Source organism: Dapis brunnea BLCC-M229 (genome assembly GCF_050015995.1).
In the GTDB taxonomy this organism is placed as follows: domain Bacteria; phylum Cyanobacteriota; class Cyanobacteriia; order Cyanobacteriales; family Microcoleaceae; genus Trichodesmium.
The window spans coordinates 12,559-70,229 of sequence record NZ_JBNHEP010000050.1 but is presented as its reverse complement, the minus strand read 5'-3'; the positions used below and the strand labels follow the sequence as shown (position 1 = coordinate 70,229).

At 38.4% G+C, this 57,671-nt stretch carries 47 protein-coding genes and 3 pseudogenes (1 of these 50 running past the window's edge); 26 read left to right on the top strand and 24 right to left on the bottom strand.

Annotated elements, in window-relative coordinates; all coding sequences use genetic code 11:
• From ACP6PM_RS05670 to modA, 8 genes are all read left to right on the top strand, one after another.
• A protein-coding gene (locus ACP6PM_RS05670) for a bifunctional nitrogenase iron-molybdenum cofactor biosynthesis protein NifEN (protein WP_426582630.1) crosses the window boundary here: on the top strand, positions 1–2,674 show its 3' portion. The gene continues 134 nt to the left of window position 1, outside the view; the window shows 2,674 of its 2,808 coding nt (coding positions 135–2,808); its start codon lies beyond the left edge, outside the window; it ends in the stop codon at positions 2,672–2,674.
• Positions 2,675–2,973: 299 nt separating this feature from the next.
• Positions 2,974–3,393 (top strand): nitrogen fixation protein NifX, encoded by a 420-nt coding sequence (nifX, locus tag ACP6PM_RS05665; RefSeq protein WP_426582628.1) that lies wholly within the window; start codon positions 2,974–2,976, stop codon positions 3,391–3,393.
• Positions 3,394–3,397: 4 nt separating this feature from the next.
• A complete protein-coding gene (locus ACP6PM_RS05660; protein WP_426582626.1) occupies positions 3,398–3,871 on the top strand; it encodes a NifX-associated nitrogen fixation protein in 474 nt (157 codons plus the stop codon).
• A gap of 276 nt (positions 3,872–4,147) precedes the next feature.
• Positions 4,148–4,459 carry a nitrogenase-stabilizing/protective protein NifW gene (gene nifW / locus ACP6PM_RS05655; RefSeq protein ID WP_293140896.1) on the top strand — a complete coding sequence of 104 codons (312 nt, stop codon included), beginning with the start codon at positions 4,148–4,150 and terminating at the stop codon, positions 4,457–4,459.
• A 13-nt stretch (positions 4,460–4,472) separates the two neighbouring features.
• Entirely contained in the window at positions 4,473–5,291 is an 819-nt protein-coding gene (locus ACP6PM_RS05650) for a HesA/MoeB/ThiF family protein (protein WP_426582623.1), read from the top strand.
• A gap of 309 nt (positions 5,292–5,600) precedes the next feature.
• Entirely contained in the window at positions 5,601–5,951 is a 351-nt protein-coding gene (locus ACP6PM_RS05645) for a HesB/IscA family protein (protein ID WP_426582621.1), read from the top strand.
• Between the two features lie 114 nt (positions 5,952–6,065).
• Entirely contained in the window at positions 6,066–6,377 is a 312-nt protein-coding gene (locus tag ACP6PM_RS05640) for a 2Fe-2S iron-sulfur cluster-binding protein (protein ID WP_426582619.1), read from the top strand.
• A gap of 494 nt (positions 6,378–6,871) precedes the next feature.
• Complete coding sequence (gene modA / locus ACP6PM_RS05635; RefSeq protein WP_426582617.1) at positions 6,872–7,687, top strand: molybdate ABC transporter substrate-binding protein; 816 nt, start codon at positions 6,872–6,874, stop codon at positions 7,685–7,687.
• Positions 7,688–8,300: 613 nt separating this feature from the next.
• Here modA and ACP6PM_RS05630 read toward each other — a convergent pair.
• Both ACP6PM_RS05630 and ACP6PM_RS05625 read right to left on the bottom strand, forming a co-directional pair.
• Positions 8,301–8,606: pseudogene (locus ACP6PM_RS05630) on the bottom strand (IS701-like element ISPlag1 family transposase); the annotation flags it as partial.
• Positions 8,607–8,907: 301 nt separating this feature from the next.
• Positions 8,908–10,095 (bottom strand): glutamine amidotransferase-related protein, encoded by a 1,188-nt coding sequence (locus ACP6PM_RS05625; RefSeq protein ID WP_426582615.1) that lies wholly within the window; start codon positions 10,093–10,095, stop codon positions 8,908–8,910.
• 185 nt (positions 10,096–10,280) lie between these two features.
• On the opposite strand from ACP6PM_RS05625, the gene ACP6PM_RS05620 reads away from it, so the two are divergent.
• Positions 10,281–10,544, top strand: a complete 264-nt coding sequence (locus tag ACP6PM_RS05620; RefSeq protein ID WP_426582613.1) for a hypothetical protein — start codon at positions 10,281–10,283, stop codon at positions 10,542–10,544.
• Between the two features lie 508 nt (positions 10,545–11,052).
• Complete coding sequence (locus tag ACP6PM_RS05615) at positions 11,053–12,270, top strand: glutathione S-transferase family protein (RefSeq protein WP_426582611.1); 1,218 nt, start codon at positions 11,053–11,055, stop codon at positions 12,268–12,270.
• Positions 12,271–12,499: 229 nt separating this feature from the next.
• On the opposite strand, the gene ACP6PM_RS05610 is transcribed toward ACP6PM_RS05615, so the two are convergent.
• From ACP6PM_RS05610 to ACP6PM_RS05590, 5 genes and pseudogenes are all read right to left on the bottom strand, one after another.
• Positions 12,500–13,096, bottom strand: coding sequence for a Uma2 family endonuclease (locus ACP6PM_RS05610; protein ID WP_426582609.1), 597 nt, complete (start codon positions 13,094–13,096; stop codon positions 12,500–12,502).
• Positions 13,097–13,269: 173 nt separating this feature from the next.
• Positions 13,270–13,506, bottom strand: coding sequence for an addiction module protein (locus ACP6PM_RS05605; protein WP_426582607.1), 237 nt, complete (start codon positions 13,504–13,506; stop codon positions 13,270–13,272).
• A 165-nt stretch (positions 13,507–13,671) separates the two neighbouring features.
• A pseudogene (locus ACP6PM_RS05600) lies at positions 13,672–13,903 on the bottom strand (DUF433 domain-containing protein).
• A 469-nt stretch (positions 13,904–14,372) separates the two neighbouring features.
• Positions 14,373–15,224 carry a hypothetical protein gene (locus ACP6PM_RS05595; RefSeq protein WP_426582606.1) on the bottom strand — a complete coding sequence of 284 codons (852 nt, stop codon included), beginning with the start codon at positions 15,222–15,224 and terminating at the stop codon, positions 14,373–14,375.
• Positions 15,225–16,187: 963 nt separating this feature from the next.
• On the bottom strand, positions 16,188–16,466 hold the full coding sequence (locus ACP6PM_RS05590; protein WP_426582604.1) for a hypothetical protein: 279 nt from the start codon (positions 16,464–16,466) through the stop codon (positions 16,188–16,190).
• Between the two features lie 747 nt (positions 16,467–17,213).
• Between ACP6PM_RS05590 and ACP6PM_RS05585 the strand changes: the two genes are divergently transcribed.
• A complete protein-coding gene (locus ACP6PM_RS05585) occupies positions 17,214–17,399 on the top strand; it encodes a type II toxin-antitoxin system HicB family antitoxin (RefSeq protein ID WP_426582691.1) in 186 nt (61 codons plus the stop codon).
• Here the strand turns inward: ACP6PM_RS05585 and ACP6PM_RS05580 are convergent.
• From ACP6PM_RS05580 to ACP6PM_RS05535, 10 genes are all read right to left on the bottom strand, one after another.
• Positions 17,389–18,618: a DUF2201 family putative metallopeptidase gene (locus ACP6PM_RS05580; RefSeq protein WP_426582602.1), complete on the bottom strand. Its 1,230-nt coding sequence runs from the start codon at positions 18,616–18,618 to the stop codon at positions 17,389–17,391. The two genes, ACP6PM_RS05585 and ACP6PM_RS05580, sit on opposite strands and share 11 nt — an antisense overlap.
• A gap of 91 nt (positions 18,619–18,709) precedes the next feature.
• Entirely contained in the window at positions 18,710–19,330 is a 621-nt protein-coding gene (locus ACP6PM_RS05575) for a Uma2 family endonuclease (RefSeq protein WP_426582600.1), read from the bottom strand.
• A 208-nt stretch (positions 19,331–19,538) separates the two neighbouring features.
• Positions 19,539–20,231 carry a DUF4336 domain-containing protein gene (locus tag ACP6PM_RS05570; protein ID WP_426582598.1) on the bottom strand — a complete coding sequence of 231 codons (693 nt, stop codon included), beginning with the start codon at positions 20,229–20,231 and terminating at the stop codon, positions 19,539–19,541.
• 96 nt (positions 20,232–20,327) lie between these two features.
• Positions 20,328–21,413 (bottom strand): AAA family ATPase, encoded by a 1,086-nt coding sequence (locus tag ACP6PM_RS05565; RefSeq protein WP_426582597.1) that lies wholly within the window; start codon positions 21,411–21,413, stop codon positions 20,328–20,330.
• Between the two features lie 167 nt (positions 21,414–21,580).
• Positions 21,581–22,306 (bottom strand): hypothetical protein, encoded by a 726-nt coding sequence (locus tag ACP6PM_RS05560; protein WP_426582595.1) that lies wholly within the window; start codon positions 22,304–22,306, stop codon positions 21,581–21,583.
• A 348-nt stretch (positions 22,307–22,654) separates the two neighbouring features.
• Positions 22,655–23,551 carry a Uma2 family endonuclease gene (locus ACP6PM_RS05555; protein ID WP_426582593.1) on the bottom strand — a complete coding sequence of 299 codons (897 nt, stop codon included), beginning with the start codon at positions 23,549–23,551 and terminating at the stop codon, positions 22,655–22,657.
• Between the two features lie 167 nt (positions 23,552–23,718).
• The gene (locus ACP6PM_RS05550) at positions 23,719–24,207 is read right to left on the bottom strand and encodes a PIN domain-containing protein (protein ID WP_426582591.1); all 489 of its coding nucleotides are present in this window, start codon (positions 24,205–24,207) and stop codon (positions 23,719–23,721) included.
• Entirely contained in the window at positions 24,204–24,449 is a 246-nt protein-coding gene (locus tag ACP6PM_RS05545) for a UPF0175 family protein (RefSeq protein WP_426582589.1), read from the bottom strand. Before ACP6PM_RS05545 ends, ACP6PM_RS05550 begins: the two co-directional genes overlap by 4 nt.
• Before the next feature lie 114 nt (positions 24,450–24,563).
• Complete coding sequence (locus ACP6PM_RS05540) at positions 24,564–24,953, bottom strand: PIN domain-containing protein (RefSeq protein WP_426582587.1); 390 nt, start codon at positions 24,951–24,953, stop codon at positions 24,564–24,566.
• Positions 24,940–25,185, bottom strand: coding sequence for an AbrB/MazE/SpoVT family DNA-binding domain-containing protein (locus ACP6PM_RS05535; protein ID WP_426582585.1), 246 nt, complete (start codon positions 25,183–25,185; stop codon positions 24,940–24,942). The genes ACP6PM_RS05540 and ACP6PM_RS05535 overlap by 14 nt, the downstream gene beginning before the upstream one ends.
• A 348-nt stretch (positions 25,186–25,533) precedes the next feature.
• Between ACP6PM_RS05535 and ACP6PM_RS05530 the strand changes: the two genes are divergently transcribed.
• The gene (locus ACP6PM_RS05530; protein ID WP_426582583.1) at positions 25,534–25,878 is read left to right on the top strand and encodes a hypothetical protein; all 345 of its coding nucleotides are present in this window, start codon (positions 25,534–25,536) and stop codon (positions 25,876–25,878) included.
• A 65-nt stretch (positions 25,879–25,943) separates the two neighbouring features.
• Here ACP6PM_RS05530 and ACP6PM_RS05525 read toward each other — a convergent pair whose 3' ends face one another.
• The 3 genes and pseudogenes from ACP6PM_RS05525 to ACP6PM_RS05515 form a co-directional block, all read right to left on the bottom strand.
• Positions 25,944–26,366 (bottom strand): hypothetical protein, encoded by a 423-nt coding sequence (locus ACP6PM_RS05525; RefSeq protein ID WP_426582581.1) that lies wholly within the window; start codon positions 26,364–26,366, stop codon positions 25,944–25,946.
• A gap of 310 nt (positions 26,367–26,676) precedes the next feature.
• A pseudogene (locus ACP6PM_RS05520) lies at positions 26,677–26,919 on the bottom strand (multicopper oxidase domain-containing protein); the annotation flags it as partial.
• 12 nt (positions 26,920–26,931) lie between these two features.
• Entirely contained in the window at positions 26,932–27,237 is a 306-nt protein-coding gene (locus tag ACP6PM_RS05515; protein WP_426582579.1) for a cupredoxin domain-containing protein, read from the bottom strand.
• 194 nt (positions 27,238–27,431) lie between these two features.
• On the opposite strand from ACP6PM_RS05515, the gene ACP6PM_RS05510 reads away from it, so the two are divergent.
• Positions 27,432–28,523 (top strand): RNA-guided endonuclease InsQ/TnpB family protein, encoded by a 1,092-nt coding sequence (locus ACP6PM_RS05510; protein WP_426582578.1) that lies wholly within the window; start codon positions 27,432–27,434, stop codon positions 28,521–28,523.
• A gap of 291 nt (positions 28,524–28,814) precedes the next feature.
• Here the strand turns inward: ACP6PM_RS05510 and ACP6PM_RS05505 are convergent, their stop codons facing one another.
• Positions 28,815–29,144 (bottom strand): hypothetical protein, encoded by a 330-nt coding sequence (locus ACP6PM_RS05505; RefSeq protein WP_426582576.1) that lies wholly within the window; start codon positions 29,142–29,144, stop codon positions 28,815–28,817.
• Positions 29,145–29,696: 552 nt separating this feature from the next.
• Between ACP6PM_RS05505 and modB the strand changes: the two genes are divergently transcribed.
• Positions 29,697–31,613: a molybdate ABC transporter permease subunit gene (gene modB / locus ACP6PM_RS05500; RefSeq protein WP_426582574.1), complete on the top strand. Its 1,917-nt coding sequence runs from the start codon at positions 29,697–29,699 to the stop codon at positions 31,611–31,613.
• A gap of 106 nt (positions 31,614–31,719) precedes the next feature.
• A complete protein-coding gene (locus ACP6PM_RS05495) occupies positions 31,720–32,865 on the top strand; it encodes an RNA-guided endonuclease InsQ/TnpB family protein (protein WP_426582572.1) in 1,146 nt (381 codons plus the stop codon).
• Positions 32,866–34,503: 1,638 nt separating this feature from the next.
• Here ACP6PM_RS05495 and ACP6PM_RS05490 read toward each other — a convergent pair.
• Positions 34,504–39,882 (bottom strand): AAA family ATPase, encoded by a 5,379-nt coding sequence (locus ACP6PM_RS05490; RefSeq protein ID WP_426582570.1) that lies wholly within the window; start codon positions 39,880–39,882, stop codon positions 34,504–34,506.
• Positions 39,883–41,462: 1,580 nt separating this feature from the next.
• On the opposite strand from ACP6PM_RS05490, the gene ACP6PM_RS05485 reads away from it, so the two are divergent.
• The 8 genes from ACP6PM_RS05485 to ACP6PM_RS05450 all read left to right on the top strand — a co-directional run bounded on the left by ACP6PM_RS05485 (position 41,463) and on the right by ACP6PM_RS05450 (position 50,416).
• A complete protein-coding gene (locus ACP6PM_RS05485; RefSeq protein ID WP_426582568.1) occupies positions 41,463–43,259 on the top strand; it encodes a PAS domain-containing sensor histidine kinase in 1,797 nt (598 codons plus the stop codon).
• Positions 43,260–44,019: 760 nt separating this feature from the next.
• Positions 44,020–44,316: a ferredoxin III, nif-specific gene (gene fdxB, locus ACP6PM_RS05480; RefSeq protein ID WP_094673417.1), complete on the top strand. Its 297-nt coding sequence runs from the start codon at positions 44,020–44,022 to the stop codon at positions 44,314–44,316.
• Between the two features lie 716 nt (positions 44,317–45,032).
• Positions 45,033–45,545, top strand: a complete 513-nt coding sequence (locus ACP6PM_RS05475; protein ID WP_426582566.1) for a helix-turn-helix domain-containing protein — start codon at positions 45,033–45,035, stop codon at positions 45,543–45,545.
• A 532-nt stretch (positions 45,546–46,077) separates the two neighbouring features.
• Complete coding sequence (locus tag ACP6PM_RS05470; RefSeq protein WP_426582564.1) at positions 46,078–46,335, top strand: hypothetical protein; 258 nt, start codon at positions 46,078–46,080, stop codon at positions 46,333–46,335.
• Between the two features lie 65 nt (positions 46,336–46,400).
• A complete protein-coding gene (locus ACP6PM_RS05465) occupies positions 46,401–47,963 on the top strand; it encodes a helix-turn-helix domain-containing protein (RefSeq protein WP_426582563.1) in 1,563 nt (520 codons plus the stop codon).
• A 345-nt stretch (positions 47,964–48,308) separates the two neighbouring features.
• Positions 48,309–48,653: a hypothetical protein gene (locus ACP6PM_RS05460; RefSeq protein WP_426582561.1), complete on the top strand. Its 345-nt coding sequence runs from the start codon at positions 48,309–48,311 to the stop codon at positions 48,651–48,653.
• A gap of 591 nt (positions 48,654–49,244) precedes the next feature.
• Positions 49,245–49,973 (top strand): YdcF family protein, encoded by a 729-nt coding sequence (locus ACP6PM_RS05455; protein ID WP_426582560.1) that lies wholly within the window; start codon positions 49,245–49,247, stop codon positions 49,971–49,973.
• A 209-nt stretch (positions 49,974–50,182) separates the two neighbouring features.
• Entirely contained in the window at positions 50,183–50,416 is a 234-nt protein-coding gene (locus ACP6PM_RS05450) for a hypothetical protein (protein WP_426582558.1), read from the top strand.
• Between the two features lie 957 nt (positions 50,417–51,373).
• Here the strand turns inward: ACP6PM_RS05450 and ACP6PM_RS05445 are convergent.
• Complete coding sequence (locus ACP6PM_RS05445) at positions 51,374–51,598, bottom strand: ferredoxin-thioredoxin reductase variable chain (RefSeq protein ID WP_426582689.1); 225 nt, start codon at positions 51,596–51,598, stop codon at positions 51,374–51,376.
• A 638-nt stretch (positions 51,599–52,236) separates the two neighbouring features.
• Positions 52,237–54,201, bottom strand: coding sequence for a PP2C family protein-serine/threonine phosphatase (locus tag ACP6PM_RS05440; RefSeq protein ID WP_426582556.1), 1,965 nt, complete (start codon positions 54,199–54,201; stop codon positions 52,237–52,239).
• A gap of 577 nt (positions 54,202–54,778) precedes the next feature.
• On the opposite strand from ACP6PM_RS05440, the gene ACP6PM_RS05435 reads away from it, so the two are divergent.
• The 3 genes from ACP6PM_RS05435 to ACP6PM_RS05425 all read left to right on the top strand — a co-directional run bounded on the left by ACP6PM_RS05435 (position 54,779) and on the right by ACP6PM_RS05425 (position 57,455).
• A complete protein-coding gene (locus ACP6PM_RS05435; protein ID WP_426582554.1) occupies positions 54,779–55,243 on the top strand; it encodes an NfeD family protein in 465 nt (154 codons plus the stop codon).
• A gap of 119 nt (positions 55,244–55,362) precedes the next feature.
• Entirely contained in the window at positions 55,363–55,587 is a 225-nt protein-coding gene (locus tag ACP6PM_RS05430) for an SPFH domain-containing protein (protein ID WP_426582552.1), read from the top strand.
• A gap of 902 nt (positions 55,588–56,489) precedes the next feature.
• Positions 56,490–57,455 carry an SPFH domain-containing protein gene (locus ACP6PM_RS05425; RefSeq protein ID WP_426582550.1) on the top strand — a complete coding sequence of 322 codons (966 nt, stop codon included), beginning with the start codon at positions 56,490–56,492 and terminating at the stop codon, positions 57,453–57,455.
• The last annotated feature ends 216 nt before the right edge of the window (positions 57,456–57,671 follow it).

The window sequence follows — 57,671 nt, the reverse complement described above, 5'->3', positions numbered from 1 at the left end:
AGGTTGCGCTTTCGACGGAGCTAGTATCGCCCTCGTACCCATCACAGATGCAGCTCACCTAGTTCATGGACCTCTAGGTTGCTCCGGTAATTCCTGGGGAACTCGTGGTAGTCTGTCCTCTAACTCCCATCTCTACAAAATGGGGTTCACTACCGATATGGGTGAAAATGACATTATCATGGGCGGTGAGAAAAAATTATTGAAGGCGATCGCTGAACTGAAAAAACGTTATCAACCTCCAGCAGTATTTGTCTACGCTACCTGCGTTACGTCCTTAATTGGCGATGACCTAGAAACAGTTTGTAAAGTCGCTACCAAAAAATTAGAACTTCCGGTCATTCCTGTTAACTCTCCTGGTTTCATCGGTAGTAAAAATCTTGGCAACCGGGTTAGTGCAGAAGCATTATTAGACCATGTAGTAGGTACAGCAGAACCAGAATTTACTACACCTTACGATATTAATCTCATCGGCGAATACAATATTGCGGGTGAAATGTGGGCAATGTTACCCCTGTTTGAAAAACTAGGCATTCGGGTATTGTCAAAAATCACTGGAGATGCTACCTACGAAGAAGTTTGTTACGCCCACCGTGCCAAACTCAACGTGATGATCTGCTCTAAAGCTATGATCAATATGGCACGGAAAATGGAGGAAGAATACGGTATTCCTTACATTGAAGAATCATTTTATGGTGTTGCGGATATTAATAACTGCCTCAGAAATATAGCAGCTCAACTTGGCTATGATGACTTGAAAGAGCGGACAGAAAAGCTCATTGCGGAAGAAACAACAATTCTCCAAGAAATATTAGAACCTTATCGCCAACGTCTCAAAGGTAAAAGAGTTGTACTCTATACAGGTGGGGTGAAAAGTTGGTCTATTATTTCCGCAGCTAAAGATTTAGGTATGGATGTGGTTGCTACTAGCACCAAGAAAAGTACGGAAGAAGATAAGGCAAAAATCAAAAAGTTGCTTGGTAAGGATGGCATTTTGCTAGAAAAGGGTAATGCCGAAATTCTGCTGAAAGTCATTGCCGACACCAAAGCTGATATGCTCATCGCAGGAGGTCGTAACCAATATACTGCCCTCAAAGCGAGAATACCATTTTTACACATTAACCAAGAACGTCATCATCCCTACGCCGGATATCATGGGATGATTGAAATGGCAAAAGAATTAGATGAAGCTCTCCATAGTCCAGTTTGGGAACAAGTCCGACAACCGGCACCTTGGTTAGAAGAATGTCAGTTAGATGATGTTTTGGCAATTGAAACCTTACCAAGTCTGACTAATATTCCACCCGCAACAGTCAACGTTCATAAAAACCCATTATCTACAAACCCTCTGAAACTGAGTCAACCTCTAGGTGCAGCTTTAGCATACTTAGGAATTAACGGCATGATGCCACTGTTCCACGGAACTCAAGGTTGTACTGCTTTTGCTAAGGTATTATTGGTAAATCACTTCCAGGAAGCTGTTCCCCTGTCTACTACTGCCATGAGTGAAGTTACAACTATTTTGGGAGGGGAAGATAACGTTGATAAAGCGCTACTGACTCAAATTGAGAAGTCTAAGCCAGAAGTTATTGGTTTGTTGACCACTGGTTTAACTGAAACCAGGGGCGATGATATGGAGCGCATTCTCAAGAAATTTAGAGAAGATCATCCAGAGTTAGATGGGTTCCCCATATTAAATGTTTCTACTCCAGATTATAAGGGTTCTGCTCAGGACGGTTTTGCTGCTACAGTAGAACGTATAGTAGCTTATGATTATGGTGAACCTATTCCCACCGAAACTAAAAAACCTTTCATTACAATTTTAGCGGGTTCTAGTCTTGCTCCTGGAGACGTGCAGGAAGTTAAAGATATTGTGGAAGGTTTTGGCTTAATTCCCATAGTTATACCGGATATATCTCAATCTTTGGACGGACATTTAATTGATGATATTTATAGTGCTACCAGTTCCGGCGGTACCACAATAGAGGAGTTGCGTAATTTACGTCATTCAGCTTTCACCTTTGCTATTGGGGAAAGTCTGCGGAATGCTGCTCAGATATTGCAAGAAAAATTTGCTACTCAATATCAAGTATTTCCTCGTTTGACTGGTTTGGGTGCTGTAGACAGTTTCATGTTAAAATTGTCTCAAATAATTGTTTCTCGTACCGATCCCCATCTCGACCGGGGTTGCGAAGTGCCTCAGAAGTACCAACGCCAACGTCGGCAGTTACAGGATGCGATGTTGGATACCCACTTCTATTTTGGGCATAAGCAAGTGTCTATTGCTCTGGAGCCAGATTTACTTTGGGCAACAAGTTGGTTTTTACGAGAAATGGGGGCAGATATTAAAGCTGCTGTAACAACCACGCGATCGCCTTTATTAGAAAAATTACCTACAGAAAATGTAATTATTGGCGACTTGGGAGACTTGGAAGAAGTAGCAGCAGGTTCAGATTTACTAATTACCAATTCTCATGGTAAGCTAATATCTGAGAAGTTAGGTCTTGCTCTATATCGGATGGGTATGCCAATTCACGATCGCCTCGGTAATGGTCAACGTTGTTATGTCGGTTATCGTGGTACAATGAATTTATTATTTGATATTGGCAATATTTTCTTAGACCAAGAAGAATCAAAAATTCACAGTAATGATTATTCATTATTGTCGCTACGTTAGAAACAAGAAACCGGGTTTATTAGGCTCGTAGTTGGGCTTCAGCCCGAAATATCAAGCAAAACTTGTAGGGTGTCTTAGACGACTTAAGTTTAGACTAAGAAAGAAATTCAGAAATCCGTCGTCACGCACCATTGAATATATGTCAGTCTACTACAAGTATTTTGGGCTAGAGCAAAACTACAAACATTTCGGGCTAGAGCAAAACTACAAACTTCACCGCTTCAAAACAAGCTTGTTATCAAGAACTAATAGTTTTTTACTATTAGTTTTTGGTACATACAACAAGGAGGAAAACAACAATGAAAGTTGCATTTGCAACAACTGATTTTGTTCATATAGATGGTCATTTTGGTTCTTCTAAACAAATGGCTTTATATGAAGTTGATGACAAAGGATATCAAACTCTAGAACCCTTAACTTTTGGTGGTAATCTAGATCAAGATGCTCCCAAACAAGATAAACTAGAAAAACTTCATGCCAAAGTTGCAGCTTTGCTCGACTGCACAATAGTTTATGTGCTAGAAATTGGCGGTCCCGCAGCAGGTCGTTTAATCAACAAAAAAGTTACTCCCATGAAGTCAACTTCAGCAGAACAAACAATTACTGAAGTTCTTGATAGATTGGTACAAACATTAAAAGGCAGTCCTCCACCTTGGTTAAGGAAAGCTTTACAAAAAACTTCCGAATCTGATTTAGAAGCCGTACTTGAAGAGGTGTAAAACTATGACAGTTCAAACAGAAACAACAACAAAAACAACTGACATTTATTCTGCTCCCTTTATTAAGGAATTAATTAGAGCAGTAGAAGCTCAAGACTCCTATGGAGTATATAAGTCTTGGTCTCCTGAATTAATTCTTAAACCTTACATTGTTAGTAAGCAAGAAAAGCGCCAGATTTCTACTGAAGAAGAAGTCAATCCCATGACTTTATCTCGGATTAAGTTATTCTACAATGCAATAGCTACTAGCATTGAATTAGAAACTAATCAAATTATGCAAGTAGTTATTAGTATCAACCATGAAGGATTTGGCTGGGCACTTGTATTTTGTGGTCGTCTTTTAGTGGTTTCTAGAACTTTACGGGATGCTCAACGTTTTGGGTTTACTTCTCTGGAAAAATTAGAAGATGAAGGAGAAAAAATGACTCAAGCTGGCATTGAGTTGGTGAAAAAATACAAGGAAGTTTGTAAACTCTAACTTAAAAAAGCGGTTAGCACTCAGCAGCCAGCTTTTTCAGGACTTATATCATGTCTGTTAAATAGTTATAATTAAAGTTCGTAGTTGGGCTTTAGCCCTAAGATAGATAGGGCTGAAGCCCAACTACAAACAAAAACTTTTTTATCACTGATTATCCGGACATGATATAAGTCATAGAATCTTAAATAAAATCAAAATAGACCATAACTATTTTGATTTGTGTCTATAATCAGATAATAGAAATAGCCACTACTAAATAACACTGGGGTTCATCAAATGAAGACATTAACAGATTTCCAAAAACTTGTCGATGCTGAAGATTTTCTCAACTTTTTTGAAATTCCCTTTGACCAAACAACTGTAAATGTAAATCGCCTGCATATATTGAAAATGTTTTCTGTAGCAATTGCAGAAGTTGACGAAAAAAAAGAACTAGCTGAAGCGGAAAAAATAACTGCATATAAAACAGCATTAGAATCAGCTTATCAAACTTTCTTGACATCTAACGCTCAAGAGCAAAAAGTATTTCCAGTATTCCAACAAGAACATAACGACGTAGTTAAATTAACAGAAATCAGTGCTGAGTAAGGAGTAAAAAATTGTGTCCGACCTCACGCCCAAAGAATTAGAACGTTATAGTCGTCAAATGATGCTTCCTAGTTTTGGTGAGGAAGCACAACAGCGACTCAAGTCAACAACAGCTATGGTAACTGGAGTTGGTGGGTTGGGTGGCACAGTAGCACTGTATTTAGCAGTAGCAGGTATCGGGAAGTTGATTTTAGTCCGAGGTGGAGAACTGCGACTTGATGACATGAACCGTCAAATCTTGATGACAGATGATTGGGTTGGTAAAGTGCGAGTAGACAAAGCTAAGGAAACTCTATCTGCCATTAACCCAGACGTTCAGATTGAAGCAGTACCCGAATATGTTACGGCTGAAAATGTAGACCCATTGGTACAGTCTGCTGATATTGCTCTTGACTGCGCCCACAACTTTGACGAACGGAATTTACTCAATGCTGCCTGTGTACGTTGGCGCAAACCCATGGTGGAAGCTGCTATGAATAGTATGGAAGCTTATCTAACCACCATAGTTCCTGGTATAACTCCCTGTTTGTCTTGTCTATTCCCAGAAAAACCAAACTGGGATAGACGTGGGTTCGGAGTATTGGGGATAGTTTCTGGAACTCTAGCTTGTCTAGCAGCTTCAGAAGCAATCAAACAGATTACAAGATTTAGTCAACCCCTGTGGTCACAACTGTTAACAATGGATTTGGATGGGATGGAATTTGCCAAACGTCGCCCCTACCATGACCCCAACTGTGAGGTTTGCGGTTCTCTCTCTAGAGAATTAAAAGCTGACTCCACAGATATTGGGAATAATTTAACCACAGAAGTTATCACAGCGAACAGTTTGTAGTTAGAGCTTTGGTTTAATTTATAAATAAGGAATTGGTAAAAACGGCAAGTTTAAAAACCTTTTAGGATATGCGATCGCGACAGCGATGTGCAGTACGATCAGGCTGACACTAAGACTATAATTTTCGAAAGTCAGGGTGCATTTTTCCAATCAATACAATCAGTTTTAGTGTTAGCCTGATTTACCTAATTGCCTGTCAAACTACCATTTTTCCTTAAACCACTAAATTACTAACCCAGACAAGAGGCGGATGTCGCCTATCTGGATAATTATTTTATCGGTAAGTATAAATTACTTTCCTTCAAGATTATGACTCTGAGTTTAACAGAAAAAGCTGCTTCTAAACTTACAAATTTCCTGCAAGACTCAAATCAAGGCATCCGCATCTCTGTTGTGGATGGAGGTTGCAGTGGTTATCAATATTCCTTAAATATTGCTAAAGCTCCGAAGGCAGATGACTTGCTACTAGAAAAAGATAATTTACAAATATTTATCGATCCTAAAAGTGCGCCTTTATTAGACGGAGTCGTAGTTGACTACATTGAAGGTTTAACAGAGAGCGGCTTAAAATTTATTAACCCTAACGCCACAGAAACTTGTAGTTGCGGAAAGTCTTTTCAAGCAGGTGGTTGCACTCCAACAGGAGTACCTTGCAGTTAATATAGCTTTCAGTATTCAGCATTCAGCATAAAGACTGTGGCTAATAGCTGATAGCTTGTTAACACAGTTTACGATATTAAGAACAACTAAAAAAAAGGAGGATCTAATTAACCAATGGCTATTTACAAAGTACGACTAATCAAAGGCAAGAAAAATAAACCCCCAGAAATGGATGTCACTATCGATGTTGATGATGATACGAATATTGTTGATGCAGCAGCAGACCAAGACATAGAGTTACCTTTTTCTTGCAAAGCTGGAGCTTGCTCTAGCTGCGCTGGTAGATTAGTTGAAGGAGAAATCGACCAAGAAGATCAAAGCTTCTTAGACGATGAACAGGTAGAAAAAGGGTGGGCACTCTTGTGTGTAGCTAAACCAATGTCTGATTGCGTTATCAAAACTCACCAAGAAGCTTATTTAGTCTAATAAGTACCACTTGTAAATAATCATTATCGTAGGGACGTTCCATGGAACGTCCCTATTAAGTTTTTGGCTGATAAAATCTTTTTGACAACAAGAGTCCATTAGATATTTGGGGCGGGTTCATCTCATCTGGTGGTTAAATTCGTTAATTTGAGCTAGAACCTACCCCTACTATTCTAACATTTTAGCTGTGTCAGGCTTGTAGTTGCGTTTTAGCGCCATCAGTGGGTGGGGGCTAAAGCGCAACTACGAACGAAATCTAATTCATCATTTTAGGCGTGTTGGTCTAGTAGGGTGCGTTAGACAACTAGAACCTAGACTGCGGGTGGCATTTAATAATCTGTCGTAACGCACCATTTTAGATATGTCGGTCTACTACCTTCAGCTAGTTTTTAAGCCAATGAGTCCCACTGAAATTCTTCACTCGTGGAATTTTAACAAAAAAAACTCTACAATATTAATAACTTTAAGAAAAATTAAACATTGGAGCAATAGATATGAAAAAAATGGCGATCGCAACTTTAAAATTTATAGCCATACTTGCTTGTTTATTAATAATTAGTTGCAGCCCAAATACCAATAATTCATCTTCTCAGTCTACCACTTCCAGAATAAATTTAACAGTTTCAGCAGCAGCTAGCCTCAGAGATGTAATGACAGAAATCAAACCTATTTATGAACAACAAAAAACTAATATTTCTTTAACATTAAACTTAGCTTCTTCCGGTTCTCTACGACAACAAATTGAACAAGGTGCGCCAGTAGATTTATTTATCTCTGCATCTCCTGATCATATTAATATGTTGCAAGAAAAAAGTCTCATCATAGATGAAAGTCGTCGTAACTTCCTGAAAAATCAAATGGTGTTAATAGTTCCCCAAGAAAATACTGCTTCAGTTAATACTTTTCAAGATTTAACAAAAGATACTATTAGTAAAATATCTATTGGCGAACCACAAAGTGTTCCTGCGGGAAAATATGGCAAAGAAGTTTTAAGTTCTCTCGGTATTTATGAAGCAGTAGAACCAAAAATAGTTTTTGCTAAAAATGTGCGTCAAATAGTAAATTATGTAGCAACAGGAAATGTTGATGCTGGCATTGTTTATCGGACAGATACTAATGCTTCAGAGGCAGTAAAAATTGTTGCTAATGCACCTGATGATTCTCATACACCAGTAGTTTATCCCATTGCAATAATTAAAGATAGTAAAAATATTGAAGCGGCTCAAAAACTAGAAGAATTTATGTTTACTCCAGAGGCAAAAGCTGTATTTGAAAAATATGGTTTTATTACACTCGAAAAGAGGGAATAGGGAGCAGGGAGTAGTGGGAAATAATTGATGATTTATGTGGGATAATTGATTTAACTTTTTATTATTCGAGAGCTTTACTATGCAACGATTATTAATTTGGTTAAATAAGTAGGAAAACTTTTATTAAATCCGAACAATTAGTCAGCGTAATACAATCAGGACTTATATCAAGTCTCATTAATTAGCTATAATAAAAATCTTTTCTCTGATAAATTTCTCCCAGTTAAGTGTTCCCTGTTAAGTGTTCCCTGTTCCTTCAATTTTTTATTGTGGGTATTCAAAGAGACATGATATTACCCAAACCAACTAAGAAACTGGGTTTATTTCCCTGATTATTTGTTAAAACCACAAGATTTCGTCGATCAACCCGGTTTCTGCGTAAGTCCTGACTATTTAACTGAACTCGTCAGGAATGATACCTAACTCTCGTAGTTTCGCTACCAAGGGATCGTTTTGTTTTTTGGCCTCGGTAGCTTGTTCAGGACTTACGCAAAGACACTATATATAGTGTATGGCAAATAGAGCGATATAGCTGCCGCTAGGCTCCGCCAACGCTGTAATTTTTAGAGAGCGATCGCTCAGTACCTCTGATTTTATATCTATCTATAAAAACTTAAACAACCGTCATTTTAATTGCAGGATATTTGAGTTCAGATACTAGATATTTAGATAATAATTCATGTTTTAGCTGATAAATAGTTTTTCCTAGAAGATTTGCCATTTTTTTCAAATGATTCCACACCAACATAGCACAAGCAATGTGATTTTTTTGAATTTTTGCCTGACGACATTGGCAAAATTCCAGCCCTGTTAGTTGTTTGATTTCTCTGTGGAATTCTTCTATTTTCCATCTAGTTTGTGACTCAAACTCTACATCATCTGTAGAGGATTGGTTCAAGTCATTAGTAGCAATATATTCCAACGTCCGTATTACTCCCTCCGACCTCTTTTCCGGAGAGGTCTAATATTCTGAAATATAAATTTGCCGCGAAAAATTCTAGATAAATCTACCAATGTGTCTGACAATATCTCGAAACTATAGTCTGGTGGTAGTTCTCCATTCCTTTAGCTACGGTTCCCGAAAAATCTGATTTTTCGGGAACCGTGTGTTATAAGAAACCGGGTTTGTGAGAAGTTCAGTTATACAGCGGAGGATTTAAAACAAACCCGGTTTCTACGCTTTTTTATACCGATACTACCCGATTTGATATTACTCATTTTTAGAGAACTGACTGAAGCATACGTGCTAACAAACGAATTCCATCAGAATTTTTCATATCTTCCCAGGAAGGTGCCCACCCTTCAGATGCGGTTATTAAGGATTCATCAAGTTCTGGGTGAAACTGGGTAGTTAATGCTTTCCGGCCGTTATCCCAATAAATACCGGTTGCTGCAACCTCACATAGCGGATCGCCACTTTGAGTATGTGTTGAAGCTAAAATTTCGACACCAATGGGTGCAGTCATTAGGCTTTGTAGGTCTGGTACCGAGGCGGCTTCAAGGCTATAAGCAGTTATCGCATGGTTAATTTGCTGATAAGCCCAACATACGAAGCGTATTGATTCTTCTGATACTTCGTTGCCATGAAATGCCTGAATGTGCAGATCGTTCTCGTACTGGAGTGCTACATCAATGATGGCATCAAAACGTTTTGCTACTACACGATATGTCTCCGTGATTTCAGTCGGAACATGAGGAATCTCGATATCCCGGTAGGGGTATAACCGTGTATTAGAATGGCTAATTTCTTCATTCTTAGCAACGGCAAACGATTCATCGTTCCAAGATTGGGCAACAGTACCGTAACTCTTTTCCACCTTTAGGCGATTTGCAATCTCGGCAATACGATAACTGACAGCAACAAACGCTGGTTGTTGGGATTTTTCTAGACGACGCACAGATTCACGGATTAATTCTACATGGGCTTGGGCCGTAAGCTGATGAGAGAGACAAATGCCAATGAAAGGCACCTGTTTTAGGAGGAACTCAACAATCAGTTGTGTAGCATCTGAACGAGGAAAGGCTTGTGAAAAAGTCTCTTTTACATGAACATCCGGTTCGCCGCCTTCCAATACTATAAGTTTGGCTAGACTTGTCAGGGCAGCAAAGTGCTTTAGGTCAGAAATACCCTGCTTCCAAGCGGGTACAATAAGGGTAGGTAAACCCAGGATCTGATCGACAATATAGGCCACGTTCTCTGATGCAATGACCCCAACCTTATCGCTGGGTCGTTCGCCAACATGCTCCCAGGGTTCAATAACAACAACACTCTCTGCAATTTCTCCAGGATCGACCATAGAAAGATCGTCCACATGACGACCCCAGGAAGGACTGCGGTGACCGAGAGGATTTGGTGTATTACGCTCAGTGAGAAAAGCATTAATTAAAACTTGACTAGATTTAGTCATATATAGCGCCTCTGATTTGGTTAAGATTTATATTTTACAATATTAAGGCTTACGCAACGACTTTATGGGTAGGATGCCATACTGACTAAAGCTGTAACTTGCAGCAGGGCCAATAATTGAAGGTTTCACCATTGCTTTACTCGGGCAGCTTTTAATATCAAATCCGTTTAATTCGGTATAAAAAAATGTTCCATCTTCAACCATTACCAAATATTTCTCAATCTCCCCATCTCCCGTACGGACGTTGCATGCAACGTCCCTACCCCTACTCACCATCTAATTACACCGATGCTACCGGATTTGATATAACTTGCCCGGTGTTTGTATCATCGGTATGGACTGTATTTGATGGAAGTATAGCAAGCGATCGCGACATAATTATATGTCCAGAACAACTGAATTATAGCACTTCGGAGATTTCTCCACCATATCGGGGTCTCGTATCGTGAGAGCAGCAGTCAATTCGTCGGCTGCGTTAGGCCAGCCCTGTTGTATCAAATCCGGTTGAATACTTATTATATAGTTAGGGGTGGGGAGTGTGGGAAGTATGCGGAGGGTGGGGAGATTGAAGTAATTATAGAGTTATAAACATATACTATATAACCGGATTCTATATTAAGGTGGCAAACCAGACTAGAAAAAACCGAATTTAATTCAAATCTGCTTCCCTTTTGCTTGACAATAAAAAACTTATCGTTCCGAAAATTTTATCTAAATCGGTAATAATAATTCTCAACTTGCTTTTTGTGAATTCATCGGATACTAATTTTCCAAATTGCCATAATTCTGCATCCGTTACTATCCCATACACAGGAAGTTCCTCGACTTTATTTAATTTTTGGGCGAAAGTATGAACAATCCCATGGTTTCCTATAGTCCTCAAGCTGCTAACCGTCAGACTCCGAGTCGGATAAATGAAGTTGTGATAAAATTGAACATTATTTTCTGGAGTAACTTATGAAATCAACCAAATCTTTGCCTTTGAGTTGGGAAGAACTAGAACAACTCGCCACATTTGAGCGAGATACGGTGAACGGACCAACCAATTCCCAAGCCAGATTGCGCCTGTTTGGACAAGCCGAATCAGATGTGCGAGTTACTCTTTATCGCGATCATCATGCTTGGTGTCCTTATTGCCAAAAAGTGTGGCTGTGGTTAGAGGAAAAGCAGATTCCGTACCGTATCGAGAAAGTTACTATGTTCTGTTATGGAACGAAAGAAAAGTGGTATAAGCAAAAGGTGCGATCGGGAATGCTTCCTGCCCTAGAACTTGACGGTCAGTTAATTACAGAAAGTGATGATATCTTATTAGCATTAGAAAACGCATTTGGCCCATTAAATCAGGTAGGAATGGGCGATCGCCGAGCGCTGCCTCTGCGCCAGCTAGAACGCCTACTATTTCGTGGCTGGTGTACTTGGTTGTGCTACCCCACGCGATCGCAAAGGGACGAACAACGCAGTCGAGATCAATTTACCACCATCGTGCCTCAAGTTGAAGCGGCTTTAGCCAGTACTCCAGGACCTTATTTTCTGGAAGAATTTGGTATAGTTGATGTGGTTTTTACTCCCTATGTGGAGCGGATGAATGCCAGCCTTTACTATTACAAGGGCTATTCATTGCGGGAAGAAAATCCCAGGTTCTCTGATTGGTTTGATGCGATGGAAACCCGATCTACCTATCGAGGAACACAAAGCGATTTTCATACCCATGCCCACGATTTACCACCGCAAATGGGCGGATGTTATCCTAACCAAGAATCTCAAACTGAGGTTAATCAAAAACGAGTCGATTGCGGTCCTTGGTTTGGATTACCAGATGTGATGTATCCAGAACCCGAAACGTCTCGAACGGAAGCTCTGCACAGGGTTATAAAACATCGTCATAATATCATTCGCGTTAATCCAGCCGACGATCGCCTTTTTGATGAAGCCTTGCGTTGCGCTCTGACTTACATGATCACAGGAGAACTCTGTCCGCCACCATCTGCTTCCGATCCAGCCCTGCGCTACCTGCGCGATCGTATTAGTGTACCCAGAGATATGTCCATCTATGCCGCCAAACGACTGAGAGAAGCATTAGAAACTACGGCAGCTATATCTGGCGATCGCCAAGGAATACCCATTCCGGTGCGCGACCGACGCGATCAAGATCCAGCTAATTTTACTCAAATTTAACAATATAGTGAGAATTTTCCTCTTCAATCAAAGATTTGAACAGGGGATGAATAACTCCTATTTTATTTTACAGCGGTTTTCATTTTAGTGAACCACAGTAGGGACGTTGCATAACAAAAATGCGTTTCATGTCGCATAGCGAAACGTCCCTACAATATTTTGGTCATGGCGATGTAGTTTATCCATTTGAAAAGGGCTGTATAGCAATGTGCTATTCTGATAAGCATTGCTACCTTTTTTCATCTCCTTCATCTTCCAACTCTAAAACAACATCTTCATAAATAGCATTTAGCGATAACGTGATTCCCAAACTCATTAACTCAATCGTATCACCTTCACTGTAAGGAATGAATCGCCACTCTCCAACAGCATCCCGCCGAAAAATCTCAACCGTTTTGGTTTCAGAACTCACTAAAACATATTCTTGTAGTGTTGAGAGACGACGGTACAGGGCGAACTTACCACCGCGGTCGTAAGCCTCCGTACTCGGAGAAAGCACCTCAATAATGACGCAGGGATAGCGGATGAATTGTCGGGCGGTACGATCGCGCTCATCGCAGCTAATACTAAGGTCTGGATAGGTAAACGGTCCCTCGTCAGTAATGCCCACCTTGGCATCAGAGTTACGCACCTTGCAGCGCCCCCGTAACGGTTCCCGTAACAGGCTTGCCAAATTTAGGGCAATATCTGCATGGGGCAACGTTCCCCCTGCCATTGCAAACACTTCCCCATTAAAATATTCGTAGCGTAGTGGTTGTTGGATTTCCCATTCCAAATATTCCTGTGGTGTTAAGCGGGGGACAACTCTGGCAGTATCTTGCTTCATGGCATATTACCCAAAAAATATGTTTTTATTTTAGTTGATGGAAGAGAAGTTATACAAAGTTTAAAAGTAAAAAATCTCGATTTAATAAGAGTTAAGTAATGATAATTATTTTAATATATCTTCACTCGATCGCGCTTCAGCCTGTGCCTCAACCCGAAATACAATTGACAAACTCATTGCTGTATTCCTGCTCTAGAAAGTGCTTGAGCTTTAATGTCCTCCCAAGAGACCACTGATTGAGGATTAATTTTACGATCCGTGAGACGACGGGATAGTTCTTGTTGCTGTGCCTCTGTGAGCTTTTGATGTTCTGATTCAGCACTGATGGTATCCCATAGGGCTTGAACTAACCAGATGCGATCATCAATACTCAATGCTTTGGCTTGTTGTAGGGCTATCGTTCGCTCCATAACTATACTCCTGCAATAAAAATAGTGTATTATCTAATAATTTGATAATAATTATAATAGATCGCACCTCACCCAATCCACAATCGTTACATAAATATACAAATCAAGGTCAGTGGCGGGTACGAATTGGTAATTTAGGCAATAGATTTTCATCAAAAAGTAATTTCATGGGGATAATGGGGCACTCATAAACCGACGCCCACGATCGGCAGCATAAGCAATGCAGGCTTTTAAATCTTCTCGCGTCAGATCGGGAAAATCGTCCTTGAATTTCTGCTTCAGTCATCTCGGAAGCTAGGTACTCAAGGACTTGATAGACTGTAATACGCAAGCCACGGACACAAGGCTTACCACCACGTTTTTCAGGCTCAATTGTAATGATGTCTCGGTACTTCATAAACTGGGATGAGGGAGAAATGTATACTTAGCATTATATCGAGAACTTTTACTGCCCGCAGACAGAGAAGACTTCTAGAGCTTATCTGCAATGCGATCGCCAAACTGTTCGGTTTAGCACAGGGCTAGACAGGGAAATGTTCAAGGATAAGTTGAATTAGTTGTGGTACGTTTGCTGATACTGTTGGCAAATGTGTTGCAAAGTATATTACATATTAAACTACAATTGCCACAATCTAGATTAATCCTTCTTGTAGCACAAAGATTACAGTGAAGATTACTTTCGCCAACAGTATCTTCGCTATTGTTAACACACCTTACTGCTGTGGCTAGATTGCTTCCGCAAAGGGTTTTGGTGCGTTACGCAGGAACAGAGATTATCTGTTTATTGATAAATTGCTCCCCTGCTAACGCACCCTACTGGACTGACACAGCTGAATTTCCGGCAATAAGCTATTAAAACTCCTTCATTACAACACCTGCTTCATACCATCAAGTATTGACTTTGACATTTCGCGAATCCGTTTCCACTCATCCCTGTTGTCCTCTAAGGGATGGGTGGTACTAAAGCGAGTCAGTAACTTATTAAAGAGTAGTTGCGTTTCGGTTTTATCCCAAGCACTTAGGATCTCAGAACATGTAGTCCGTATATTTTCCCACTCAGATCGGTTATCCCGATCTGGTTCAATTTTAGAGCAAGTTGTAACTAAATTGCGAAAAATTTCATCTTGTGATGCGCCAGTGCTCCTAATCAGTTCCTCTCGTATTGTTTTCCACTCCTCAATATTGTCTACACCAGGTCGAATCTCGAGAAGTAGGTCAACCATTTCCGGCAATCCCAGGAGGCGGGTTGCCAAAGAATACGTCAGGTTGACATGGATATCTTCTATGTCTTTGGGGTTACTTGCAACTATATCCGATTTTACGATTATGCCTGACGCAACGTAACACAAACGATACATTGTTAATTTACTTTTAGGACCTACAGAAAACTTCCTTATTTCGGTTTTCTCCGTAATTTTTTCCTGGAAGTTCTCAGTTGTTTTTGTCAATTCCATGCCAGCCTCTAAATGGATACTGAACTCCATTTTTTTACCAACCTGACCAACTTCCTCCAATTTAAGTGATATACTTGACTCATTCTTAAAGTCAAACACTGCTTTCACGTTGAGAGTTTGCGAGTAAAAATCCTTGGTGTTAATTTTTTCAACTGTTTTGATTTCAGTTGTACGGTCGATGATACCGTTATTGTTACTGTTATCAATATCGAACAATAACTCCCAATAGTACCTTCCCTGCTGCTCAATTTTTTTCTGAGTCATGTTTGGTTGTTACTCCTTAATTTTTACAATCTTTTATCATACACCCCGACGATTTCGAGGAAGAATTTCTGACTTCTTTGACTTATTTTTTTGTTCTAATTTGATTAGAGGTTGAGACAGTATGTCCAGGATAACTGCCTCAAGCAGCATATTATCTAGCACTTGTAGTCCGACACCGAATTTTGGGCGTGCGAGCGTGCAAATACTGGATCATCTGCTGATTGAGTAGCTCCCCTGTAAACTGCCTCTGTAAATAAGACGATTTCGAGGCACAATTTCTTACTTGTTTGACTTATTTTTTTGTTCTAATTTGATTAGAGGTTTAGACAGCATGTCCAGGATAACTCCCTCGAACAGCATATTATCTAGCACTTGTAGTCCGACACCGAATTTGGGCGTGTGATTGTGCAAATACTGGACAATCTGCTTATTGAGTAGCTCCCCTGTAAACTGCTTGTGTAAATAAGACGATTTAGAAGCAGAATTTCTGACTTGTTTGACTTATTTTTTTTGTTCTAATTTGATTAGACGTTTAGACAGCATGTGCAGGATATAGCAATGAGCGCTGGTGTGTTTACATGATACAAATAATTACTAATGTAGTAAATTCAAAGTATTGGTAATATTAGTAGAGCTTTGTATTACACTTGATGATAATAGTAGTATGTAAATATGTGAGCGCTCATTGCTATAACTTCCTCGAACAGCATATTATCTAGCACTTGTTGTCCTACACCGAATTTGGGGGTGTGATTGTGCAAATACTGGCTCATCTGCTGATTGAGTAGCTCCCCGGTGAATTGCTTGTGTAAATAAGACGATTTAGAAGCAGAATTTCTGACTTTTTTGACTTATTTTTTTGTTCTAATTTGATTAGACGTTTAGACAGCATGTCCAGCGCCAAGCTGTTCGGTTTAGGACAGGGCTAGGCAGGGAAACGTTCGCTGAAACAGTCCAATACGTTTAAGTGTTGATAGGCCAACCTCCATTACATGTATATTTAGAAGGACCATCGACATTTGTTACCTCTAAAGCGTTATCCGCATTGGGATTGCGTGTTCCTTTTGCGTTGTATGTCAACTTCATCCCCTTCGTGAAGTTACTTATACGAGGAACTGCAGTCGTTAAAACAACCCAAGTCGCAGTGTTGTTAGTCTTTTGCGTGACTCTAACTTCCTGAACGTTGGCTATATTATCTCTGTTATCGGTTTGGAATACATCTCCACCTTGATGAGTAATCATGATTTTTTTCTCCTAGTCTTTTTTGAAACGATATGCAACTAAAGTTGACAAAGCATAGTGCGATTTTTTTGTTCTAATTTGATTAGAGGTTTAGAGAGCATGTGCAGGATAACTCCCTCCAGCAGGATATTATCTAGCACTTGTGATCCTACACCGAATTTGGGCGTGTGATTGTGTAAATACTGGATCATCTACTTATTGAGTAGCTCCCCTGTAAACTGCTTGTGTAAATAAGACGATTTCGAGGAAGAATTTCTGACTTCTTTGACTTATTTTTTTGTTCTAATTTGATTAGAGGTTGAGACAGTATGTCCAGGATAACTCCCTCGAGCAGCATATTATCTAGCACTTGTGATACTACACGAAATTTCTGCGTGCGATTCTGCAAATACTGGATAATCTACTTATTGAGTAGCTCCCCTGTAAACTGCTTTGGTAAACGTGAACCCAGAGAACAAAGAATATACTTTTTTTTAGTATTGTTCTCTAAGTTATTACCAAGATACTTGCACCAAAAGAAAAATACAACCCCAAAAGTTCATATAAACTTTATATGATTTTTTAGACAACTTCATATAAACTTCATATGATTTTTTAGACAACTTCATATATTTGGATGAAAGATATGACCCCGACTCAGGGGTAGCCAAAAGACCCGATTCTGAACACAACATGAGGACAAACAAGATGATTCAATATAGTATGCTCGTTCAATAGTCTGAGGAGGATCGGCTTTTTTTAGTAACGATTCCAGAGTTTAGCGATCGCGTTGTCATGCCTTGCACTCATGGGAAAAATCGCGGGGAAGCGATTCAGAATGGGGAAGAAGTTATGGATATGTATTTGGAAGCGTGGGAGGTTGAAGGAGAATCGATTCCTCAACCCAGTACGCTGAAAAGTGTTGTCAAGCACTTGCAGACTCTCATTGTGTAGCATTAGCTTTCAGATAAGCCCCTTGCCCCAGATGCTGTAGCTTGGGATAACAACTCCGGTAATGCGCCTCGCTCACAAACAACCACAAAATGCGAGTCCGCCGATTCTGGGGCGGTGCAGGGCAAGGAGCATAACCATCAGTGTAAATAATCAAACCATCATAATCTCGATGTTCCTCCAGATACGCCAAAACCGGGCTAAAATTAGTCCCGCCTCGTCCGGTTAACTGCACTTCCCTCTGGGCGCGACGGAACGTCATCACCTCAGTTGTAATCTCAGCATCAAATTGAATCACATCGATCGCCTGCACGCCATAATTAAAAAAGCGATTCACCACCGAAAACCCCTGCTGTAACTGCTCCGTCCCCATCGAGCCGCTCACATCAATGGCAAAGAGCAAACGAGTAGTAAAGTCACGACGACTGCCCATATAGGCAAACCCATAACGGCGATTCGGTTTCATCCGGGTTAGTCGCCGCTGTTGGCTGAGGATAGACGTGCGAAACTTCCGCAAAACCGCCCGATAGTCCAGCTTGGGGTGCAGATTTGCCAAAATCTGTTCCCGCAACTTGCCCCCAATGCTGCCCCAACTGTCATTAGCTTGCGCCATTCTCACCAGCTCATCCAGGCGATCGCTCAATAATTCATCTCGATCCCACTGGTTAGTATTTTCCACACCGCTAAGGTTGGGATCGGTATACACCGAGAGGAGATTCGAGGGGCGATCGCTAAATCCTGAAGTATTCTCAGTTTCCGCTGCTGATTCGGGTTCAGATTCAGATTGAGCAGATCCAGACGCTCCGGATGTAGCTGAGGTATTACCTTCCCCCGTCCCTGCTCCCAGTGTTCCAGAGACTCCCACATCCGAACTAGGGGGCTGTGAATCAAGCAACTTGTGATAGTAAAACTCGAAAAATTGTCGATCGTAGCTGCTATCGCCAAAGATATCCCGCGCCCGAGGAAATGGCAGCTCGGTTTGCAAATATTCCTGGAGCGTTAAATTGCTGGCAGCATAGCTAATCTTCGAGTGAGCTTGGCGGCGACTGTAGGGGTGTTTCAGAAGAATCCGTAGAGCTTCAAATCGCAGGGCGACTTCCAGGTAGCGATCGCTCAACTGCTCAATAAACTCGGGATTATACTCAATCCGGCCTCGTTGAATGCGAATCGTTTGAATGCGTGGCTCAGAGACTAAAGCGTGGCTAGTCCAGGTAGCCAACAACAGTGGCTCAACCAGCAGCCACTTTTCCACAATCCGAGCAATGCGGTGACGGGCGATCGGTTTCGTTCTCATATCACATTTAACATAGTTATCAAATAGTTTTGGCGACAAAAATCTCTGTGGCGGTCAGTTGCAATTCCGGGAAAGCCAAAGACTTAATCCTCTCGTTTCCGGTAAACAGCGTTACCTCATACTCCCCATCCACCAGTTGGTAAACAGAAAGAGTCGGTTGTTTGGGATTGCCGATAAACCGCCTGCCGCCTAAACCCAGATAATCCACAATCCAGTATTCGGGGATACCCATCAGTTCGTATTCCCCGACTTTCCTCAGATAATCATCTTGCCAGTTTGTACTGACAACCTCTATCGCCAGTTGCACAGAATCTCCCTTGGTAATAATTGATTCTTTTTGCCAACGGGGTTCCTCAGATAGTTGCGCTTTATTGAGAACAATAATATCAGGTTGGTAGCCAGATTCGTCATGGATAGGTTTCAGCAAGCAATCGCCGGGAATGGCCAAAGGCAATTGCGATCGGCGAATTTCAAAATGAAGTTCGCCAGCAATAAAACCGATGACATTAGAATGTTCTCCAGTTCCTAAAGGCATTTTGACAATTGCTCCATTGTGTAGTTCGTATTTATCGGTCGCGTTTTCCGGATACCAGTCAACAAATTGATCGAATGATAGGGGGGTGGTTAGAGTCGTAATCATAGTTATTCAGTATGAGAGATTAAGACAAGAAAGGGATTTTTTGGTTTACACCTCGATCGCCAAAAAGAGGTCTAACTCAGAAATAACCAGTTTTCAACCGCAGGTTGGCAATCTGTTGTTGATTAGACTTCTCCAGAAAAGATGATGAAACCCTTGGTCTTAAAGGCTCACAATGGTTATTTTTGGAGAGGTCTATTGATTTATTATACTATTTATCAAGCCAATCGAACGAATTTATAAAGAATTCTCTTGCATTATTGTTAATACAAATCCCATGACTAATTATTATTCTTTGGAAATCCCACTCACATATTTTTTTAAATGACTCAGTTGCTAGCTTCTTGTTTCTTATACAGAGCCTTAAATCTTTAGGTACACCTCCATTAGGAGCTAGAACACCATTGAGACCTTTAACCATTTTCCAAAACCAATTGTTTTTTGATGGATCGTGGTTTTGAATCAAGTCAGTTACTATAAGTGTTTTTGATTTTTTATGAAAAAAAATCATCTCTGTTAAAATGTTACTTCCTTCGAAATAAATCTGATCGATTTCATCTTCCCAGAAAGATTCAGGTTTTTCTCTGAGTATTCCATAAAACTCTAAATTTGGTAACTTCTTGGGCAAACCTGGAGCCACCCATATTTTTGAATCCGGAAAGTGGTTGAACCAGTCTTTCACAAATAAATGATGAAGGCTGTTTGGTGCAATGATGTGGGACACTCGCCCAAGCTTTTTGACAGCATTAATACGACCTTCATCGATCGCAACTGTAGAATGCAACCAAAGATCGCCATTTTTTTGACGAATAATAGTCATTCTTGTCTGAAAAGGGATTGTAAACATAGTTACCGAATCCCCATCTAGGCACCAAATATTCTCATCAATTTGTAAGAGGCTCATTTACTTTACTGAGTAGTATAACGTCATAACAATTATAGCGAGGAGCAGAAGTCCCTCTCCGGTGGGAGAAGAATTTAGGGAGAGGGCTTTTCCAGTTCAAACCTCGATCGCCTCCAAATACTCCGACAAGAAATCAATCAGCTCTATCGATTCAGCGACAAAGCCCATCGCATCCCTAAATTTGGGGCCTTGAACCAGTGAGGAAAAATGGGCGATCGCCTCCTGTTGTTTGGCCTTACGGAGATACTGGAGATATTTCAAAAGATTTTTGCGGGCATTATCCGCTTTTGCTTCGGGGCAATGTCCGGCATTGAGCCAGAGCAAGACCCGTTCGTTCAAACTGGCAAAATCCTGAATCTCCAAGTCTTTAAGCTGTTTGGAATGCTTAGAATATTGCAACAGAAGTTGCTCTGGACTCAGACCCCTTTGGGTAGCCAGGCTTTGGCGAAAGGCCACGCTAGCCCGACTCCCCACCATACCAGCAATCAGTTTGAAGTGAATCTCCTCCAGCTCTCTATGGTGGCGAAGAAAATCCGCGACTTTGACCCAAGCCCGGCGATCGGGGGTTTTGATCAGGCCGGCGGTGGCGATCGCTGCATCCGCATCGGGGTTGTCACCATCAAGATACTCCGGATGCTGTTGGATAAATATCAGCACCCGCGAATCTATATCTTGTCCGGAAGCCCAGAGCAGCCAATCTTCCACTGTCGGCACAAACTCGTAGAGATTGAACCGCGAAACGAGAGCCGGATCGAGTTCCGTCAGTTGATATTCTTCCCCCGCATTGACCGCAGCAATGACAATACTGCCAGGGGGTAGGGGTTTACCAGCCAAAGTTTTGTTGAGGGTCAGGTCTTGAACTGCCTGCAAAATTTCCGGGCGGGCCCGGTTAAGCTCGTCTAGGAAGAGTACCACCGGGCGATCGGGGGCAGGCCACCAGTAGGGAGGTAAAAAAACCGAACGGCCCGTTGTTTCATCTTTATGCAACAAGCCAATCAAATCTCCAGGATCGCTCATTTGTCCCAAAAAGAATGGGATTACGGGCAGTTTCTGGCGCTGACCGTAGAAATGGCTAATAATTTCTGATTTGCCAATACCATGTTTGCCCACCAGGAGGATATTTTGCTCCGGTGGGGTTAGTTCCAGAACTTGATAGAGTTCGCGGGCATCAATACGGATCATTTTCTTTTACCTTTATCCTTCTAACTTTACAGCATTTTCCTCTGCTATGCAATACATCTCGATCCCCCTAAATCCCCCTTAAAAAGGGGGACTTTCCTCGTTCCCCCCTTTCTAAGGGGGGCTAGGGGGGATCGCACTGTACCTTATGAGAGCGCCAAGTGCTGTAACTATAAATCCTCATGACGAACCCAGTCAGAACGGCGATAGCCCCGCTTGAGATGAGTTTTAAAGCGAACGCCGCTGTTGTAAGTCTCGCGGAGAGCCTGAATTGCAGTGCGCAATTTGGGCAGCACCTCCTTGAACTGGTTAAAGGGAATCAAAATAGCAAAGTAGTCATTGTCAGACAGACGAATAATTAGCTTGAGCTTAATACTATCGACTTCGGTGGCAAAGTCAAATCCATCTTCCTTGGCAATTTTACGCACCTGAGCCAAGATAGCTTGCACTTTCAAGTCTTTCTGCTTTTGGCGCTTGGCAGCCTGGGCTTTTTGCCGATCGACCCGCTGCAAAAATGCTTTGACCAGGGCAACCACTTCATCAATATCTGAAACGGGGGCAGGCGATCGCTCTCTGTCTAACTCTACCCAGAGCTGTTCCTCCGGAGTCCTGAACAAATGTAAATGGGTATGATCTCTATACCAGCGATCGCTTGATTCTTCTAGCAGAATAGAACAACAGAGGGTGTTGCTGGGGGGCTTGTCTGCATTTGCCCCCCCTTGGAAACGACTATAATGATGAGAGTTATCATTCCGCTTAACGCCTGCGAGAGGCTCAACTCGCGCCAATAACTCTTCCGCCAGCTCTTGGGCCTTTTCGGGGTCAACGCTGAGGGGTTTCTCCCCCGAGATATTCTCCCGGAGGAGCTTTTGCAAACTTCGTGATGTGATGGACATAAGATAAACGACCTTTTTTAACTGACAAATTAAATGTTCCCAGTTTCGTTGATAAACTCGGTTTCTGCGTAATATCATGTCCGGATAATCAGTGATAAAAAAGTTTTTGTTTGTAGTTGGGCTTTAGCCCTATCTACAGTTCGGGCTAAAGCCCAACTACAAGCTTTAATTATAACTATTCAACCGGACATGATATAAGAGCTGATTTGTAAACTTAGCTAGAAGTCTTATATTGCCTAGCTTATAGTCATTTGACGCTTACTGGACAATAACTCACTAAACCTAAGTATAGCAAGGAATTCAGCCTCTTAATATTTACTTTATAAATCAGCTCTAAGTCCTGACTATTTAACTTAACTCGTCAGGAATGATACCCAACTCTCGCAGTTTTGCCACCAAGCGATCGCTTTGTTTTTTGGCCTCGGTAGCTTGTTGTTTAGCTGCTGCTGCCTCTTGTTCAGCATTGATAGCTCGTTGTTCAGCATTGGTGGCTCGTTGTTTAGCTACTGCTGCCTCTTGTTCGGCATTGGTAGCTCGTTGTTTAGCTACTGCTGCCTCCTCTTTAGCTGCTGCTTCCTTCTCTTCTAAAGTCGGTATCAAATCTCCTTCCAGGGTCATCCACCGCAACCAGAGTCTATCTATCCTATTGTAACTACCCTGCCACAAACCCAGACTCAGTTCTATCTCAGGAACCAACAAACGTCCCTCATTCAACTCTACCTTTTGGTAGCGATCGCCTACTAAATGAAACGCCTTCATTTCATTGGTATAGCGACTGAAGGTAACATAATAAGGCACTTTCAGAATACTCTCGTAAACTTCCCACTTAGTAGGAAGTTTTCCCGGTTCTCCTGGTTTTTCTCCTAAATCTTCATCTTCTGTACCCGGAGATAATAACTCTACTACCATCAATGGGTTAATTTTTTCGTCCCAAACTACATAGCTCAAGCGCATATCTCGTTGTTCGTAAAAACTCGGCACTCCCACAACTGCAAACCAGTCTGGGCGTTTGTACCATTTAGGATGTTTGACATCGTAGTAGAGATTCATATCAGTACCACAAAACAATTTATCGGGATACCAGTTGCGCGGTTGAAAAGTTTGGCGTAAAAGTTCAGGTTGAAAGTCGTGAAATACATCTGACAAACCAGGTTCCTCCGGGTTTTCGCTTGGTAAGTCGTACATGGTAGGCAAAGTTTCCTTTGCGGGAAGTGATGGTTCATGTTGAACGGATATATTAGTCATATTATTACTCTCGACATAGTTTTTATAGTTTTAAAAGCGACCCTATCTGCGCGCATTTTTCCCATAATTACAGAGTAACACACTATTTTGATTAATGGGAATAGATCGGAAATAGAAAAGCGATCGCTAATTCCTGATATTTTCGGGCGAGCAGAATACTCACCCTTTCACTCGCCAGCAAATTGTAAAACCCTATTGTAGAGGCTAACGCTAATCCGAAAATTATTTTCAGAAATCAACCTATCCAAAATTGGCTTAATTTCTAAAATCAGACCTTTTCTCTTAGCTTCCTGCAATACAGCTAACAAACCACTTATTTTCTTCACTCCCAACTCCAAAGCCACCCTTCTTCCTCTACGCTCGTCTACTAGTAACAAATCTGCATCCAGTTCCAAAGCTAAAATAATTGCTTCTGCTTCTCCTATATCTAAATCAACTCGCAACTCCTCAACTCCCTGGCGATTTTCAACTTTCCGGTTTTCGATCCAATCTAAAGTTTGAACCTCAACCGTACCTGGTACTTGATATCCTAAAGAAGCCATTTCATCATAAACTGCTTGAGGAATAATGACGCGATCGTAAAGTTGATGAAGAAGTTCCAACGCTCCCACTGCTGACAAATTAGTGATAGGTGAAGTATCGCTGACAACAATCATAACCTACCCATTTCCTGCAAAGTTTTAATATCTTCCTCAAACTCCTCAATATCGTAATGGATGCAAATACCCCGTTCAGAAATTTCCCGCTGAAACTCTAACAAATTAATTCCAGCTAAACGACGCGCTTTACCAATACTAATTCTATCTTGTTGAAATAACATAATAGCAATTTCCAACTTTAATTGTGCTTCGGACATTTTAGCCGATACCAGCACGTCATCAGGAATAACTACACTCATTTTTTATTTATCTCCTTTTGATTCTGGAACAGTGCGACTCGTGCTGTTTTTTTGATTACAGCTTGCTAAATTTACTTAAGCGATCACACAGTGTGACGAATGCAACATCGCCTTTTATTCAAGACAGTTGAACCCTACTTCTCCTCTTAATTTTCTGTCAAATGTCACAGTTTCTACACAACCTACTCGACGAGCTATTACTCCTATCAAATAATCAGAAAAATCTGCACTCCCCTGTTTTGTCCGCTCAATAGCTTCATAAAGAACAGAAGGGTTTTCCAATTCAAAAACTGTACTCTGCAACATCATTTCCAAGACGTTGATAATTCTATCTTTGCTAAATCTGTATGCTTGACTTTTGAGAACCCAAACTAATTCACACAAAACAATATTAGAAACAAAACATGGCTGATTTTCTCTAATAATTTCTAGTGCTTTTTGCCACTGAAGTTCATCGTCTCTAGTCAAATAGCGAACTAGAATATTGGTATCAACTCCAATCAATAGCTGCCTCCTGAATCGCGTTTTCCATATCCTCAATTGTTGCTTTCTCAATTCCAGGATAATGTAGGATACCCGACAAGTCTTCCACAGAGAACTTCAGAGGAATTATTTTAACCTGTCCTTGTTCATCAATAACGAATTCTATTTTACTCCCTGCATTCAGTTTCAGGTAGTCTCTAATTTCTTCAGGGATCGTTATTTGTCCGCGATCGCTAACTATTGTACTGGCCATTACTATTATTTGCTAGATTTACTTAATTTTAATGGATATTTATAAAAATTCTGTGACGTTTTAGGGGTAGGTACTGGACATTTTTGGGAGCAACGGCATTTCAGTGAGGCCATTTCTAATAGCGACTCAGACCGAATTCTCAAGACTCTGCGCTATATCCATGCCAACTCCAAAGCTGCAGGGTTACATCTGGGGTTTACTTACAGCGCTTTTCAGATTGATCAACCACATCGTCATAACCAAAAACCCTGTAGGGACGTTCGCATTTTTGTTATGCAACGTCTCTACTGTGGTCTACCGAAGTGAAAACCGCTGTATGCTTTTAGCAATTATGGTAGTTATGCACAATTGACTGATGATGGTTTGACCGAATGGCATCCCGCTTTTCTAGAATTGGCCACAACCTTAGAGGAATGTGCTAAACGGTATCGGGACTTTTGTAAGCGATACACTCCTAAAAAGAAAAAGACAACTCCCCGCCGTAATTGGGGGAGTTGCTTTTTGGACAAAATGACTAAGGGTTTTCAGGCCAAACCAAAGGGTAGGGAAGGGGTTCCTGGACAGTTGAACTTAGACCTGGAGGGGTACCAGGAGGTGTACCAGGTAGACCCGTTGGGAAGTTGCTTTGGCTCAAAGGCTGCCCATACATTCATTACAGCAAATGGGGCGGCAATGATGGGTTTGACGACTTGATATGCGATGATGCTAATATGCATCTATCTCATCTCAATTTCCTTTATTCATTTACCAACCAACAATCAAATACCCATCCTTTTTCCACCAACTCTTACAATTTTACCTCCTTCCCATCTTCTAGCCACTTTTACATTACCTTCCCAACAATTGTTCCACCATTCTAATTCTCTTGCTCTTGCTTGCTCCTCTTGCTCCTCTTGCGCCTCATCCGCAACGGTAATATTATTATCTAATTCCAGATCAAACGAAAAAAACCAAAAATTATTAATAATCTCAACACTACTCAACTTTTTTCTCCAAACTAAATTTTTATCATGAAGACACTTCAGACTTTCTCTATTGTCCTTACGAAACTGTTCTTCTATTTTTTCTTTACAACTCTTTTTACTACACACACTTAACACACTTCCCGCTATGGCTTTTTGTGGAACAACAACATAAAGCAACAACAATAGACAACAGCCTACCAATATTTTTTTCAACATCAATTTTCTTTAACTCTACACTAATTAGACGTTCTTCCAATAGGAATTCTGAATTTTTTTTGATAATTAATAATTATTATATAATACAAATGTCATAATTTTTATTAATATTAATAATTTTATTCTCCGGTACTGACTCCCGCTAGGCATCCATCTACTTGCTGCAAATCCTCGCGCCACTAAGTATCAATCTGCTGCAAAATAAAGAAACGTTCCGCATCCCGCATCAAACCACCAAAATCTGATTCACCTGCGCTTATGATAAGCATTCCTGACCTGCTCGTGTTAGCCTTCAATTATCAATTATCAATTATTCCTTTCCTATTATTGTAACATTCCTCATCATTCCTTGGTCTTCGTGAATCAGAATATGACAATGCAGAACAAATTTTCCATCATAATCTGAAAACCGATGACGAATGGTGACATTTTTTTTATTAACAGCAACTGTATCCCACCAACGCCAATTTGACGGCATATCCTCTTTATCTGGATCAATTAGATCGCCCTTGATTTGGAAATGATTGACATGAATGTGGAAGGGATGAGGAGAGTCAGATGGATTTTATAACACCCATTGTTCAGCAGTATTCAGCTCCAGAATATAGTCCTGGGATTCTGGATCGTATGCTTCTCCATTAATATAATAATGTCTGAGACCTCCTCCCGATGCTCTGGAAAAACTAACCTTTCGTGGTACATTCAAGGAACCTTCCTCAGAATTCTTAATCTCGCGATCGCTAATAGGTTGCAGATAATCAGGCAATTCTCCCTCAATCATATCTGGGATTTTTCCGACCGCATCACTTTCTCCCTTAACCTTGATGTAAGCTAACACTTGTCTGTTTATATTTGATGCCCTGACATTCATTGTCTCATACCTATCTTTAACAAGTTTATAATGACTTTTTGGCAGACTAACGAGAAAATCAGCGCGATTTCCAGGGGCTATCAATAGTATTAAAATAATTGAACAAAATTTAACATAAATAGATATTTACTGTGATATACTAGATTTATGTCTAAGTTATTAAACTATTATCAAGAGGTGGCCGATAAATTGAAATGCAATCAATCAAGACTAAATTAAAAGTCAATAATCAACAAAAAACTATACTCGCCAAACACGCAGGTGTAGCTCGTCATGCTTATAATTGGGGATTAGCTACTTGCATTTATGAATATGAAGCTACCAAAAAACGACTGAGTGCTATCACTTTACATAAACGTTTGGTAACTGAAGTCAAAAGTGAAAACCCTTGGTATTATGAAGTATCAAAATGTGCCCCTCAGCAAGCATTAAGAGATTTAGAAAGGGCATTTAAAAACTTTTTAACTATTCCTAAATGTGGATTTCCCAAGTTTAAGAAAAAAGGTAAAAAAGACAGTTTTTACTTAGAAGGAAGTATTAAAATCCTGAAAGGAAATAATATAAAATTACCAAGAATAGGGATAGTAAAAACCTATGAAATCTTACCCTCCGTACCAGTAAAAAATGTCAGGATAGCCTCTTTCAGAGGAGCTTCGCTAACAAAAAAGGCAGATAATTGGTATATCAGTTTTAAATATGATTTTGAGCCAGACCCTACTGGAAAAAAACGGGATATTATTGGTGTAGATGTGGGTATAAATGCTCTAGCCACCTGTAGTGATGGAAGCAAGTATGCTAATGTCAAAGCATATAAGCAAGCCAAAAAACGATTAACTCGTTATCAACGCCGTGTCCAGAAAAAAGAGCCAGGCTCTAAAAACAGAGCTAAAGCGGTAAAAAAACTAGCAAGAGTGCACAAAAAAGTAGCAGATATTAGAGCAGATACACTACATAAACTAACAACATGGTTAGCTAAAAACCACAGCACCATAGTGATAGAAGATTTGAATGTAAGCGGAATGCTCAAAAACCACAAGCTAGCAAGCGCCATCGCCGATTGTGGCTTTTATGAATTTAAGCGTCAGTTATCATACAAGTGCGAGTGGTACGGCAGTGAGCTAATAATAGCAGATAGATTTTATCCAAGCTCTCAATTATGTTCTCAGTGTGGGCATCAACAGAAAATGCCGTTGCACAAGAGAACTTACAAATGTTATTACTGTGGTTTGGAGACAGACAGAGACTTTAATGCTGCTGTTAACTTAGAAAACTATGCGCGTCAGTAGGTGGAGTTCCCACCGAGAAGAAGCCTGTGGAGAAGATAAGTTGCAGACTGCGGTCAGTGATCTTCTGTGAAACAGGAAGCTAGCTCCAAAACCCTTATGGGTAAGTTTGGGTAAGTTTAGTAGAACGGAAACGTGGAATCCATGAAAGTGTACGTTAGTGGTATTGAAGCACCCAGGTTTATTTCCGTGTTGCAATTCTTTGCAGGTGTTTCCTCCTGACTGGTTGTTAGGAGCTAGGTTATTGATAAATTTGAATTCAATTTTTTCCCCTGCATAGCGTCTCAAAGTGGGTCAAGGTATTGAATTATTATAAAGACGCACAGAAATAGGAACGCTGTCATTACCATCGTTTGCTGGAAGAGTTAAGTGATGTTCTGCCACACGCAATTCTTTTCCTGTGAATTCTATAGGATCGCGAAATTTAGTGTATTTATAAGGTTGAGGTGCAGGAAACTTAGAAGAGGTTAATTTTGTGAGCGATCGATAAAGGAAAATCAAGGTAGTAGTAGTAGCAGCTATTCCAGTTCCTAAAAATGTTCGTCTACTTATCCTTAATTTTGATTTTGGGGTATTTTGTTCTGAGTTTTCCCTGGCTTTTTGCTCATGGTTTTGCTCGGTCATTTGTTTTAGATATTATTTGTAAAGCAGAAGAATTTTACAAGAGTCTACTACTCCGTCATGCCATATTAAACTTTAAGAAATAGTTGACTTTTTGTCCAAAGTTTAGCCAAGTAATTCATTATCAATTAAAAAGATTATCCATTGGTCATAAGAGACTTTAAACCTTTGGGGATTAATTATCAATTATCCATTGTTAAGGGCGGGTTTATTTTTTTGATCGGAATTAAGTTAGTAAATTATAACATAAGAGTTACATTTCATCAATATCTCTATTATACTACTTTGAAAAAAGAAAGTTATGAATAATTAAATGTGATTATAAAGACTTTACAGGAGATGTTTATTTGACAAACTAAAGATAATTTCTAACCTAAAAAATGGTCTTGAAGCAATTCATTCTGACTCCTGACTCCTAATAAATAGTTCTTGATGAACAGAAAACTACTAACTAAATTAGTTATAGATGAATTAATAACTATTGAAAACTTTATTACCTAAAATCCCCCCCATAAATTATCAGTCAAATCTAATCTTTTCCCCTTAAAATTAATAATGAACTTAGACATATCTCCTGCTTGGATTTCCCTTAAAACTGCAACAGTCACTACAATTATTACCTTTTTCCTCGGCATCGCCACAGCACGTTGGATGCTAGGATATCGTGGTAAAAACAAAGGACTAATTGATGCTCTCTTAACATCTCCTCTGGTATTGCCTCCAACTGTCACAGGTTTTCTATTACTATTATTATTGGGTAGAAACGGTCCCCTTGGTCATCTACTCTCCTCAATGGGGATAACATTAATTTTTACTTGGCCTGCCACTGTAATTGCAGCTACCGTTGTTTCATTCCCCCTGATGTACAAAACATCACTTGCAGCTTTTAATCAAATTGATACCAGTTTGCTTGCTTGTGCCAGAACTTTAGGTGCTTCAGAATGGAGAGTATTTTGGCGAATTTTATTACCCTTGGCAAAACCGGGAATAGTTGCCGGAACATTATTAGCTTTTGCTAGATCCCTCGGTGAATTTGGTGCAACCTTAATGTTGGCAGGCAGTATTCCTGGCAAAACTGAAACTATTCCCATTGCCATTTTCTTTGCTTCCGAAGGTGGGAATATGAAAGAAGCATTTGCTTGGGTGTTAGTAATTTTAGCCATATCTCTTGGGGTGATAACTGGAGTCAACTTCTGGTCAGAATCTCAAATTAAGAAACGCAGGGCAACAAAAACAGAAAAGCAAATTATAGATGTACGCTCCGTACCTGTAGTCAAAACAAAACCTGTGACACTCAACTCCCGGAACAAATCACAAAGTCTATTTGTAGATATCCAGAAGCAACTCCCAGGATTTTTATTAGATGTTGCTTTCAGCGCTAATGACAAACCATTGGGGTTATTAGGAGGTTCCGGTGCTGGCAAAAGTATGATTTTACGTTGCATTGCTGGTTTAGAAACTCCCACTCAAGGACGCATAGTTTTAAATGGTCGAGTATTATTCGATGCAGAACAGAAAATTGATTTACCCAGTCGCGATCGCCACGTTGGTTATCTATTTCAAAACTACGCTCTTTTCCCCCACATGACCGTAGCTGAAAATATTGCTTTTGGTTTGCCGAAAGGTTTGTCGTCAAATGAGATTCAACAACAAGTACAAGCGCACCTGTTGGCAGTGCAGTTACCAGGATATGAAAAACGATATCCAGGGGAACTTTCTGGAGGTCAGCAACAACGGGTAGCTTTAGCGCGAGCATTAGCAAGTCAACCCGATGCTTTATTATTAGATGAAGCCTTTTCCGCATTAGATACCCACCTGCGACATCAGATTGAAACATTAGTTATTGCCACTTTAGAAAATTATCAGGGAGTGACATTATTGGTGACTCACAACCTAGAGGAAGCTTACCGCATTTGCCAAAATCTCTTAGTTGTTGATGACGGAATCATTCTTAGTCACGGTGTCAAACATGACATTTTTGAATATTCTACCAGTGTGAGAGTTGCTCAGTTAACTGGTTGTAAAAACTTTTCTCAAGCAGTAATTATTGACGATCATAGGGTAGAAGCTGTTGACTGGGGATGTAGTCTTGATATTCTCGAACCCATTCCAGAACATTTTTCTCATGTTGGTATTCGCGCTCACCAAATTACTTTTCCAGAGGAAGCAAACCAACCGAATACTTTCCCCTGTTGGTTAGCAGCAACCAGCGAAACTCAACATCGGATGACTTTATATTTGAAATTATATCAACCTGCTAGAAATGCTTTTGACTACGATTTACACGCAGAAGTATTTAAAGAAAAATGGCATCAAATTAAAAATCGTTCTTTTCCTTGGCAGGTTTGTTTAGATCCGTTCCGTTTGTTATTACTAGAAGGTACTGCATCTCGATCGAATGTTAACTGGTATCTTCAAGATTCCCAAGAAATTTTCTTGGTGAAACGTCAAACCAAAAATACAATCAACTAATATGATATCCGAATAATTAGTGATAAAAAAGTGTTTGTTTGTAGTAGGGCTTGTAACTGTTGGCTAAAATCTGGTATTATCTATAAAAATCTAGGATTATCTGTTTATGCTACTTGGATTCAAAACTGAACTACATCCCAATAACCAGCAAAAAACCTTGCTGGCTAAACACGCAGGTGTAGCGCGTCATGCTTACAATTGGGGCTTGTGGTTAACTAAAAATATCCTGAATCACAATTCCAACAATCCTAATAGTAAACTTAAATTTCCGACGGCAATTGACCTGCATAAACTTTTAGTAGCAATGGTTAAACCGAATAACTATTGGTATTATGAAGTATCTAAAACAGCGCCCCAATATGCTTTAAGGTATTTATCAAATGCTTGGAAGCGTTGCTTTAGTAAAGTCTCAGGACAACCTAAATTCAAGAAGAAAGGTAGAGATGATAGTTTTACTTTAGACGGTTCAATATCAGTAGGTTTTAATCATATAAAACTGCCCCGAATTGGATGGATTAAAACTTATGAGATACTCCCAGATAATATTACCCCTAAGTCGGTAACTATTAGCAAAAAAGCAGATAGATGGTTTGTCAGTTTTAAGATAGAAACTACACCTCAAATTACTGATAAATCAGTAGATGTAGTTGGTGTTGATTTAGGTGTCAAATCTCTAGCTACGTTATCCACTGGTGAAGTATTTCCTGGTGCTAAATCTTATAGAAAGTATGAGGCAAAACTCTCTCGGTTGCAATATTTGAACAGGCATAAAACCAAGTTTTCCAATAACTGGAAAAAAGCACAGCTAAAAATAGGGAGACTACACGCAAAGGTAGCTGAGATCAGGAAAGATACATTACATAAACTAACAACCTATTTGGCTAAAAACCACAGTCGAATAGTAATAGAAGACTTAAATGTATCAGGGATGATGTTAAATCATAAGTTAGCTAAGGCTGTTGCTGACATGGGTTTTTATGAGTTTCGTAGACAGTTAGAGTACAAATGTGAGTTATACGGTTCTGACCTGATCGTTGTTGATAGATGGTTTCCTAGCTCTAAGACTTGCTCTCACTGTGGAACTGTTAAAGAGTCTCTGCTGTTATCAGAGCGCGTTTTCAATTGCGAAAACTGTAATTTTAGCTGTGATCGAGACTTGAATGCAGCGTTAAATTTAGCTATGGCGGGCAGTTCGCCCGTATCAGCTTGTGGACTGGATAACGCCGACGTTGCCAGGTTGAAGCAAGAATAGAACAGATTCTTTATAGATAATCATAGATTTATATAGATAATCATAGGTTTCTAAGAACGGCTTCAGCAACTAAAATATCTATCTGAGGGCTAAAGCTTTACTACGAGCTGTAATTATAACTATTCAACCGGACATAATATCATAATATAATATCAAATTCAATTTTTCAATTAGAATTACCGCAAATAATGATTACAGAAAATAATGTTAAACTGATCGTATACGACCCTGAAGAAGAGGTTATCGTCCAATGGAAAAATTAGATAATATCTAAGCTAAAATACTAAATCATATATACTTATACAAAATCATTGGTAGTGTGTCAAGGAAGTGTAGTCCGGGTAGGGAGACAGAGAAAGTAGGAGGAATAATTGTACCTGTATCTTTATTGTGCTTGTCTACCTTTTATCCTAACTTTTTGGTCGCTCAAGCTGTATTATTGGCACTTTTTTCGCTCCCAAAATGCTAAAACCTTTATATATCATTGCTTTTAGATGAGATTAGCCAGCCCTACTTACTGATCCCACACTTTGCTGAACTCTAGTTTCAATGAAACAGAACCGGATGTTATATAGTCTCATAAACTAGATGAAATGATATAATGCACCATTTTAGCTCTGTCAGTCCAGTACAGGCATTATAGAGCTACTCATTACAGCGGTTTTCATTTCGGTAGACCACAGTAGGGGCGAATGGCCATTCGCCCCTACATGCTTTTGGTGATGATGTGAGGTCATCAATCTGAAAAGCGCTGTAAGGTTAGGACATTTCTAAATCCTGAAACTTTTTGATAATCTGCTATTCCCTATTCCCTAGCGCGTAGCACTATAGAACCCATTTTGGATCTCTTGAAAAATAGAGGGGGAATGTGGGGAGGGTGGGGAGTGTGGGAAGAGTGGGAATAGGGGGAAGCTTAGGGTGTAGGGAAGATCGGGAGATGAGGAGATGGCGGGTTTGGAGGTGTATTAGAGTATTTTTCACCTTTTTTCTCGTATTGCTTAATTCCCATATACGACTCTGTGCCTCAAAAATTTTTACCCAGGCAAAGATACAAATGGGTTCTGTACAACCTACATTCCGCACGACAAAATGTAGCATGAAAAACGGAGACAGGAGACAGGAGACAGGAGACAGGAGGCAATCAAAGTGGTCAATAGGAGTAAGTAATTGAGTATTTATGCTTAATATTTTCCTGAGAATCTGACTCCTGAGAAAGGTCAATGAATAGGATTTATAGAGTATAAATACGAACCCGCGCTACCATTTTTTATACTACTTTTAATATTACAACTTGACGTGCGGAATATGGGGTACAATAGAGTTGTTGGGAAATAAAAATTTAAAATGCTCAAAAGCTTATAGACTAAGCTTTTCATGATTTTACAACTGAAAAACACTATAAACTTTGACTAATAAGGGTTTTAGCTATTTTTTTAGCTTAATTCCCAACAACTCTAATAGACTTGTCGCTTTATAACTAAAAAAACTGGCAAACCATTGTCATGTAAGGATTTCAGATATTCCGGAATAAAACGCCTGAAATTACTCCTGTGTCTGAATTTGAGCCATTTTTTCCATCTATTTAGCGACAACTTTAATGCACCACCATCAAAAAATATTTCATCTTAAGTTTAACAGTTAATTACCCATATACTGATGACAGCGTTCAAGATAAATCTGAGCAACCAGATCGCCTTGATAATCTTCTAAGCATTCTTGAAACAAACCCCCTGCTTGTTGAAATAACTCTTGATGAAATAACAAGACCGCCCTTTCAAACTTCTCTTTAGTGGCGATTTTAGCATCCCGTAATTCTGTCGGGTCAGCAGAAAATACTTCAAATAAACTCACCGCTTTGTTTTTTCCTTTAGCTTTGACTTGAGCAATAAATCGGAAATCGTATTCTAAGGGATTACTTAAGCTTGTAAAAGTTTTCTCGGTGATTAACAGAGAAACTCCATAAGTTTTGGTTAACCCTTCCACTCTTGAGGAGAGGTTCACCGCATCTCCGATCGCCGTTCCATCCATACGCCCAAATCCGCCTACAGTACCTAACATTAATACTCCTGTATGTAAACCAATACCAATGCGCAGAGGTTGAAGATGATTTTCTTGCCTTTGTAAATTATATTTTTTCAATTCTTGCAACATAGCGATCGCCCCTTTCACTGCATCATCAGCAGAATTAGGAAACAAAGCCATAATAGCATCACCAATATATTTATCAATAAACCCACCATGAGCTTGAATTTGGGGTTCCATATAACCGAGATATTCATTAATAAAAGCAAAGTTTTCTGCTGGGGTCATCTTTTCAGAGATAGTTGTAAAATCCCGAATATCAGAAAATAAAACCGTCATTTCCCGTTCTACTTGATCTCCAAGTTTGACATCCACAATGCTCTTTTTGTCTAAAAAGCTGAGAAACTGAGCCGGAACAAAACGCTCATAAGCCTGGTTTAATTTAGTTATATTGTTATATAGTTGAGCATTTTCTAATGAAATTGCTGCTTGACTAGCAATAGTTCGTAACAGTGCCATGCGTTCTCTGGTAAAAGCGCCAGTAGTCAGGTTATTTTCTAGATAAATAATACCCTGGAGTTTACCTTGATTGATTAAAGGAGTGCAGGCAATAGACTGACATTGATATTTTTGAATGTAAGGGTTGTCGGTAAAATTCCCTTCACGAGTAGCATTGTTCAAAACAATAGTTTGACCAGTACGGGCAACATAATAGACAATTTTTGACGCCACCATTTTAAATTCAGACAGAGGAATAGACTGCAATAGCGAAACTTTCTCTGAGTATTCTTCCTTTGTTGCTTCAATAAACAAACCTTCCCCATGAGCCAAAATTAATATTCCTCGTTGCGCTCCTGCATTTTCAATGAGAATATCCATTAAAGTTGCCAGCAATTTTTCCAAAACAATCTCGCTAGAAATAGCAGTCGTGGATTTAATCACTGTAGCTAAATCTAAAAATTCACTATCATTAGAAGTGTTTGTACCCTGAACCCATGTTGTCTGAGAGTTTTTGCTCTTGGAAGTTTTACACAATTTAGGATAGTTTTTTTCCAGGTGCTTAACTTTTGCTATTGCTCCCCATTGACTGTAGCAGTAATGTGCTTCCATCATGTAAACGGAAGCAAGTTTTTCCTGCTGCCAGTCTAGATAAAATTTGGCTGCTAGTTCATTTGCTAGAGCTTCTTCTTGAATATATTCGTTAGTTCTAGCTCCTGATATCGCCAAGTCATATAGCTCTATTGCTTCGGCTTTTTTTCCCTTAACTCGGCAAATTTCTGCTTCTACTAAATCTACTTTATGTTGGTAATTCATCGGTGCTGAGTCTGCCCATTGCTGTTGTAATAGCCTTTGATTTTCTCTGACTCGTTCCATCACCTCTGATATCTCCTTTTGGGCTTCACTCCAACTTGCTAAGGCAATCAAAGAGTCATAAAAATAAAATACTGGTTGAGTCACGAGTCCTGAAATAGTAAACACATATCCCTTAATTTCTTCTATATAGTTTTGAATAGATTCAATTTCTTCAAACAGATAACACAGCATCATCTTATATAAGTAAAACAATCCTAACCCCAGAAAGTCATTAACAGACATCATTTGATCTCTAAATTCAGCTTCAGTGTCTACATTTCCAGATAAAATAGTTGGATATTTAGCAATTCCAAGCAAATTTAATGTTGAGAGCCAACAACTGCGACACCACTTAGCTGCTACCAATTGATTCAATTGTACTAACCCATCACAGTAACTATGAGTTAATTTTTCCAAGGCAGCTAGAGGTTGACTGCTCCAAAAAGATTGTACACAAGACGAATAAGCATTGTAGCCAGCACATTCCAAGTTTCCCACTTCTAAAGCCATTCCATAACCTTCTTCCAAATAAGACACAGCTTCTTTGATATGAGACTTACGATGTAGGAGAAAGGACATCACAACATGTATTACCAATGGCTTTTCCCTTTTTAAATCTAGTTTGGAGACTAGCTGTAGTGCTAGTTGACCAAACTTTACCCCCACATCAATATCTTGCAGGACATTACAAGCAATGATTCCATAGCAGGAATAAGCAAAGGCTGAAGCTGATGCATTGCCATATTGAATAGATAGTTTGACTGACAAAGCAGTCAATAATGGAAATAACAAAGAGCCTGAAATGTTGGTAGCTGGAATAATGCTATTGATAATCTCTACAATCGCAATTTTTTCTCTATCCTGCATCATTGGCAGCTCAACTAACTTTTCTATTTCTCCATCACCAATCAATATTTCTATCTCTGAGAGTGCTTGTTGAACATCATCCTGTGTCAGTTTTTCTGGAAAAGTGACACCTAATTGTCCTAAAAATTGTTTAGCAATAGCAATAGCTTCCGTCCATAAATTTCTCGCATTATATGATTGTAGTTGAATCCCATAAACATTCATCTGTTCTGGTAAAGAGCGGGTATTGGCAATGACTATCTCAATCAACTCTTCCATCTCCTCAAATTCACCACATAAAGCAGCTAATTTCGTCCCCAACTCATAGAATTCTAAAGTCATTTCATATTGCCTAGACCAAGCATTTTCTCCTAGTAATGATAATCCAATGTTGGCATATTCACGACCTGCTTGGTAAGCATTGGCGTCTTTAGCTTTAGCACAAGCAAGTAAGTTGAGTTGAGCTAATTCATCTCGCTCAGTTTGTTGGGTAATTAAAGCTTTTCCATAGTTTAGTTGGTTGACGATCTCAAAAATCCGTTCTTCTTTAGTTTCTGGGGACATCTTTTGCAGTAGCAGTTGTCCGATCTGATAATGAGTCTGGTTTTTTTCCTCATCGGGAATTAGAGCATAAGCAGCTTGCTGAATCCGATCGTGGCTGAATTTAAAAGATTGAATCAGCAGATTTTCATCTAATTCTGACTGGGGTAAAATTAAATTTCGGTCAAGACAAATTTTTAATAACTCAAAAGTTTCTTGAGCAGAAATTTTGACTACCCAAGTGATAGTTTTTAAGTCAAATTCTGCTCCCAAACAAGCAGCAATAGATAAAAGTTCTTGGCTTGGTTTTGGTAATTTTTGCAGCTTAACTACCATCAATTCCACAACATTATCTGTTAATTTCCTAGCCTCTATCGCTTCTATATTCCATTGCCAAAATCTTGATGTAGGATGAAAATTTAGTAATTTTTCACTATATAATGCCTGTAAAAATTCATTAATAAAGAAAGGATTTCCTCCTGTTTTTTTCCTCAATAACCAGGCTAATTCGCAAACTTTTTCTGGATTTTGCTTCAAGGTATCGCCGATTAGATAAGCAATTTGATATACAGGTAATTTTTGCAACTTAATTTTGTTAATTCTAGCCTGATTTTGCTTCAGTTTTTGCAGAGAAATAGTCAAAGGATGACCTGCCGAAACTTCATTATCGCGGTAAGCTCCTAAGAGTAAAAGATATTTGGTTGTTCCTGATATTAATAGCCGTTCAATCAATGTCAAAGTTGCTAAATCTGCCCATTGTAAATCATCAATAAATAGAGTCAATGGATGCTCGCAATCGCATAAACAACTAATAAAATCACCAAAAACAAGGTTGAAACGATTTTGCGCTTCAGTTCCTCCTAATAGGGTAACGGGAGGTTGTTTGCCGATAATTAATTCTACTTCGGGAATCACATCAATAATTACTTGTCCGTTATTTCCTAATGCTTGCAATAATTTTTCTCGCCATACCTGCAACGTAGCTTTACTTTCTCCCAATAATTGCTCAATCAACCCGCGAAAAGCTGCCACTATTGCTGAATAAGGAATGTTGCGTTGAAATTGGTCAAATTTGCCGGATATAAAATACCCTCGACGTTCGGTTATCGGTTTGAAAAGTTCTTGCACCAGGGATGATTTGCCAATACCAGAATAACCACTCACTAACATCAGTTCTACTTTTCCTGTTTCCACAACTCTCTTAAATGTTTTCAGTAAAGTTGGTATTTCTTTTTCCCTGCCATAAAGTTTTTGGGGTATTTGGAAGCGATCCGAAATATCCTGTTGACCTAGTGGGAAGGAATTAATATTCCCTGTTCCTTCTAGTTGTCGGCGACATTCTTCTAAATCTGCTTTTAACCCATAAGCACTTTGATAGCGGTCTTCGGCATTCTTGGCCATCAATTTCATCACAATATCTGCCAGTACTGGGGGAATTTCTGCATCACTCACTATTACATTACTAATAGTTGAAGGTAGAGATTTAGCATTTTTGGCCTTCAATTTTATAATAATATCTGCCAGCACTGGGGGAATTTTTTTCTGCTCTTTTTGTCCTTTATTAATAATTGAAGGAGGAGGTTTCGCAATGTGGGAATGAACTAATTCCAAAGGGTCCGAACTTTGAAAGGGCAATTTTCCCGTTAACATTTCATAGAAAGTTACTCCCAAAGAATAAAAATCTGAGCGATAATCTAAACCCCGATTCATTCTTCCTGTTTGTTCTGGGGAAATATAAGTTAGAGTACCTTCTAATACATTGGGATTTTTTAGGGTCGGGTTTTCTCGAGTAAGTTGAGTGGCAATGCCAAAGTCAATAATTTTAACTTCTTTAGTTTTGGGATTAAAAACAATATTGTCGGGATTAATATCTTTATGAATAACATTTTGAGCGTGAATTTGTCCTAGAATCTCGGTAATTCGGAGCCCCAGGACTAAAAATTCTGAGGTGGATAAGATTTTCTGCTCTTTTAGCCATCTTTTTAAGGATATTCCTCCAAAGTCTTCAAACACAATTGCATAGCTTCTTTCCCATTCTTCCAGACTATAAGCTTTGATAATACCAGGAGATTCTAATTGGCAAGTCAGATAATATTCTTGTTTGTAACGGCGAATTTGTTCCGGAGTGGGATAGTCTCGGTTGAGAAATTTGAGGATAACGGGTTGGTTATCCTTAACTTTTCGAGCGCGATATACTTGTGAGTTTGCACTCTCATGGATTTGAATAAAATCTTGGTATCCAGCAAGATTAACCATAAAAATAACGAAGGAGAAGGTTAGGCACTCTATTTATTCTAATGCAGTCGAGTTAATTCGGAAATAATCTCGATTCTGAGAAACTATTTGTTAAATTGAAAGTTAAATTCTTGTTTAGTAGAGCGCCCTGGCTAAAATTGTGGGTAAAGTCAAAGGTTGTCTTCAACACTTCTAAGCTGATTACAATTATACCAAATTCAAAAAAGGTCGTTACAGTAAAAAAAGAGTAGGGAATAGGGGAAAACCTTGGTCTTTATTTAATTTTCCTATATGGCAAAATCCAGATGTTCCCTAACTACAAAAAAAGTTAATATAGCATTGTTTTTTGAAACTGGTATTACTTGTAATTTTAAGCTAGAAGTGGTATAGCTGAAGTCAGAAGGCGCGAAGTCAGATAGGGGAGCTGTCGGTAGAGCGAAGTACAGAAGTAAAATTCACAGCAAGGACTAAATTTGAGAGGAGCGAGAATGTCCGCGCTAGTAATGGCAACTGCTATAATAGTACTGTTACACATCTAAAATAGTTGATTATTTTAGGGTGCGCTAGATGCCTAAAACTTAAGCTGTGAAAGGTATTTAGCAATCTATCATAAAGCACCATTTTAGATGTGTCAGTCCAGTAGGATAGGTTAGGCAGTAATACCGACCGTTGCTCACCCTAGCTGGAAAATGTCCGCCAGACCCCATGGAGATTAACCATTATGGCTGTCTTAATATTTGTTTTTACGACTATAGCAAATTTCAAAAAGATACCTACAGTAAAATCGTCGGCAAAACTATTAAGATATTTGCAATCCTCCTAGCACCTACGACCTAGCAAAAAAAATCAATGTACCAACATTTGATTAAATTGGTATTATAGCGCGACACATTAAGGTTAGGACATCTCTCTATTGCCTTCTGGAGCTGTTGCTTGTTGCCTTTCAACCCAGATTTATTGTCAAACACTAAAAAACGTACTGCTATATAGCTGTGTCAGTGTGAAACCCAAGCAAACTCCCTGAAAATGTTGGCGTTCGGAATCTCCCAACCCAACCTACGTAATTTAAGGTTTTTGGCTCTAACTGAGCCGTTTCTCATATCATAAAAATGTTTAATTATCTGTAATAAATTTTACAAAAAACTTGAAATAAACCTCTATAAATTAGAGATTCTTGAAGAGTCTTTTTAGTTCCTATTAAAATCAACATCATAATTAGAGGAGTACAACATAAAGAAAATCTTTGAAAATCACCCATTTCTCTTTCTAAAAAACCTTTGAAGAAACTTTAGTATCAAGAATAACCGTATTAAATATTTATATTTATATAAAATAATTTATACAATTAGAAATAAATGTTTACTGAAACCTCTAGAAATAAGTAATCAATTTAACTAAACTAAAAAGTAGGAAAATTATATGCTCTTATCATAAGTTTGAGCTACTATCTGGTATTTACCAAAATTAAGTTGCTAAACAACAAACAATCGGCCTCCCATTTACAAGTTGAGATCCTCAAAGCTACAAATAGTTCTCAACCTAAAAGTGAAGCCAAAATTCTCAGCAGTGGATCAAAATTCAACAAGGAGTAACAAGAAACTATGGAAGCTAACCAAGTTCTAAATCAATCTACTGATAACCATCATGAGTTCAAGGAGATGGTAGCGATCTTAATTGAAAAAAATCACGATACACAAAACCTGACTAGCCATGGTAGAGCAATGGCAGAACGTCGCTTACTAGAAGGGATACTGCGGAAAACCCTCAAAGAACTATCAGACATCAAATTTGCCATAGATCAAGCAGCTATCGTTGCTATTACAGACCATAGAGGTATTATTCAGTATGTAAATGATAAAGTTTATGAAATCTCTCAATATTCTAGAGAAGAATTAATTGGCAAAACTCATTCCATCCTTAACTCTGGATATCATCCCCAGGAATTTTTTAAAGATTTATGGTCTACTATTAGTGCTGGTCAAGTTTGGAGAGGCGAAATTAAAAATAGAGCTAAGGATGGTAGTTATTATTGGGTAAATACTACGATTGTTCCTTTTTTAAACGATCTCGGCAAACCGTATCAATACTTAGCTATTAGATTTGATATCACTGAACGTAAACGAGTAGAGGAAGCACTACAAGAAAGCAAAAAACGCAACCATAGCCTCCTAAATGCTATTCCTGACTTAATGTTACGCCTTAACTCAAGAGGAGTTTTTCTCGACTATTATCCAGACAAAGACGATGAAAATGCTCCCGAAGCATCGGCAGTATTAGGAAAAACTTTAGAAGAAATATTTCCCCAAGATTTAGCTCTTTGGACTCGACACTACTTAAAGCTTACTCTCAAAACTGGTAAAGTACAAGCAGGAGAATATTCTACTTTTATCGACGATCGCCTCTATCATTATGAAGCTCGTTACGTTAAAAGTGGTACAGATGAAGTGTTAGCAATTGTCCGTGATATTACAGAACGAAAACAAGGAGAAATTGCACTCCAACAATCAGAAAAACGTGAACGAGAAAGAGCATTACAATTAGAAACAGCTTTAAAAGAACTGCAAAATACTCAAGCTCAATTAGTACAAGCAGAAAAAATGTCTAGCTTAGGTCAAATGGTTGCTGGTATTGCCCATGAAATTAATAATCCCATTAGCTTTATTTACGGTAATATTCTCCATACAAATAACTATATTAGAGACTTACTACATTTACTACAACTTTATCAAAAAAACTATCCAGATTCTGTGCCAGAAATTCAAGATTTTGCTGAAGAGTGTGAGGTAGATTTTCTTATAGAAGATTTACCAAAAATAGTTGATTCAATGAATATTGGAGCGAATCGAATTAAAGAGCTAGTTTTATCTCTAAGAAACTTTTCTCGTCTTGATGAATCGGAGATGAAAAAAGTAGATATTCACTCTGGTATAGATAGCACTTTATTGATTTTACAACATCGCTTAAAAACTACAGCAAAACAAACAGAAACTACTGTTGTTAAAGAATACGGAAATTTGCCTAATGTTGAGTGTTATGCAAGTCAATTAAATCAAGTATTTATGAATATTATTGCTAATGCAATAGATGTTTTAGAAGAACAAGAAATCCCAGGGATTATTACTATCAAAACGGAAATGCATCAAATGTCAGAAAGACAAGTAAATCAGGATTGTGTGAAAATTTCTATTTCTGATAATGGGCGTGGTATTCCTGACTCTGTGCAAAAAAGAATTTTTGACCCGTTTTTTACTACAAAAGCAGTGGGTAAGGGTACAGGTTTAGGACTATCAATTTCTCACCAAATTGTTGTCGAAAAACATCAGGGAAAACTGAAATGTAGATCGAATCCAAATGGAGGTACTTTATTTGAAATATTAATTCCAATTAAGGCTAATTGAAGACAGTTCCCGAAAAATTGGAGCGTAGGGACTATAACAATCGAATTAGTTATAGAAGCTACAAGATTTAAGTTTAACTAGCTATCAGGTTTTGGCATTTCCGTGCTGGGATGCTACGCAAATGCAAACAGATATCAGCTAAAATCCAAGGGTTTAAGTCCTCCACTATATTTTCAATGGAGTAAGTGTTGATGATAGCGGGTTTAAATCTCCCATCATACGCCTTGCAATTGCTGAGTGCTGACTGTTGATTGCTGACCGCTATTTCATTCAATCAAGTTGGGGCTTAAGGCGACCCAACTTATACTATAGAGTTGTTGGGAATTAAGCTAAAAAAATGGCTAAAACCCTTATCAATCAAAGTTTATAGCCTTTTTTCAGTCCTAAAATCCTGAAAACCTTATAGAGTAACCTTTTGAGCATTGTTCAATTTTTATTTCCCAACAACTCTTATATAAATCTGACTTAGTTGGCAAATTAATAATTCAATAAAGCGAAAGTTTAAGTATTATAAATACATAAATTAAACTATAAATATTGTCAAAAATTTTCCAATTTTTCGGAGATATATAGGTGTTTTTATTGACAAATAATTGCAAATTTTTTCTAATAAATAAATCAGTAAATAATGGCCTAATAAATATTTAACAAAAACCTGAAAAAAGTATAAAAAAATACTTTTTTGCAAGAGTGAATAGCTATTATATAAAAAGATGCAACAAAACAAAAAAATTAATCTACTAATCAAGGAGAAGAACTGATGGCAACATTAACAGCTTTAACTAAAGGTGGTACAGCTTGGACTCCTCAATATGTCGAATCTATTGACATGAACAAATGTCTAGGTTGTGGTCGTTGTTTTAAAGTTTGTCATAGAAATGTTCTAGAACTTAGACCACTCAATGAGCATGGAGAGTTTGTGGATGATGATGATGATGATGATGAAGTATTAAGAAAAGTAATGACTATTGCTAATGCAGATGATTGCATTGGATGTGAAGCTTGCGCTAACATTTGCGGTAAGAAATGCTTCACTCATGCTCCTGCAGATGCATAACTTAGCAAGACTATCAACTCAGAAACATTGATATAGAAGTTTGTGGAGTCTTAGGTTCAGGTGTATTAATTAGTTAAACTGCTTACCCAAAACCTGAACTCCCTAACTTTCTTAAATTGTAATTTGTGCAATTCTGTAATAGCGATCGCAGCAAAGACTCGCCCAAAAATTATGAACTTTAACAATTGCAGCACAAAAGCGAGTTCAGATATTAAAGTGTAGGGGTGTTATTGCCCCTACCTACGCCAACCCAAAACTATTGCCTTGAAACAGCTTGCTCTACAAAACGCTATTACCATATCAGGTTCAGATAGGCGCAAGCAAATGTAAATCAAGAAACATTAATCTACTTCTCAGCTATCTACAAGCATTCTACTAAGACCAAGACTTGACTATCTACCCAAAAGATGCAGAAATTATTTCAGCTTGTCTAACATCACATATTTCTGCTCTTGTTTTGGCCAGATTAGTTGTGAAAAATAGGAGCTTAAGTTAAATCTGGTTCTTAATGCCCGAAAGAACTCATCACCATCAAGTTAAGTAGCACAGGTAATCTATTTAAATTTGCTTTTAGTATAGGATAGCAGACTACAACAGGCAAGGTTTTGCCTATGTCTGGAGTTGCAGCTTATACTCGCAAATAAAGGGTATTGAAAAGCGGATTATAGATACTGTGCAGCTAAGTTGCATTAAGTTGTTAAACTGAGGTAGCTGTTATGCCTGCAAAAGATTTTCTCAGTTCAATGCAAAAGAAAAGATTGCAGAAAGCTTTGCGAGAGAGCGGTTGCTCTCATTTCCGAGAAAGAGTATTGATGTTACTCCTATTAAATGACGGAAAAACTTATTCAGAAATTTCTGGGTTTATCGGTTGTTCTTATAGAACAGTTGCTTATTGGTGTGTACATGGAGACCCAGATCAACTAGATAGTTTACGAGATCGGCGAGAGCATGGTAATTTTCGCAAAGCTACAGAAGAATATATTCAGTTATTGATAGAAGTTACAAAAAAATCTCCTAACCAGTTAGGTTATGAATGTAGCAACTGGAGTGGAGAACGTTTAGCAAATTATCTTACTCAACGAACAGGAATTAAACTTAGTGGTACTCAAGTTAGGAGAATTCTTAAACAAAAAAATATTCGCCTTCCTAGAGGTAGAGTACAACTTGAGAATCGAGCCAATCATACAAGTAAGAAACTTGAGAGTAATGTTAGCCAGCAATCTCAATAATTAGGAGATTTAGCAGTTGATATCTGGGGTGAAATGCCGATAAATATATCTTTTAATAATGATTTAAGTATTTCCCCTGGGTTTTTTTTACTAAAAATTAGTAGTTAAATCAACCTTGAAATTACTAACTATTGCAAGTTAAATGTATAAATATCCTTATTTGCTAAATAACCTATTAATTACTCCATACTAAAAGATAAAAATAATATTAATTTGCTCATTCTGAACATATAATCTAAAGCATTTATGAAATATTAAGGTTTATTAAAAGTCTCAATTTAGACTTGAGTGAAAATACTTGAATCATTAGATAAAAGATTTGATATTTTAACTCATTAGATAGTTAGTTATACAGCAATCAGGGGCTTATAACTGTTTTCTATAATTTGGTATAATCTCCAATTATCTGTCCTATTTTACTAGGTTTCAAAACTGAATTGCATCCCAATTAGCAGCAAAAAATAATGTTTGGCTCACACGCTGGTTTCGTAGACAGCTAGAGTACAAGTATGAGTTATATGGTTCAAACTGTTTGTTGCACACCAATGGTTTCTCAGCTCAAAAACTTGCTCTAAATGTCCAACTGTTAAAGAGTTTATACTTTGATCGCAGCGTGTATTCAATTGCTATAACTGTAGTTGAAATTGTGAAGCGAGACTTAAATGCTAGAAGCGAATCTAGCTATGGCGGTCAGTTCAACCGTGACAGCTTGTGGACTGGTGAGTGCCGACACTGCCAGAATGAAACAGGAATAGAACAGATATTTACAGATATTTGTAGATTATTGTAGGTTTCTAAGAACGGCTTGTTATGACTCACAAAATGACTGAAAACTGTATCGGATGTATCACCTGTGTGCCCCAAACCCAGTGCCCAACAGGTGCGATCGTTGTCGATAATGAACAATATTCTATTAATCCCGAACTGTGTAATAGCTGTGAGGGGTATCACGAAGAGCCTCAGTGTGTAGTTCACTGTTCTATTAGTAGTCCTGTTCCTACCCTACCCAAAAAAGGTAGATATAAGGCTGAGACAAGAACACCTACAAGCTCTGACTTATTCCCCGATGGCAAGCACAGTCCCTTTGCTTCTTCTATAGTGGTCTGGGAAGCTTGCAACATTCTGGCGCAGAGACAATCACTACCTTGGACAGTAGATACAGAAGGTCAACTGATTTATCAGCGTTCTATTAAGCAAGGTCAGGGTTCAATTAGTTTTGGCATCAAAGATTTTGGGTGTACATCCCAAACTCTAAATGATGATGTCAAAAAAGTAACAGATATACCAGCAATGGATATCAGAGCAGCCTGTATACACCTAATTTATGCCGCCCATGCAACAGTTATTGACAAACCATGGGAGCAAGAATTTGTCATCAGCGATCAGCAAATAGAAAGATACCTGGGGCTAGAAAAACGCAAAGACCTATCTAAAGCAACTAAACTGAGTTTGATTAAAAACCTTGCTCAACAACCTTGCCAAATTACTACTGCTATTGACTGGCCTCAACAAGGTAGAATAAATTCCTTTTCATTGCCAGAAAGTCAACTTTGGCATATATTAAAAATTGAACATCACTTTTCTGAAGATTCCACAGGATGCAAACATCTTGTTGGTCTGACTTTTAGAGTTAGAGCTGGTATCTGGGCTAAGTATTTCCTCAACAAGGAAGCTTGCAAAGAGCGCACAGCATTTTATCAATATGGAATTTTACCTAAGTCTGTATTAACTACTGTGATGAGTATCTGGCAGCAACATGAAGGAACTGCTAGAATGTTGTTATGGTTATTGTTCAAAACAAAAATGGGTAGGGAGCAACGCTTGACTGTACCTACCTTAATGCGACTTGCTTATGGGGAACAAAAGGTGAGACAAGCATCTTCTTTTAGAGAAGATCGAAAACGACTAATAAAGACTTTTGAGAGCGATCTGGAAGTTCTCAGCCATTATGGGATCAAACCTGAATTTGACCCCGTAACTTACCCCCTGGAAATTCAACCAATGTGGGCAAAATTGGCAGGTTTACCTGATGACGGTGATGCAGCTTTAGATTTTTGGATCGATGATGGTAGTAAGCATCAGAGATTAACAGATCGCGGTCCAAGGGGTAAGTGGAATATGTTAATGAACGCTCGTATCCTATGGTTTGAACTCCCCCAGGAATGGGATCGACATTTAGCAGAATTTGAAAAACAGAAGCTACGCTATACTAATAAGCGCAAAAGAACAAAAAAGCTTTCTACTATCTGTGGCGAACAAATTATGATGGCTAGGAAAAATCAACAGTTAAGTCAGAGACAGTTAGCAACTATGTTGGGAAAAAGCCAAAGCTGGATTAGAGATATTGAAAGTGGTCGCTTTCAACTTAAAGGTGAAGACCAAATGCTATTACAGAATGTTTTGGGTTTGGGAGGATAACCATTAATTGAACACTATTACTGAATTAAATAGGGGGGCAGTCCGCATAATTAAAATTTCGAGGTGCGGTTGCTCCCTATCTTCTACTGAAATTTAAAAAATTAGTAGTGGCTTACAAATAGTGATATTCGCTCAAATTAGACTTCCATAACTTTGTTGACTTGAATCAATTCAATAATCTCCCATTCATCTCCAATTTTTTCAACTATGTATAGTTCTTCTAGGAAGGCCATTTATTTGACAATTAACGGAAGCCAGAAGTCAGAATTTAGAATTTAATATGCCTATTTAAGCGGACTTGATATAATTTTTCAAACATCAATCACTTAATGCCTTGGCCAAAGCATGGATAAACCATCAATATCAACAGGCTTAATTGCCGGACTAGCAGCTACTCTATTTTTCAGTATTAGTTTTAGCTTACTAGAATATACAATCAAATCAAGTATTATATTTGGTGTAATTGGAGGAATTTCTGCTGGATTATTAGGGTTTTGGTCCAAAATAGAATCAAGACCAGAAATCCCAGAAAAAGCAGATCCTGAACCTGTAGATTCTCCCACACCATCAAAACCAACTGCACCAATTAAAAGATGGCCTAAAACACCTAGAGAACGTAGTGGTGTTTCTGTATTAAGTTGGTTTTTCAGGCAAAGTCAAATATCCTCAAAATCTCGAAAAAAATACTAATGGTCTCTCAACTTTAAGACAATAGCTAGATTTTTGTAACTTTGATTTTGAGGTAATTACTTTTCATATTTGCTATCCATCAAAACTCTTTTTATCACAAAATTAAGGTTTAAAGAAAAAAATTTCTTTGAGTTAATCCTCTTCTAAAAAAAAATAGGTAATATCGTGTTTGGTTAAATATAGCGTTTCTAAATGGAATATGAAAACTGAGTGCTATTAAAAAGGGAATAGGGAATTGCCACTTTTGCAATAGTAAAGAAGGGAAAACAGCATTAAATAGTGAAAAATACAAGGAAACGGATACCCAATCGGCACTCTTTTTTTATTAGAAAAAACCATTATCTAGATTTACATCTCAAATAAAAACACTATAGTTATAATTAGAGATCCTAGTAGGGCTTCAGCCCTAAGATAGAAAGGGCTAAAGCCCTACTACAAACAAAAATTACTTATTTGCACATCATAATAATTATTAATTTCAACTCCTCCTTAAGGGTGAGGTCTTATTTAATTTCCGAACTACCAATGTTTTTGTTTCTCTCTAAATTACTCCCTTTATTTATCTATCCATTAGGACTATCTTGTTTCCTAATGCTGATAGCTTTTGTGTTGTTATGGTGGTATCCCAAATGGTCAGCATTAGTAATTTTTTTGGCATTTATAGTAATACTTACTTTTAGTAATTCTTGGGTTTCTCAAGGACTTATTAAATCCCTAGAATGGCAAAATTTACCGCCAAAAGAGTTACCTTCGGCAGAAGCAATAGTTGTTTTAGGTGGTGGGATTAAACCAGCTAATTCCCCCCGCCCCTGGGTAGATTTTAGTGAAGCAGGGGACAGGATTTTACATGGAGTGAGATTATATCAACAAGGTAAAGCACCTTTTATTATATTAAGTGGAGGTAGAATTGATTGGAAAGATGGAGGAAATCCTGAGTCTGGAGATATGGCAGAAATTGCACAGTCTATGGGAGTACCAAAAACAGCAATTTTACAAGATACTGACTCTCTGAATACTTATCAAAATGCTGTTAATGTTAAACAAATTTTAGAAACAAAAGAAATAAAAGGTTCTGTATTGTTAGTAACTTCAGCACTGCATACTCCACGTTCTATTTTAATATTCAAAAAGCAGAAAATACCAGTAATTCCAGCACCAACAGATTTTTTAGTTACTGAAAGAGACTTACAAGAAAAAATAGATAGTTGGCAAGGTATTCTGTTAAATATTATTCCTGATGCTGCAAATTTACAAAATTCTACTAAAGCTTTAAAAGAATATATTGGTATAATAGTTTATCGTCTGCGCGGTTGGTTATAATCAAAACATTTGCAGTAAGCATTCAGCCCTCAGCTAGCCTCCTGCTGACGAACTGCGTTAACAGTTATTGTTTTTGGTTTTAGATAAAAGTTTTATTAATTGAGCCAGAATTAAACCTTACTACAAAAGCGGGGTCTTGTTAGTGATAGCTGATAGCTAATAGCTGAATGCTTACAATTTGCATAGCTCAATCATAGGAGTTACTTTAGATGCAGCCAGAATTAAGAGGCATTTTTCCAGAAACAAATTCATCTATTACTGAAATTTGTCAAGTTTATCAAACTACCCAGGAATTTTATCAAGAAGTCAAATATAGAGAAGACTTTAAAAATTATTGTCAGTGGTATTATGCGGTAGCAGAACAACATCAAAAAGAATTACAAAAAATGCGGAGTGATATCAATATTTTCGGTTTTTTCTTAAAACTAATTTATCCTAAATAACCATAATTAACAAAGTTAGAAGTTGTTTTTGTTACAAGCATCTTGAGCAACTCTCCAACCTCCAAAAACATTTCGCCTTAAAAGTGGGGGGTTTTAGACTCAATTATTTTGATCAACCTATATATTATATAGCACTACAAAATTATATGTAAAAAATCTGAATCTATTACCTTTTTTCCCGTAAGCATTCAGCTATTAGCAGTCAGAGCGAGCGCTTTTCCTGGGTCATGCTGCGCCATAAAGATCCATAAAAATAATAACTTATACCATTTTTCCATGAAGTTACGCTTAATAAAAGATAACAACTATCAGTAAATTTCAGGTCTGGGTAAGAATTATTAAGCGCATTGTTACAGAGAAATGGTATTACTAAGTTTAGCTGATGACCTTTTTCGTGTCGGACTTTTTATTCTTCTTGGAGACTAATTCCTCCTTCTAGCTGATAGCTGTTAGCTGACGGCTGAATGCTTACTTTTTCCCTGTGTCTTATTGCTGAATTTTGATAAATTTTCTAGATAATACCAAGCATGAAAAAAGAATGTTAGAAATAATCAAGTCAACTCAAATCCTTGACGTGACTATTTATCCTTGATGAACAATAGAATTTTCACTCTATAATATTATGTCCGTTGGTATGGTCCGGTATAAAAGCTAAGGTTTTTCCTTCTCTTAAAGCTTCTCTCCTAGATAACTAAAGTCTTCCTCCTTCTCTCCTAGATAACTAAAGCCTTCTTCCTTACCTTCGCGCTTACAATACCAATGCTACCGGACATGATATAAAATGATATTGAAGCTATTTCTACTGACTACTAGAAACAGTCTAAATATTTAGTCTAAATATTTGTAGCCAACATTTATCAATTTGGTATAACTAAAATAGGACTGCTATACCCATTAAATATAGAAATAAATGGATGGGGACACTGCCCCATAAACCCCATTGATATTCACCTTAATTTATGAGATTATTTCTAATTCCTCTTCCTTAAGATGAACTTTAAGTTTTTTTGTAAATTGGACAAGAATGGGTAAATTAGCACTAACTGGTCTGCCTTTCCATTCATTGACAATACCAATCACTTCTCCTTCCTGCTCTTTAAGGTCAAATGGTTGTCCTCTATGTTCAGGATGAATATAAACAATAACAGAAGTATTAACGCGAACTCGATCGCCTACTTTCATATAAAAAAACCTTGTATTATCCTGCTTCATAAAACTGATATAAAACATCACAATTAGTGACATTTTAATGTTTACTTCCTGCTTCTACTAGAACTGTCGGCAGTACTCTGTCCACAGGCATTTACGGTCAAGCCAACCGCATCTCCCAAATTTATACTGGCGTATAATATACTTAAACATCTATTAGATCATTATTCTTTGATTAAGTCAATACTCTTTGTCCTGCTGATGTTTTAATAGCATTTATGTGCCTGCTTTGTTCCTACTTTACCAAAGTGCGTATATTAACTCCTTATATTTCAGCAGTTTCTCTTGACTTGACAGATTTTACCACTTAACGACTTGGAGAAAATGGCGAATAATAACGCTTTCTGACGTAAATTTTAACTAAGTTATTCCTCTCTCAGGGCAAACGCATCTAAATTCTGGAAGCTTCTGCCGTTAAGCTTTAGAGGAGTAATAAGTATAAATACTCATAAGCCTGACACCCTTGCCCTGTCAGAACTTCAAAATAATATGCGTTTACCCTGATTCCTCTCATACAAATCTTTATGCAACTCCAAGAAGAAATTACACGCTTATTTCACAATTTTCTTATTTTTGCATAAAACCTACCGTTACAAACCTCCGAATCAAGATTAAGAATTAGGAGAAACTGGAAGTTCCGAAGGCTCAGGTATCATAGGACTCTGCCAAGGTGCAGGAGAATTGCCAGGAGTTTGAAAATTTTCCCAATTCCGCCATACTGCTATAATTGCCCCTACCAACAAGATTAATAACAAACCCACCATAAACATCCAGGGTTTTAACCACGAAAAATCTTGGACAGGTTCACTTTGAGGCTCAGGTTCAGGGTTGTCTTTAGGCTCAGGCTCAGGTTCCGGTTCCGGTACTTCTTCATCATTACTATAAAGAAGTTCTCTAGAAGCCTCAGACAATTCTGGCATTAAAGCTTCCCTGATAGGAGGTGGTGCTGTAGGAATATTCGATAAAATCAACTGTTCTGGAGAAAGACGATAGTGGACAAGCACTACCGAAGTATTATCATGACCATTTTTCTCATTCGCCAAATCAATTAGAGATTCAACTGCCTGCTTCAGAGAAATTTCACCCCGGAAAACCTTGGGAGTATATTCAGCCCAAGAATTCTCAACCCAATCATTATCACTTAGACCATCCGAACATAAAAGTAATAAACCCTCTTCTTCAATCAAAAATCTTTGAATAGTGGGACGAATAAACTCTCCATCCCTTGTACCCAGAGCCTGAGTCAGAGCACCCGCATCACGACGTTGTAATGTCTGCCAATACAGACAATGACCCAGACGCACCTCCCTAGAAGCAACATTATCATCCACAGTCAACAACTTACAGGTATTTCTACTTAACCAATAGGCACGACTATCCCCCACATTAGCTACATACAACTCATGGGCATTATTTGGATTTGATTCTGGGGAAGGTTTCACCTGTTGGGGTAACTGTACTGCCATAACTAATGTTGTACCCATGCGCTGTCGAGACTCTCTTCCTTGTTCATCATTCTCCGTGGCAATCATATTATTGACTACCCGAATAATTTCCTCCAGTTGTTTATTTACCAAATCTGGGGATGTTAACTCCTGTTGTTGCTCTACCTCTGTCAATAGGTTTTGAACTAATCTTTTAATGGACTGTACTGCTAGTTGACTGGCTACCTCTCCCCCATCATGGCCACCAACTCCATCACAAATCATTGCTAAATGGGGTACTAGCTGGTTACTTACTAAATCTTGTTCTGTAGGATAACAACAATCTTCATTATGCAGACGGACAGGTCCAGTATCTGTAGCCCCAATTATTTGGAAACTTAATGGTAATTGGGCTGCCTGCTCTAATAGTAGTTGGTTTAATTTCGGAGCGATTGCCTCTAGGGATTCCCCAATATCACTAATCATCTGACAAATCTCTGTCAATGGTTCTTGAATATGAGGATGAGCAGTAGGAATCAAATTTGACCAAAAAATCTTAAAATCCCTAAGTTTAGTATTATGGGTTTTTACGTCCAACTCTAAAAGTCGTAACCGCCAATCTTCCACCCGTAAATTATTTGTAAATAAACTAAAAGCTACACGCTGTTCTGATAAAGGTTTCCATAACTGCATCATTTGCCACAACCAATAGACCTGACGTACAGGAGTTGCTGTGGGCCAAGCTTCCACAAGAGTAGGAAGCAACTTACCTTCAGAGTCTAGAGGAACGTTATCTAGCAACAGAATATCTGTAGGATAAGTTTCTTCTCCATATTGATAAAAACCATATACTTCTGGGGTATGGAACCTCTGGGGATATAAGTGTAGATAAGGCATAATATAATCTGGCAACTCCTCATACATAAATGGAGGTTCACCAGGCTTGGTATCTAGCCAAACTTGTGGAGCTACAACATAGTAGCGATCGCCCAATAATTCCCCTACAGAAATCTCAACCCCTGGAGCAACTGCCCATAAATAGCGATAAATTAAGTGGGTTTGGCAAGCTTCACACTCTTGGCGACCCCAGGAGTTAGACGGATCGGAACAATTAATATTTGGACAATAAATTAGTGGGGTAGAAGTAATCATAAAATTAAGTCAAAAGTTAAAATTAAAAAGTCAAAAGCCATAATATTTACTTTTTATGAAGTAAAAAGTTCTACTATTTGAAAATTAATCTGAGAATTTTTGTAAGGAATTGTTTTCTTAGCTGTTGATAAATAAATTAGGAGGTTTTCAGAAGACTTTCTCAGCGTCAAAACGCAAAGATATGTTGAGATAGAAGCTATCTTGATAAATTTCGCAATAAACTAATCATATACCTGATTATTTGTCAAGGTATGATTCTAGGTAATGATGTCACCAAATTACAGTAATTTTACGGAAAAATCACTAATAAATTTAACTAGCTATCAGCTTTTAGTATTCAGCTAGCCTCCTGGGTCGTAACTACGTTTTTCATCTTGTGTAGCGAAACAGCTTTTAGCAGCTCTGGGTTAAAATCCCCAGCAAATATGCCGGATGATTTGAAATCCCCTTCTGGACCTAAAAAAAATGTTTCGGCGCTTCGCCGACATGAAACGCGGAGCGGAACGGAGTTCCATCCTACTAATTGCTGAGTGCTGAGTGCTGACCCCTTCTTTAACCTCACTACTTCTATTTATCCATGCTATTAAATCCAACGATATTTTGGTTACTAGCTGGGGCAATTCTTTGTTTTTTAGAACTCCTTGTACCCACGGCCTTTGTTGAATTTATGATGGGACTAAGTGCCTTTGTTGTGGCAGGAGTGTCCCTCTTAATTCCTAGTTTGAGTCTACAGGTAGCCTTGTGGATGATTTTTTCTGTAGCTTCTATTTTTGCTTTCCGTCGTCTGTTGCCCCACCGTACAGTAGCTACTATTGCTGATGCCAAGGAAGCAGAAACTTTAACAGAAATATTACCAGGTCAGCCTGGTAGGGTACTTTATGAAGGTAATTCTTGGCGAGCTAAATGTGACGATCTAGATAGTACGATCGCTGCTCAAGAAAAGGTTATTGTCGTTAGACGAGAAGGTAATACTTTATTTGTATTACCAGAAAATTTATTACATTCTTCTGCTTATCTCCCCAACCAAAATCAATTGAAATAACAACTCATTAAATAATTAGGAGATGAAAAATGGAACAATTTTTTTTGGTATTATTTTTGGCTTTAGGTGGTTATATTTTAGCTAGAAGTGTTAGGTTTATTCCTCAATAAAATGAAGCTTTGGTTGAAACATCAAGTAGATATAAAGGTAGAAAATTAGATGCAGGTTTGAAATTCATTATCCCATTTGTAGATAGAATTACTTCTCGAGAAACTATTCGGGAAAAAGTATTAGATATTCCACCTCAACTATGTATTACTAGAGACAATCTGGCAATTACTTGTAGATGTTGTAGTTTATTGGTGGATGATCGATATAGAAAAAGCTTACTACAAAGTCGATAATATTAAATCTGCAATATTTAATCTATTTTCAACTCAAATTATGGCATAAATAGGTGAATTTGAATTAGACCAAACCTTTAAATCTCCCACATAAATTAATGAGTTATTGCTCATATAATTAGACATGGCTACTGACTCTTGGGGAGAAAATAACTAAGGTAAAATTAGGATATATTAGCACCTCCAAACCAGTACAATATTCTCTAGCAATCAGTAATTCAGATGTCAGAAATACTTAACCCTATGAAGGGTTTTGCAACTACAGTGAGTCTCATAAATCATTGCTAATTTCTGTATATAGCAATCCTATTTTATTCGTGTCAAAAATCTTACTGCTTTTTAGGGAACAGGCAACAGGCAACAGGCAACAGGCAACAGGCAACAGGTGGGAGTTTCAGTTTTTTTATTTACTTTTTGATTTGTTACGACCTATTTAGGATTGCTATAGAATTAAATGTGTAGAATTAAAATGACCAAAAAATAAGGTATCAAGCCTCCCCTTTTGCCGCTTTTAAGGGGATGAAAAGAATAAACTTTAGCATTTCAAGCCTTTTCTTTCAGCGGTCGGTACTGTTAACGAAGTTCCGACCTAGGAGGCTAACTAATAACTGTTAACGCAGTTCCTCCTCCGGAGGCTAACTAATAACTGAAATATAGCGCTACGCGCTAGGGAATAGGGAATAGGGAATAGGGAATAGCACGCTATTAAAGGGTTTCAGGATTCATAAATGTCCTAATCTTTCCTTCGACTGCTGTAACTGTGGAAGGGAAAAAACAGACACCAATTTGAACTTCAGAAGGGGAAAGAGATTCTGCTCTAAAATTCATTAAATTCTTCAGTTAAACTCTCCCCATAAAAATCAATTGAAATAACAACTCATTAAATAATTAGGAGATGAAAAATGGAACAGTTTTTTTTACTCGTATTTTTAGCTTTAGGTGGTTCAAGTCTAGCCGGAAGTGTCAAAGTTATTAATCAAGGAAATGAAGCTTTGGTTGAAACTTTAGGTAGATATAATGGCAGAAAATTAGATGCTGGTTTGAAATTTGTTATCCCATTTTTGGATAGAATTTCTTATCAAGAAACTATTCGGGAAAAAGTATTAGATATTCCGCCCCAACCATGTATTACTAGAGATAACGTAGCAATTAGTGTAGATGCTGTAGTTTATTGGCGAATTATGGATATGGAGAAAGCTTACTACAAAGTAGAAAATCTCCAATCTGCAATGGTGAATCTAGTTCTAACTCAAATTCGGGCAGAAATGGGTAAATTAGAATTAGACCAAACCTTTACAGCTCGTACAGAAATTAATGAAGTATTACTCAGAGAATTAGACATTGCTACTGACCCTTGGGGAGTAAAAGTAACCAGGGTCGAATTACGAGATATTAGCCCTTCCAAAGCAGTACAAGATTCTATGGAATTACAAATGACTGCGGAACGGCAAAAACGGGCAGCAATTTTAACTTCAGAAGGGGAAAGAGATTCTGCTATTAACTCTGCTAGGGGTAAAGCAGAATCACAAGTTCTTGATGCTCAAGCTCGTCAAAAAGCAACTGTTTTAGAAGCAGAAGCACAACAAAAGGCAATTGTACTTAAAGCTCAAGCTGAACGTCAATCTCAAGTATTGAAAGCCCAAGCAACTGCTGAAGCATTAGAAATTATTACCAAAACTCTCAATGAAGACCCCAATGCAAAAGAAGCACTCCAATTTTTATTAGCTCAAAATTATCTGGATATGGGTCAAAAAATTGGTAGTAGTGAAAGTAGTAAGGTTATGTTTATGGACCCCCGGAATATTCCAGCAACTTTAGAAGGTATGCGTTCTATTGTGGCAGATGGCAAAAATTCAGTTAGCAGTTAGGAAAATTTTGAGGTTAAGATCAAAGTTTAACTAAAAATTGAGAATTCCCTCAAAGACTAGATGTAGTAAGAAAGAACTATAGCGCTACACTACATCTAGAGTAAATCGGCAAAATCGCCCTAATTCCAGTAATTGTGGCAGATGGCAAAAATTCAGTTAGTAGTTAGGAAAATTTTGAGGTTAAGATCAAAGTTTAACTAAAAATTGAGAATTCCC

Excerpts from the sequence above, each read along its gene's own strand:
- ACP6PM_RS05475 (WP_426582566.1), top strand. The coding sequence starts at position 45,033 with ATGCCTGCAAAAGATTTTCTCAGTTCAATGCAAAAGAAAAGATTGCAG.
- ACP6PM_RS05510 (WP_426582578.1), top strand. The coding sequence starts at position 27,432 with ATGCAATCAATCAAGACTAAATTAAAAGTCAATAATCAACAAAAAACT.
- ACP6PM_RS05560 (WP_426582595.1), bottom strand. The coding sequence starts at position 22,306 with ATGTCCATCACATCACGAAGTTTGCAAAAGCTCCTCCGGGAGAATATC.
- ACP6PM_RS05450 (WP_426582558.1), top strand. The coding sequence starts at position 50,183 with ATGCAGCCAGAATTAAGAGGCATTTTTCCAGAAACAAATTCATCTATT.
- ACP6PM_RS05455 (WP_426582560.1), top strand. The coding sequence starts at position 49,245 with ATGCTGATAGCTTTTGTGTTGTTATGGTGGTATCCCAAATGGTCAGCA.
- ACP6PM_RS05570 (WP_426582598.1), bottom strand. The coding sequence starts at position 20,231 with ATGAGCCTCTTACAAATTGATGAGAATATTTGGTGCCTAGATGGGGAT.
- ACP6PM_RS05515 (WP_426582579.1), bottom strand. The coding sequence starts at position 27,237 with ATGAATGTCAGGGCATCAAATATAAACAGACAAGTGTTAGCTTACATC.
- ACP6PM_RS05445 (WP_426582689.1), bottom strand. The coding sequence starts at position 51,598 with ATGAAAGTAGGCGATCGAGTTCGCGTTAATACTTCTGTTATTGTTTAT.
- ACP6PM_RS05545 (WP_426582589.1), bottom strand. The coding sequence starts at position 24,449 with ATGAGTGTAGTTATTCCTGATGACGTGCTGGTATCGGCTAAAATGTCC.
- ACP6PM_RS05590 (WP_426582604.1), bottom strand. The coding sequence starts at position 16,466 with ATGATTACTCATCAAGGTGGAGATGTATTCCAAACCGATAACAGAGAT.
- ACP6PM_RS05595 (WP_426582606.1), bottom strand. The coding sequence starts at position 15,224 with ATGACTCAGAAAAAAATTGAGCAGCAGGGAAGGTACTATTGGGAGTTA.
- ACP6PM_RS05660 (WP_426582626.1), top strand. The coding sequence starts at position 3,398 with ATGACAGTTCAAACAGAAACAACAACAAAAACAACTGACATTTATTCT.
- ACP6PM_RS05550 (WP_426582591.1), bottom strand. The coding sequence starts at position 24,207 with ATGATTGTTGTCAGCGATACTTCACCTATCACTAATTTGTCAGCAGTG.
- ACP6PM_RS05440 (WP_426582556.1), bottom strand. The coding sequence starts at position 54,201 with ATGATTACTTCTACCCCACTAATTTATTGTCCAAATATTAATTGTTCC.
- ACP6PM_RS05605 (WP_426582607.1), bottom strand. The coding sequence starts at position 13,506 with ATGGAGCGAACGATAGCCCTACAACAAGCCAAAGCATTGAGTATTGAT.
- ACP6PM_RS05625 (WP_426582615.1), bottom strand. The coding sequence starts at position 10,095 with ATGACTAAATCTAGTCAAGTTTTAATTAATGCTTTTCTCACTGAGCGT.
- ACP6PM_RS05535 (WP_426582585.1), bottom strand. The coding sequence starts at position 25,185 with ATGGCCAGTACAATAGTTAGCGATCGCGGACAAATAACGATCCCTGAA.
- modB (WP_426582574.1), top strand. The coding sequence starts at position 29,697 with ATGAACTTAGACATATCTCCTGCTTGGATTTCCCTTAAAACTGCAACA.
- ACP6PM_RS05460 (WP_426582561.1), top strand. The coding sequence starts at position 48,309 with ATGGATAAACCATCAATATCAACAGGCTTAATTGCCGGACTAGCAGCT.
- ACP6PM_RS05495 (WP_426582572.1), top strand. The coding sequence starts at position 31,720 with ATGCTACTTGGATTCAAAACTGAACTACATCCCAATAACCAGCAAAAA.
- ACP6PM_RS05490 (WP_426582570.1), bottom strand. The coding sequence starts at position 39,882 with ATGGTTAATCTTGCTGGATACCAAGATTTTATTCAAATCCATGAGAGT.
- ACP6PM_RS05435 (WP_426582554.1), top strand. The coding sequence starts at position 54,779 with ATGCTATTAAATCCAACGATATTTTGGTTACTAGCTGGGGCAATTCTT.
- ACP6PM_RS05575 (WP_426582600.1), bottom strand. The coding sequence starts at position 19,330 with ATGATTACGACTCTAACCACCCCCCTATCATTCGATCAATTTGTTGAC.
- ACP6PM_RS05425 (WP_426582550.1), top strand. The coding sequence starts at position 56,490 with ATGGAACAGTTTTTTTTACTCGTATTTTTAGCTTTAGGTGGTTCAAGT.
- nifW (WP_293140896.1), top strand. The coding sequence starts at position 4,148 with ATGAAGACATTAACAGATTTCCAAAAACTTGTCGATGCTGAAGATTTT.
- fdxB (WP_094673417.1), top strand. The coding sequence starts at position 44,020 with ATGGCAACATTAACAGCTTTAACTAAAGGTGGTACAGCTTGGACTCCT.
- ACP6PM_RS05505 (WP_426582576.1), bottom strand. The coding sequence starts at position 29,144 with ATGACCGAGCAAAACCATGAGCAAAAAGCCAGGGAAAACTCAGAACAA.
- ACP6PM_RS05640 (WP_426582619.1), top strand. The coding sequence starts at position 6,066 with ATGGCTATTTACAAAGTACGACTAATCAAAGGCAAGAAAAATAAACCC.
- nifX (WP_426582628.1), top strand. The coding sequence starts at position 2,974 with ATGAAAGTTGCATTTGCAACAACTGATTTTGTTCATATAGATGGTCAT.
- ACP6PM_RS05555 (WP_426582593.1), bottom strand. The coding sequence starts at position 23,551 with ATGACTAATATATCCGTTCAACATGAACCATCACTTCCCGCAAAGGAA.
- ACP6PM_RS05565 (WP_426582597.1), bottom strand. The coding sequence starts at position 21,413 with ATGATCCGTATTGATGCCCGCGAACTCTATCAAGTTCTGGAACTAACC.
- ACP6PM_RS05485 (WP_426582568.1), top strand. The coding sequence starts at position 41,463 with ATGGAAGCTAACCAAGTTCTAAATCAATCTACTGATAACCATCATGAG.
- ACP6PM_RS05525 (WP_426582581.1), bottom strand. The coding sequence starts at position 26,366 with ATGTTGAAAAAAATATTGGTAGGCTGTTGTCTATTGTTGTTGCTTTAT.
- ACP6PM_RS05610 (WP_426582609.1), bottom strand. The coding sequence starts at position 13,096 with ATGAAGCAAGATACTGCCAGAGTTGTCCCCCGCTTAACACCACAGGAA.
- ACP6PM_RS05620 (WP_426582613.1), top strand. The coding sequence starts at position 10,281 with ATGTTCCATCTTCAACCATTACCAAATATTTCTCAATCTCCCCATCTC.
- modA (WP_426582617.1), top strand. The coding sequence starts at position 6,872 with ATGAAAAAAATGGCGATCGCAACTTTAAAATTTATAGCCATACTTGCT.
- ACP6PM_RS05645 (WP_426582621.1), top strand. The coding sequence starts at position 5,601 with ATGACTCTGAGTTTAACAGAAAAAGCTGCTTCTAAACTTACAAATTTC.
- ACP6PM_RS05615 (WP_426582611.1), top strand. The coding sequence starts at position 11,053 with ATGAAATCAACCAAATCTTTGCCTTTGAGTTGGGAAGAACTAGAACAA.